The organism is Methylophilus sp., from assembly GCF_052437885.1.
Classification (GTDB): Bacteria; Pseudomonadota; Gammaproteobacteria; order Burkholderiales; family Methylophilaceae; genus Methylophilus.
The window spans coordinates 1-55745 of record NZ_JBQVPB010000006.1; the positions used below are offsets into that span (position 1 = coordinate 1).

At 50.2% G+C, this 55745-nt stretch carries 60 protein-coding genes (1 of these 60 running past the window's edge); 24 read left to right on the forward strand and 36 right to left on the reverse strand.

Annotated features, from left to right (window positions below):
* Positions 1-526 precede the first annotated feature (526 nt).
* From ACT6RZ_RS07770 to aepX, 6 genes are read right to left on the reverse strand one after another with little or no spacing between them, the layout of a single operon-like run.
* On the reverse strand, positions 527-1918 hold the full coding sequence (locus ACT6RZ_RS07770; protein ID WP_444701554.1) for a tetratricopeptide repeat protein: 1392 nt from the start codon (positions 1916-1918) through the stop codon (positions 527-529).
* Positions 1919-1927: 9 nt separating this feature from the next.
* A complete protein-coding gene (locus ACT6RZ_RS07775) occupies positions 1928-2626 on the reverse strand; it encodes a class I SAM-dependent methyltransferase (protein ID WP_444701555.1) in 699 nt (232 codons plus the stop codon).
* A complete protein-coding gene (locus ACT6RZ_RS07780; protein WP_444701556.1) occupies positions 2623-3033 on the reverse strand; it encodes an adenylyltransferase/cytidyltransferase family protein in 411 nt (136 codons plus the stop codon). Before ACT6RZ_RS07780 ends, ACT6RZ_RS07775 begins: the two co-directional genes overlap by 4 nt.
* Positions 3030-4022 (reverse strand): hypothetical protein, encoded by a 993-nt coding sequence (locus ACT6RZ_RS07785; RefSeq protein WP_444701557.1) that lies wholly within the window; start codon positions 4020-4022, stop codon positions 3030-3032. Before ACT6RZ_RS07785 ends, ACT6RZ_RS07780 begins: the two co-directional genes overlap by 4 nt.
* Entirely contained in the window at positions 4015-5178 is a 1164-nt protein-coding gene (gene aepY / locus ACT6RZ_RS07790) for a phosphonopyruvate decarboxylase (protein ID WP_444701558.1), read from the reverse strand. Before aepY ends, ACT6RZ_RS07785 begins: the two co-directional genes overlap by 8 nt.
* 15 nt (positions 5179-5193) lie before the next feature.
* The gene (aepX, locus tag ACT6RZ_RS07795; RefSeq protein ID WP_444701559.1) at positions 5194-6492 is read right to left on the reverse strand and encodes a phosphoenolpyruvate mutase; all 1299 of its coding nucleotides are present in this window, start codon (positions 6490-6492) and stop codon (positions 5194-5196) included.
* A gap of 528 nt (positions 6493-7020) precedes the next feature.
* Here aepX and ACT6RZ_RS07800 point away from each other — a divergent pair.
* The 7 genes from ACT6RZ_RS07800 to ACT6RZ_RS07830 all read left to right on the forward strand — a co-directional run bounded on the left by ACT6RZ_RS07800 (position 7021) and on the right by ACT6RZ_RS07830 (position 12229).
* The gene (locus tag ACT6RZ_RS07800; protein WP_444701560.1) at positions 7021-7818 is read left to right on the forward strand and encodes a flagellin N-terminal helical domain-containing protein; all 798 of its coding nucleotides are present in this window, start codon (positions 7021-7023) and stop codon (positions 7816-7818) included.
* A gap of 75 nt (positions 7819-7893) precedes the next feature.
* Complete coding sequence (locus ACT6RZ_RS07805; RefSeq protein ID WP_444701561.1) at positions 7894-8235, forward strand: flagellar protein FlaG; 342 nt, start codon at positions 7894-7896, stop codon at positions 8233-8235.
* A gap of 33 nt (positions 8236-8268) precedes the next feature.
* Positions 8269-9942, forward strand: coding sequence for a flagellar filament capping protein FliD (gene fliD, locus ACT6RZ_RS07810; protein ID WP_444701562.1), 1674 nt, complete (start codon positions 8269-8271; stop codon positions 9940-9942).
* A 32-nt stretch (positions 9943-9974) separates the two neighbouring features.
* On the forward strand, positions 9975-10475 hold the full coding sequence (gene fliS, locus ACT6RZ_RS07815) for a flagellar export chaperone FliS (RefSeq protein WP_444701563.1): 501 nt from the start codon (positions 9975-9977) through the stop codon (positions 10473-10475).
* Between the two features lie 4 nt (positions 10476-10479).
* Positions 10480-10812, forward strand: coding sequence for a flagellar protein FliT (locus ACT6RZ_RS07820; protein WP_442586159.1), 333 nt, complete (start codon positions 10480-10482; stop codon positions 10810-10812).
* A gap of 36 nt (positions 10813-10848) precedes the next feature.
* Positions 10849-11952: a flagellar hook-length control protein FliK gene (fliK, locus tag ACT6RZ_RS07825; protein ID WP_444701564.1), complete on the forward strand. Its 1104-nt coding sequence runs from the start codon at positions 10849-10851 to the stop codon at positions 11950-11952.
* Positions 11939-12229 carry an EscU/YscU/HrcU family type III secretion system export apparatus switch protein gene (locus ACT6RZ_RS07830; protein ID WP_444701565.1) on the forward strand — a complete coding sequence of 97 codons (291 nt, stop codon included), beginning with the start codon at positions 11939-11941 and terminating at the stop codon, positions 12227-12229. Before fliK ends, ACT6RZ_RS07830 begins: the two co-directional genes overlap by 14 nt.
* Before the next feature lie 133 nt (positions 12230-12362).
* On the opposite strand, the gene fliE is transcribed toward ACT6RZ_RS07830, so the two are convergent.
* Positions 12363-12734, reverse strand: coding sequence for a flagellar hook-basal body complex protein FliE (gene fliE, locus ACT6RZ_RS07835; protein WP_379055172.1), 372 nt, complete (start codon positions 12732-12734; stop codon positions 12363-12365).
* A 235-nt stretch (positions 12735-12969) separates the two neighbouring features.
* Here fliE and fliF point away from each other — a divergent pair, with 235 nt between their 5' ends.
* The 14 genes from fliF (at position 12970) to ACT6RZ_RS07905 (ending at position 25468) form a co-directional block, all read left to right on the forward strand.
* Positions 12970-14667 carry a flagellar basal-body MS-ring/collar protein FliF gene (fliF, locus tag ACT6RZ_RS07840; RefSeq protein ID WP_444701566.1) on the forward strand — a complete coding sequence of 566 codons (1698 nt, stop codon included), beginning with the start codon at positions 12970-12972 and terminating at the stop codon, positions 14665-14667.
* A 3-nt stretch (positions 14668-14670) separates the two neighbouring features.
* Complete coding sequence (gene fliG, locus ACT6RZ_RS07845; protein ID WP_442586163.1) at positions 14671-15669, forward strand: flagellar motor switch protein FliG; 999 nt, start codon at positions 14671-14673, stop codon at positions 15667-15669.
* A 24-nt stretch (positions 15670-15693) separates the two neighbouring features.
* Positions 15694-16362, forward strand: coding sequence for a FliH/SctL family protein (locus ACT6RZ_RS07850; RefSeq protein WP_444701567.1), 669 nt, complete (start codon positions 15694-15696; stop codon positions 16360-16362).
* Between the two features lie 54 nt (positions 16363-16416).
* Complete coding sequence (gene fliI / locus ACT6RZ_RS07855) at positions 16417-17949, forward strand: flagellar protein export ATPase FliI (RefSeq protein ID WP_444701568.1); 1533 nt, start codon at positions 16417-16419, stop codon at positions 17947-17949.
* Positions 17950-17958: 9 nt separating this feature from the next.
* Positions 17959-18405, forward strand: a complete 447-nt coding sequence (gene fliJ / locus ACT6RZ_RS07860) for a flagellar export protein FliJ (RefSeq protein WP_444701569.1) — start codon at positions 17959-17961, stop codon at positions 18403-18405.
* A 24-nt stretch (positions 18406-18429) separates the two neighbouring features.
* Positions 18430-19797: a flagellar hook-length control protein FliK gene (locus ACT6RZ_RS07865; protein ID WP_444701570.1), complete on the forward strand. Its 1368-nt coding sequence runs from the start codon at positions 18430-18432 to the stop codon at positions 19795-19797.
* A 163-nt stretch (positions 19798-19960) separates the two neighbouring features.
* Positions 19961-20527: a flagellar basal body-associated FliL family protein gene (locus ACT6RZ_RS07870; RefSeq protein WP_444701571.1), complete on the forward strand. Its 567-nt coding sequence runs from the start codon at positions 19961-19963 to the stop codon at positions 20525-20527.
* Positions 20528-20580: 53 nt separating this feature from the next.
* Positions 20581-21582, forward strand: a complete 1002-nt coding sequence (fliM, locus tag ACT6RZ_RS07875) for a flagellar motor switch protein FliM (RefSeq protein WP_444701572.1) — start codon at positions 20581-20583, stop codon at positions 21580-21582.
* Positions 21582-22070: a flagellar motor switch protein FliN gene (fliN, locus tag ACT6RZ_RS07880; RefSeq protein WP_444701573.1), complete on the forward strand. Its 489-nt coding sequence runs from the start codon at positions 21582-21584 to the stop codon at positions 22068-22070. The genes fliM and fliN overlap by 1 nt, the downstream gene beginning before the upstream one ends.
* An 11-nt stretch (positions 22071-22081) precedes the next feature.
* The gene (gene fliO / locus ACT6RZ_RS07885; protein ID WP_444701574.1) at positions 22082-22561 is read left to right on the forward strand and encodes a flagellar biosynthetic protein FliO; all 480 of its coding nucleotides are present in this window, start codon (positions 22082-22084) and stop codon (positions 22559-22561) included.
* Between the two features lie 107 nt (positions 22562-22668).
* Positions 22669-23433 (forward strand): flagellar type III secretion system pore protein FliP, encoded by a 765-nt coding sequence (gene fliP, locus ACT6RZ_RS07890; RefSeq protein ID WP_444701575.1) that lies wholly within the window; start codon positions 22669-22671, stop codon positions 23431-23433.
* Positions 23434-23478: 45 nt separating this feature from the next.
* A complete protein-coding gene (gene fliQ / locus ACT6RZ_RS07895; RefSeq protein ID WP_444701576.1) occupies positions 23479-23748 on the forward strand; it encodes a flagellar biosynthesis protein FliQ in 270 nt (89 codons plus the stop codon).
* 50 nt (positions 23749-23798) lie between these two features.
* Positions 23799-24566: a flagellar biosynthetic protein FliR gene (gene fliR, locus ACT6RZ_RS07900; protein ID WP_444701577.1), complete on the forward strand. Its 768-nt coding sequence runs from the start codon at positions 23799-23801 to the stop codon at positions 24564-24566.
* Positions 24567-24874: 308 nt separating this feature from the next.
* Complete coding sequence (locus ACT6RZ_RS07905) at positions 24875-25468, forward strand: PEP-CTERM sorting domain-containing protein (protein ID WP_444701578.1); 594 nt, start codon at positions 24875-24877, stop codon at positions 25466-25468.
* Positions 25469-25539: 71 nt separating this feature from the next.
* Here the strand turns inward: ACT6RZ_RS07905 and flgL are convergent, their stop codons facing one another.
* From flgL to flgB, 11 genes are all read right to left on the reverse strand, one after another.
* Positions 25540-26460 carry a flagellar hook-associated protein FlgL gene (flgL, locus tag ACT6RZ_RS07910; RefSeq protein ID WP_444701579.1) on the reverse strand — a complete coding sequence of 307 codons (921 nt, stop codon included), beginning with the start codon at positions 26458-26460 and terminating at the stop codon, positions 25540-25542.
* Between the two features lie 21 nt (positions 26461-26481).
* Complete coding sequence (flgK, locus tag ACT6RZ_RS07915; RefSeq protein WP_444701580.1) at positions 26482-28161, reverse strand: flagellar hook-associated protein FlgK; 1680 nt, start codon at positions 28159-28161, stop codon at positions 26482-26484.
* 311 nt (positions 28162-28472) lie between these two features.
* Positions 28473-29534, reverse strand: coding sequence for a flagellar assembly peptidoglycan hydrolase FlgJ (flgJ, locus tag ACT6RZ_RS07920; RefSeq protein WP_444701581.1), 1062 nt, complete (start codon positions 29532-29534; stop codon positions 28473-28475).
* A gap of 11 nt (positions 29535-29545) precedes the next feature.
* A complete protein-coding gene (locus ACT6RZ_RS07925; RefSeq protein WP_444701582.1) occupies positions 29546-30679 on the reverse strand; it encodes a flagellar basal body P-ring protein FlgI in 1134 nt (377 codons plus the stop codon).
* Between the two features lie 11 nt (positions 30680-30690).
* Complete coding sequence (locus ACT6RZ_RS07930) at positions 30691-31359, reverse strand: flagellar basal body L-ring protein FlgH (protein ID WP_444701583.1); 669 nt, start codon at positions 31357-31359, stop codon at positions 30691-30693.
* Between the two features lie 40 nt (positions 31360-31399).
* The gene (flgG, locus tag ACT6RZ_RS07935) at positions 31400-32182 is read right to left on the reverse strand and encodes a flagellar basal-body rod protein FlgG (protein ID WP_444701584.1); all 783 of its coding nucleotides are present in this window, start codon (positions 32180-32182) and stop codon (positions 31400-31402) included.
* A gap of 53 nt (positions 32183-32235) precedes the next feature.
* Complete coding sequence (gene flgF, locus ACT6RZ_RS07940) at positions 32236-32979, reverse strand: flagellar basal-body rod protein FlgF (protein ID WP_444701585.1); 744 nt, start codon at positions 32977-32979, stop codon at positions 32236-32238.
* A gap of 53 nt (positions 32980-33032) precedes the next feature.
* Positions 33033-34247 (reverse strand): flagellar hook protein FlgE, encoded by a 1215-nt coding sequence (gene flgE / locus ACT6RZ_RS07945; RefSeq protein ID WP_444701586.1) that lies wholly within the window; start codon positions 34245-34247, stop codon positions 33033-33035.
* Positions 34248-34301: 54 nt separating this feature from the next.
* Positions 34302-34976, reverse strand: a complete 675-nt coding sequence (locus ACT6RZ_RS07950) for a flagellar hook assembly protein FlgD (RefSeq protein ID WP_444701587.1) — start codon at positions 34974-34976, stop codon at positions 34302-34304.
* 22 nt (positions 34977-34998) lie between these two features.
* Positions 34999-35403 (reverse strand): flagellar basal body rod protein FlgC, encoded by a 405-nt coding sequence (gene flgC / locus ACT6RZ_RS07955; RefSeq protein WP_442586184.1) that lies wholly within the window; start codon positions 35401-35403, stop codon positions 34999-35001.
* 17 nt (positions 35404-35420) lie between these two features.
* Positions 35421-35858, reverse strand: a complete 438-nt coding sequence (gene flgB, locus ACT6RZ_RS07960; RefSeq protein WP_444701588.1) for a flagellar basal body rod protein FlgB — start codon at positions 35856-35858, stop codon at positions 35421-35423.
* A gap of 217 nt (positions 35859-36075) precedes the next feature.
* On the opposite strand from flgB, the gene flgA reads away from it, so the two are divergent.
* The 3 genes from flgA to ACT6RZ_RS07975 all read left to right on the forward strand — a co-directional run bounded on the left by flgA (position 36076) and on the right by ACT6RZ_RS07975 (position 37801).
* On the forward strand, positions 36076-36843 hold the full coding sequence (gene flgA, locus ACT6RZ_RS07965; protein ID WP_444701589.1) for a flagellar basal body P-ring formation chaperone FlgA: 768 nt from the start codon (positions 36076-36078) through the stop codon (positions 36841-36843).
* A 153-nt stretch (positions 36844-36996) separates the two neighbouring features.
* The gene (flgM, locus tag ACT6RZ_RS07970; protein ID WP_444701590.1) at positions 36997-37314 is read left to right on the forward strand and encodes a flagellar biosynthesis anti-sigma factor FlgM; all 318 of its coding nucleotides are present in this window, start codon (positions 36997-36999) and stop codon (positions 37312-37314) included.
* Positions 37315-37318: 4 nt separating this feature from the next.
* Positions 37319-37801, forward strand: coding sequence for a flagella synthesis protein FlgN (locus tag ACT6RZ_RS07975; RefSeq protein ID WP_444701591.1), 483 nt, complete (start codon positions 37319-37321; stop codon positions 37799-37801).
* Between the two features lie 121 nt (positions 37802-37922).
* On the opposite strand, the gene ACT6RZ_RS07980 is transcribed toward ACT6RZ_RS07975, so the two are convergent.
* The 18 genes from ACT6RZ_RS07980 to gmd all read right to left on the reverse strand — a co-directional run.
* Entirely contained in the window at positions 37923-39821 is a 1899-nt protein-coding gene (locus tag ACT6RZ_RS07980; protein ID WP_444701592.1) for an ATP-binding cassette domain-containing protein, read from the reverse strand.
* 280 nt (positions 39822-40101) lie between these two features.
* A complete protein-coding gene (locus tag ACT6RZ_RS07985) occupies positions 40102-42021 on the reverse strand; it encodes a polysaccharide biosynthesis protein (protein ID WP_444701593.1) in 1920 nt (639 codons plus the stop codon).
* A 21-nt stretch (positions 42022-42042) separates the two neighbouring features.
* Positions 42043-42615: a sugar transferase gene (locus tag ACT6RZ_RS07990; RefSeq protein WP_444701594.1), complete on the reverse strand. Its 573-nt coding sequence runs from the start codon at positions 42613-42615 to the stop codon at positions 42043-42045.
* Positions 42608-43765, reverse strand: a complete 1158-nt coding sequence (locus ACT6RZ_RS07995; RefSeq protein WP_444701595.1) for a glycosyltransferase — start codon at positions 43763-43765, stop codon at positions 42608-42610. The genes ACT6RZ_RS07990 and ACT6RZ_RS07995 overlap by 8 nt, the downstream gene beginning before the upstream one ends.
* Positions 43758-44726 (reverse strand): NAD-dependent epimerase/dehydratase family protein, encoded by a 969-nt coding sequence (locus tag ACT6RZ_RS08000; RefSeq protein ID WP_444701596.1) that lies wholly within the window; start codon positions 44724-44726, stop codon positions 43758-43760. The genes ACT6RZ_RS07995 and ACT6RZ_RS08000 overlap by 8 nt, the downstream gene beginning before the upstream one ends.
* Positions 44727-44731: 5 nt before the next feature.
* The gene (locus tag ACT6RZ_RS08005; protein WP_444701597.1) at positions 44732-45448 is read right to left on the reverse strand and encodes a glycosyltransferase; all 717 of its coding nucleotides are present in this window, start codon (positions 45446-45448) and stop codon (positions 44732-44734) included.
* 96 nt (positions 45449-45544) lie between these two features.
* Positions 45545-46450, reverse strand: coding sequence for a glycosyl transferase (locus ACT6RZ_RS08010; RefSeq protein ID WP_444701598.1), 906 nt, complete (start codon positions 46448-46450; stop codon positions 45545-45547).
* Between the two features lie 46 nt (positions 46451-46496).
* Positions 46497-47240 (reverse strand): class I SAM-dependent methyltransferase, encoded by a 744-nt coding sequence (locus ACT6RZ_RS08015; RefSeq protein WP_444701599.1) that lies wholly within the window; start codon positions 47238-47240, stop codon positions 46497-46499.
* Positions 47227-48033 (reverse strand): methyltransferase, TIGR04325 family, encoded by an 807-nt coding sequence (locus ACT6RZ_RS08020; RefSeq protein ID WP_444701600.1) that lies wholly within the window; start codon positions 48031-48033, stop codon positions 47227-47229. The genes ACT6RZ_RS08015 and ACT6RZ_RS08020 overlap by 14 nt, the downstream gene beginning before the upstream one ends.
* Positions 48030-48938, reverse strand: a complete 909-nt coding sequence (locus tag ACT6RZ_RS08025; protein WP_444701601.1) for a glycosyltransferase family 2 protein — start codon at positions 48936-48938, stop codon at positions 48030-48032. The genes ACT6RZ_RS08020 and ACT6RZ_RS08025 overlap by 4 nt, the downstream gene beginning before the upstream one ends.
* A 12-nt stretch (positions 48939-48950) precedes the next feature.
* Entirely contained in the window at positions 48951-49763 is an 813-nt protein-coding gene (locus ACT6RZ_RS08030) for an FkbM family methyltransferase (RefSeq protein ID WP_444701602.1), read from the reverse strand.
* Complete coding sequence (locus ACT6RZ_RS08035; RefSeq protein ID WP_444701603.1) at positions 49760-50623, reverse strand: alpha-1,2-fucosyltransferase; 864 nt, start codon at positions 50621-50623, stop codon at positions 49760-49762. The genes ACT6RZ_RS08030 and ACT6RZ_RS08035 overlap by 4 nt, the downstream gene beginning before the upstream one ends.
* Positions 50624-50665: 42 nt before the next feature.
* Positions 50666-51427: a DUF268 domain-containing protein gene (locus ACT6RZ_RS08040; protein WP_444701604.1), complete on the reverse strand. Its 762-nt coding sequence runs from the start codon at positions 51425-51427 to the stop codon at positions 50666-50668.
* On the reverse strand, positions 51424-52752 hold the full coding sequence (locus ACT6RZ_RS08045) for a flippase (protein ID WP_444701605.1): 1329 nt from the start codon (positions 52750-52752) through the stop codon (positions 51424-51426). The genes ACT6RZ_RS08040 and ACT6RZ_RS08045 overlap by 4 nt, the downstream gene beginning before the upstream one ends.
* Before the next feature lie 58 nt (positions 52753-52810).
* The gene (locus ACT6RZ_RS08050; RefSeq protein WP_444701606.1) at positions 52811-53896 is read right to left on the reverse strand and encodes a DegT/DnrJ/EryC1/StrS family aminotransferase; all 1086 of its coding nucleotides are present in this window, start codon (positions 53894-53896) and stop codon (positions 52811-52813) included.
* A complete protein-coding gene (locus ACT6RZ_RS08055) occupies positions 53893-54273 on the reverse strand; it encodes a sugar 3,4-ketoisomerase (protein ID WP_444701607.1) in 381 nt (126 codons plus the stop codon). Before ACT6RZ_RS08055 ends, ACT6RZ_RS08050 begins: the two co-directional genes overlap by 4 nt.
* A gap of 46 nt (positions 54274-54319) precedes the next feature.
* The gene (locus ACT6RZ_RS08060) at positions 54320-55297 is read right to left on the reverse strand and encodes a GDP-L-fucose synthase family protein (RefSeq protein WP_444701608.1); all 978 of its coding nucleotides are present in this window, start codon (positions 55295-55297) and stop codon (positions 54320-54322) included.
* A gap of 3 nt (positions 55298-55300) precedes the next feature.
* Positions 55301-55745, reverse strand: partial view of a GDP-mannose 4,6-dehydratase gene (gene gmd, locus ACT6RZ_RS08065; protein ID WP_444701609.1) — the end only. The gene runs 641 nt beyond the window's last position; the window shows 445 of its 1086 coding nt (coding positions 642-1086); its start codon lies beyond the right edge, outside the window — the gene reads right to left on this strand; its stop codon occupies positions 55301-55303.

Below are 55745 nucleotides of genomic sequence, written 5' to 3' on the forward strand. Positions count from 1 at the left end.
CAGTTAAGCTGAGACTCGCCGCATTTATTCCCGCGCAACCAGTGAAGTAAATCAAAGGAAAAACGAAACAAAACCCACCCACCCACCAACCAACCAACCCAAAGAACTGGTGGGTGGGTTGGTTTTAGTCTTGGAAGTTAAATAAGGCGCTAAGCGCCCTCAACGTAAAACCATTAAAGCAACTTTTCAACGTGGTGGTTTTAAACGGGCCCCTATCTGACGCGCCGAGTAGCGGAGTCAAAATAAGGAGGAAGGGAGCGACTGTCTGAGCTCCGCGGTGGCCTGCGTTGTATGCAGGCCGCTAGGGCGAGTTTCGCGACCGCTTATTTTGATGAGCAACGCAGGAAGAAAGCGGAAGCTAGGGTGCATTTCTTTTGGTTACATTTTCTTTGGGCAAGCAAAGAAAAGTAACTCGCCGAGGGGCGAAAAAGAACGCTGAAACAGAGCGCTTAACCATCCAAAGAAATATTTATTAGCGAATCCTGCCATCACCTGAACGGCGGCGCTATGCTAGCGCCACCAGAAACTAAAACATCGTTTCCATACACTTGCGTATATGCGGAATAGAAGCCGCCGAATTAGGCGCATGCTGACTCAGCTTCACCAGCGTCTGCAACGCTTTATCCGCCTTCTCCTGCAGGCAATACACCTCAGTCAGGTTACTCAACGGAATGGCCGGGTTCTCCTGCGCGAAATGCACCGCTTTTTCGAGCAGCATTTCAGCATCTTCAAATTGCCCCTGGCCTACCAGTAAGGTGCCCAGGTCATTGTATGGCTCCCAGCAGGTGCTGCCTTTTTTGATCAGGTCCAGCATGATCTGGGTGGATAACTTCATATCTCCTTGCGCGGCCAGTTGTTCTGCCTGCTGATAGGTGCTGCGGTCTATTTCGACCTGAGGCTTCAGGGCAGGGGTAGGCAAAGGCTGGCCTTGCAGGGCGGCCAGCAAGTTGTCGACTATCAGTCTGGCACTTTCACCCAGGTGGGCGAACTGCTGCTGTTTGTTGACGCTGATCTCTGCCTGATAGTGCTGCGGGCGTTCTAGTACATCCAGCACCGTGTCGCGCAGGCTGGCGCGTGTGGTTTTAGTGACGTAATCGTAAGGTACGCAGGCTGGTCTGGGCGGGTTGGTGTCGGGGATGACCCAGTCTATGACTGCCACGCCGGGCACATCCAGCAGCAAGGCTTCTGTCAGCACGCTGGATTCGTCTGATACCATGACATCGGCCAGGCCCAGACAATACATGATGCTGATCTCTCTATCTATCACGTAGACATTGTCGGCGCAGCCTCGGTGCAGTGCGTCCATCTCGTCTATATTATTCAGCACCCAGCGGTATTTTTCAGACCATGGCGCCTGTTTCAGCAACAGGTTGACTGGCAGGTCTTTCAGCGCCTGTACAAAGTCATCCTGCTTGCCGTGGTTCTCCCACGAAGGCGCGTAGAGGATAGAGCGCTCGTATTTGAGGCCCAGTTGTTCGCGCAGGGCCTGGGCTTGCTGCTTGAATTCATCCTGGTTGCGGTAGACCAGGTCGGCCTTGGGCCAGCCCAGGTCAAACACACCTAGTTTGGGGCGCGCCTTGGCGAACACCGCCTGGGTCTGCCAGCGATCTACCCAGTCTGCACCTGGCACTATGCCCATATCAAACGCGCTCCATGGCTCGTGATGCCAGAAGTGCGGCCAGATATCGTGGCGCTGCGCCAGGTCGTGCAGCAATATGATGGAAAAGCCGGCATTCGGCTTGCACGCGTGCTCGCAATAGACACCTACCTCGGCATATTGCCTGGAGTCGGTGCTCCACTGTATGGGGAAACCCCTGCTGGCTGCTTCATCCGCAACTGGCGCCAGGGCCTGGCGTTCGCAGTTATCGGTATAGAAGAAGGTGATGGCGGGCAGGTGGTTGAGTGCAGGTGTCGTCATGATCTGTCGTTATCCATGCAAATGTTTGGAAAAAATCACACTGAAGCGATATTCACTTTGGGTATAGTTAGGCACACAGCTTTCAAATGCCTGGTGTGGCCAGGCCGGTAACTGATTGATAAACCATTCCGGTGTGTAATAAGTGTGGTGCAAACCACGGTATTTCTCTTCGTATTCAGCCTCAGTAAGCGCTTCACGGCGAGCCAGCTCGCAAGCTTCACGAGTGGCCGCATTCGGCACATCCAGGATGGCGATACCATGGCAGGCTTTTTTCCACATGGCCTGTAATACCTGTGCAGCGGTTGCTTCATCAAAATAATGGAATACGCTGTTGGCGATGACAAAATCGTATGCTGTTTCTGTCTCTAGAGACTGCGCACCCTGCACCAGGAATTCACCATCTGGCATGGCTTTTTGCGCAGCTTCTATCAGACCTGCTGCATAATCCAGACCGCCCACTTGCAGCGCCATCTGCTCGCGTAGCGCAAACAGGAAAGCACCAGCGCCGCAGCCGACTTCAAACACCGAGTCTCCGGCTTTCAGCCCCAGTTTTTCACTGATGCGGCGGGTGTATTCCTGCCAGTCAGCCAGGTTGATCTTGCCGGCGCCGCTATCAAAGCCATCCAGCGAGATCAGGGTTTCCAGCGTGATCGCGTGTTGCGGTTGCAGGGTACGTTTTTCCCAGATTTGTTGCCATAAATTGCTCATGAGTTCGCTTCCATTTTTTGACTGACGGCCTGCAGCACGCGCGCACGTAGCTGAGTGCTGCTGATGCCTTCGGTGCGTGGCAGTATATGTAATTTGTCGGCTGGTATCGGGTTGCTGTTGTCGTTGCCGTGCACCAGCAGATCTATATTGTGTTGCTGCAAAAAGGCTACATCCAGCAACCAGGGGCTGGGCACCACTTCATCTACGTCGCGCATGGCCAGTAACACTTCGGCCCTGGCGGCGTAATCCAGCTCAGGCTCATAGCCTTTCTTGCTGCGTATCTCTTCATCGGTGGTCAGGGCAACCACGACGTGCCCCAGCTGTTTCGCCTGTTTTAACAGGCGTACATGGCCATGGTGGATCAGGGTGGCAGACATATCGACCATGATGCGTTTTTGTGCGCTCATGCCAGCACCTCCAGCATGTTCAGGATCTCGCCACGCGCGGCTGTGCCGAGGTGGGCTTCACCCAGATGGCAGACCACGCTGCCACGGCTGATGCCACGGGGCGCATACAGCACGGCCCGCGGGTCTTGTGAGCCTATGCGGGCATCTACCCAGGTACAAAGCGCAGGCTGATGGCTGTCGGGGTGGGTGGCGTAGCCTGAGAATCTTTGCAGCATGGCGGCTTTGTTGATAAACACTGCCTGGCGCAAGTCCTGGTGTCTGGGCAACACCTCATATAGCGAAGCGATCGCGTGGTAAGGGCCGGTCATGCGCCGCTCCAGATGTGTATGCAGGTTGAGGTAGAAACCGTCCACGCTGTTGGCCGGTAGCTGGTTGAATGCGATAAATGCAGCACCAGTAAGGCCGAACAGGCCTTTGCACGAGCTATAGGCGATCACGTCGGCCTGGTCATGGTCAGCCTCCAAACCTATGGAAGCGGTGGCATCAAGCAACAGTTGCGCGTCGGCACGGTTGGCCAGCGCGCGTAATTCATTCATGGGCAGTTTCAGGCCTATGCTGGTTTCGGTGTAACAAGCCACTACCCAGTCGTACTGGTCGGCGATATCGGCCAGTTCCAGCCAGTTGACCACGGTCACTGACCTGACATGGCCCAGGCGTTGTGCCGCTTCGGCAAAACTCACCAGCCGTTGTGCGTAATAGCCGCTATCGATGACCAGCACTTTGCCAAACAGGAAATTCAGGGCGGCGATCTCCAGCGCCAGGCTGGCAGAACCTTGCAGGCGTGCGATCTGGGCATGGCCGCTCATGTTTTTTAATGCATCCAGCACTGCCTGCTCCACTTGCTGGTAGTCGCTATCGCCACGGCCAAAACAAGGACGCAGGCCGAGCAGGTTTTCTTCCAGCAAGCTGGCCGGGCCAGCAGTGAATAAGGCTTTGGCGCTATTTTGCTGCGTGATATGCGCCAGTATTGTCGGCGACTGTTCAGGCATAGGCGACCTCTTCCAGAAACTGCATAAAGTCCTGTTTGTTCTGTGCCGGCGTGCGGGTAGGGCGGCCGAGATCGGCGCGCGCACCACGGCGGCACAGCACTTCGATAAAGCAGCTTTGGCCCAGGCTCAGGGCATATTGCAGGGATTCATTCAGCTGGCTGCCCGAACTGACGCGTATCACCCACTGGTAACCGGCCGCCTTGGCGATGCCGGATAGGTTCAGTTGCGCGGCAACCGTAGGCTGGCCACCCACAGAGTCATGCGCGCCGTTGTTAAACACGATATGCACCAGGTTGCGTTGTTGTGCGCTCAAGGTCAGGCTGCCCATATGCATGAGCATGGCGCCGTCACCATCCAGGCAGACCACCTGCCGGTCAGGTTGTGCCAGCGCGATACCACACGCGATCTGCGAGGCATGGCCCATGCCACCCACGGTTAAAAAGTCGCGTGCGTGACCGCTGTTTTGCGCATGGCGGAATTCAAACAGTTCACGCGAAGCCATGCCGGTGGTGGCGACTACCGCCACATCATCGGCCAGCAGGCGCACGATATTGCTCAGCATGTCTTCACGGCCAGGCAGACTGGATTCATTGTCATGGCCGGATTTGATCACTGATTTTGCTTTATACGGCGCGAAGCTTTGCTTACGCACCACCAGGGCTACCGGGCCGGAACGGCGTTTTGCCAGTGCCAGCAGTCTACGGGTCTGAGTCAGGGCGCAACTGAGGTCGGTCTGGAAGATCTCGAACGGGATGCCCATCATTTCAAGTTGCTGCAGCGTGATCTGGCCTTGCTTGACGTGTTGCGGCTCATCATGGATCTGTGTGCCATCCTGCTGCATCTCACCGCGCCAGCCTATGACCAGCAACATGGGGATACCATAGATCTGTGGGTCAGCCAGCGAAGCGATAGGGTTGACCACGTTGCCGAGGCCGGAATTCTGCATATACACCAGCGCCGGGCTGCCGGTCGCCAGGTAATGGCCCATCGCCAGGCCGGTGGCGCCACCTTCATTGGCGGCGATCACATGTTTGTGCGCGGGCAAGCGGTCAGAAAGGCAGGCACACAATTCCTTTAATAAGGAATCGGGCACGCCGGTAAAAAACTGCACACCTGCGTGTTGCAGCGCTTCCAGAAATGCACCAGCTTCGATCATCAGGCTTGCTCCTTTTTATTTAGTACCGGGGATCAGCGACAGTACATCGTTGATAGACATCAGTTCAGATTCGACTTCTGCGGTCCTGCCATTCTTGAGGATCTCAATGGCGGTGCGTTGCATGGCCGGGTAAGCCGCACGCATCATATGGTTGGCGTAAATCACCAGGTTAAAGCCACGGGCGGCCAGTTCTTCTTCGGTCACCGTGCAATAGCTGGTCGGTACGCATACCAGTGGTGTGGTCGGAAATTCGGATTTGAATATCCTGGCGAACTCGAATACTTCATCCGGCGATTTCTGGCGGCTGTGTATCATGACGCCATCTACACCTGCACCTACATAAGCCTGGGCACGGGTGACGGCATCTTCCATGCCTTTGTCCAGGATCAGGCTCTCTATTCTGGCGATCACCATAAAGTCATCGCTGACGCGGGCGGCACGGCCGGCGGCGATCTTGTCGCAGAACGGCTGTATATCATCCTGCAACTGCGCCACATCATTACCAAACAGCGAATTCTTTTTTAGACCTATCTTGTCTTCAATAATGGTGGCAGAAATACCCAGGCGCTCCATGCTGCGCACGTTGAGTTCAAAGTGCTCCAGCTTGCCGCCGGTATCTGCGTCCATGACCAATGGCTTGGTGGTGACATCAAATATGTCGTTGATATTGGATAAGCGGCTGTTGATCTCCAGCGCTTCAATATCTGGTTTGCCGCGTGCGGTGGAGTCGGTCAGCGAGCTGGACCAGAAACCGTCGAACTGGCAGTTCTTGCCATTGCGCTGGGCGATGGCATGCTCTGCGATCAGGGCAGAGATAGGGTTATGTGCTTCAATAAAGCGAGAGATCGGTTTGGCGGCCAGCAATCTTTTCAAGGTGCGGCGGCGTATATCAGGGGTAGTACCCAGCGTCTGTATCTGGCCCAGCATCTCATTGGAGGAAATACCGCGGGTATAAGGAATCTCGATCAGGTGGCCACCGTACTCAGCCAGGGCGGCACGCGCGCGCTCACGGTAAGGCAGCAAGGGGCCATCCAGCCAGTCATCACCATGCACCATGATGTCAGGTTTGTGTTTCAGCAGGTTGGGTGCGTAGTCCCATTCATCCTGCGGCACCACATTGACCACGCCGCGGATATTTTCAACGATGGATTTACGCTGATCGTATGTCAGGTAGGGCAACCGTTTGTGGTCTGCCACTGCCGCATCGGACAATAAACCTATCGTTACGTCGCCATACTTCCTTGCCTGCTCGATGATATTGATATGCCCGTGGTGCAGAATATCTACCGTCATACCTACATAAACTGATGCCATGCAACACTCCTATATATATGCCTTGTTCACACCAGCCGGAAAGGCCTGTTGAACATCTATAGGAATTATGAAATGCAGGGCAGGAAATTGATCGTGTGAAAAACGCCTTAAAGCTCCTTTAAATCCTTATCTGCCAGATGGGCAGGATCACTGGCGCATAGCCCGTGCGCTAGTTAAATAAATTAAGAGGTGATTCACGGCTAACTCCGCAAATGGATTTGTGCGGGCTGTCTTTAGAATAGGGCAGGTTGGATTCATAGTTGTGAATCCTGAGAACTGTAGAAATTTTAAAAAGGGCTAAAGAACTCCAAAGAGCCGTCGTTAACAGAAACAAGTGCTCGACCGATGTAAAGATGTAAAAAAGAAATTTTAAATGCAACATTAAAGAAATTTCGGAAGCGGTCGATAACATATTCAACAACGATGAATTAGCAAGATTTAGTAAGTAGTAAGCGAATCAGCGTTGAAGTAATAGTAATACGACGATTTGACACTTAACTGGATATACGACTCTCAAGGAGAAATAACATGGCTGCTGTAATTAACACAAACATTGCATCTTTAAACGCTCAACGTAACCTGAGCACATCACAATCAAGCATGAATCAATCGATTCAACGTTTGTCTTCAGGTCTGCGTATCAACAGCTCTAAAGATGACGCCGCTGGCTTGGCAATTGCAACACGTATGGACGCTCAAGTGCGTGGTATGGATGTTGCGATCCGTAACTCTAACGACGCGATCTCTTTCCTGCAAACTGCTGAAGGTGGTTTGGCTAAAGGTACAGATGCTCTGCAACGTATGCGTGAATTGGCTGTACAGGCAGCTAACGGTTCATACAGCTCTGGTGACCGTGCAAACCTGAACGCTGAATATTCACAACTGAAAGAAGAATTGACACGTTTGAGCACCGCCACCAAGTTTAACGGCGAAGCTGCATTAGGTAAGGGTTATCAGTTCCAGGTTGGTGCTGACGCTTCTGACACTATCAGCGTAAGCTCAGTTGCTGCTGTAAGTATGGCTGGTTCACTGTCTTCTGCTTCTGCAGCTTCTGCAGCGCTGACAGCGATTGACTCAGCACTGGATACAGTAAACACCAACCGTGCGACATTGGGTGCTTACCAGAACCGTTTTGAATCTGTGATCAGCAACTTGCAAATTTCTTCTGAAAACATGAATGCTGCCAAGTCTCGTATCATGGATGCTGACTTTGCTTCAGAAACAGCGAAGATGACACGTGCACAGATTCTGCAACAAGCAGGTACAGCAATGTTGGCTCAAGCTAACCAGCTGCCTAACCAAGTGATGACACTGTTAAGAGGTTAATTCCCTAAACCAGTCGAATCCTGATCCACAGAGAACCCTCTCTGTGGATTTAGGTTAAGCAGAAGGAGCAAAATCATGAGTCAATCTTTAGATGGAATAGGCGGGCGTCCGGTAAGCGGACTCGCTGCTGTAAACAGTCTTAAGTTGGTGAAGTATGCTGGAAATGGTGAGCAAAAAGCTGCTGATGTGTTGGACAAGGCAACTTTGACAGGCGCGGTAAACAAGTTGAACGAGTATGTGGCGCCCGCATTGCAAACCATAGAATTTTCGATTGATGATGAGTCTGATCGCATCGTGGTAAAGGTCGTGGATACTGAAACACAAAAAGTATTGCGCCAGATCCCGAATGAAGAAGTACTGGCGATCAGTAAAACCCTGGATAAATTGCGTGGTCTGGTGATCAGGCAGGCAGTCTAGGGCAACTGTTTAAACGTGTCTGGAGATTAAAAGATGGCTTCAATTACATCAACAACCGGTGCATCCGGTCTGGCAATTGACTCGATAGTCACCGGGTTGATGACGCTTGAGCAACAGCCCATCACACAGATCAAGACACAAGTCAGCTCATACAATACCAAACTCACCGCTTACGGCACGTTGAAAAGCGGTTTAAGTACTTTTCAGGCCGCGGTTGATAAACTGGCAACAGCTGCCAAATTCACCGCACAATCCGCCAAACTGACTGACAGTAGCAGCCTTGCGGCCACTGCTGACGGCACAGCGGCAAACGGCAGCTACAGCATAGCCGTCACCCAGCTGGCGACCTCACAAAAACTCGCGACCTCGGCTTATGCCAGTGCGACCGATATCATAGGCACCGGCACGCTGAACATTTCTTTTGGTACTTATACTGCCAGCCCTGCCAGCTTTACTGCCAATGCAGACAAGCAGGCGCTGAGTATCACCATAGACAGCACCAACAATACCCTGTCCGGCATACGTGATGCCATCAATGCGAAGAATGCTTCAGTCTCGGCTTCTATCGTCAATGACGGTAGCGGTAATCGCCTGGTGATCACTTCAAAAGACACCGGCGCGGTCAACAGTCTGAAAATCGATGTCACCGATACTGATGGTAATAGTAGCGATGGCACCGGTTTATCCGCACTGGCGTATGACCCTTTGAGTACTGTGGGTGCAGGCAAGAACATGACGCAGCTGGTGGGTGCACAGAATGCGCTGCTGACGGTGGATGGCCTGAGTATCAGCAAGCCTAGCAATACGCTGAATGATGTGATCCAGGGGGTGACTTTAAACCTGAAATCCATCACCAGTGTCAATGCCACCCTCGAAATCGCGACCGATACCGACACCATACAGGCGTCGGTGCAGAATTTCGTCGATGCCTATAACAAGCTGAATTCCAGCTTGCGTGACCTGACCAAGTTCGTAGAAGGTGGCTCCAGCTCTAACGGCCCCTTGCTGGGTGACTCTGCGACCCGCGACATCATGGTCAAGCTGAAATCCATGCTGGCACGTCCTTCAACCACGGCTACTACCTTCCGCACGTTGAGTGATATCGGTGTCAAGTCGGGCGAGAATGGCGTGCTGACCCTGGATAGTGCCAAATTAACCACTGCCCTGAACACCAATCTGACTGATGTGGCCAAGTTGTTCGCGCCTTCTGCGACTACTTCAGACCCGCAAGTCACTTATGTGTCCAGCTCGAACAAGACACAGACTGGTACTTACGCCATTAACGTCAGCCAGTTGGGTAGCAGTTCGCAGGATGCGGGCGGCAGCATCAACGGCGTGACGGCTTACGGTAGTGGCGCCAGCCTGATAGGCGCGGCTGATAATGCTGCCCAGGGCCTGAAAGTATCTATCAATGGCTCTGCCACGGGTAGCCGCGGCACCGTGACCTTTAACAAAGGCCTGGCCGGCGAACTCAGCAGCATGATAGGCGGCTGGCTGGAAAGCACCGGGTCTTTGACCGTTAAAACTGAAGGTATCCAGACTTCGATCAAGGCATTGAACAAGAAATCAACTGACCTGAGCGCCAAACTGCCGGCCATAGAAGCACGCTACAGGGCGCAGTATGCAAGGCTGGATGCACTGCTGACCGGCATGCAAAGTACCAGCTCTTTCCTCAGTCAACAAATTGCTGCATTGAATAAAAGCTAACAGCATCAAGAATTAAGAATCAGGAGAATTTTATGTTTGGAATGAAACAATCAGGCATTAATGCTTATGCAAATGTTGGCTTGGAAACAGGTGTGGTCGATGCCAGCCCGCTGAAGTTGACCGTGATGTTGTATGAGGGTGCGATCACCGCTTGTATCCATGCGCAGCAGGCGATAGGCCAGGGCGATATCATCAAAAAAGGTGAGTGTCTGACCAAGGCTGTTTCTATCATTGATAACGGTTTGCGCTCCAGCCTGGACAAACGTGCCGGTGGCCAGATCGCCAGCAACCTGGATGAGCTGTACCAATATATGACACGCACCCTGATGCAGGCCAGCTTGCGTCTGGATGTGAAAAAGGTAAATGAGATCCAGCAGTTATTGATGGAACTGAAAAGTGCATGGGAAGCCCTGGAGAAAACCGGCGCCAGCAGAAACGCACCGGCCAGCGCCCCGTTTAACACACTGGTGTCGCAAAAGGCGCAGTCTATTCCTGCAGTAAATACTAATCGCTTGGCTGTTGCAGGAGTATAAGATCATGTCAAAAGCACTTATTGATACCTATGAATCCTCTGCGAAAATCATGGAGCAGATGCTGATCGCTGCCCGGCAAAGTGCCTGGGAAAAAGTCACCGAACTCGAGCAGTCATATATGCTCAAGATAGAGGTGATCAAGACCCTGGAACAAAACCTGCGTCTGCAATCCGAAACATTGAGTGCAGAAGACCACACGCGCAAGCAAAAGCTGGTGCAGAAGATACTGGCCGATGACGGCGAGATCCGCAACCTGCTGTACCCGGTCATGCACCGCATCACCGATATGATCTTCGACGCGCAGTTACATGCGCGCATACCGCCGGATGCCATATAGATGATCCCTATCCCGCAGGTTCTCGCTAATCGTTTCGTGGCAAACGAAACAGAGAGCTTGCGTGCTGTCTCTTCCATCATGCCGGTCGAAGGGGCACAGTCAGAGGCGCCGTTATGGAGCCGCCTGCGTCCGGGGATACAGTTCACCGGCATGATATTGCAAAAAGAATCCAGTGCTACCGGCTCAGAGCTAGCCAACTTCAAAGTCCAGGTCCAGTTACCCAACCAGCAATCCGCCGTGGTGCAGATGCAGTTGCCGGCCCACCTTGCCCAGCAACAAGCCCTGCAGATGCAATACCTGGGCCAGGCCGCCAGCGGTAAAGACGCACAAAGCGTATACCCGCAGGTACGCTGGGGCATACAGGCGCAGACTAAAGGCGCCGAGCAGCCAGCCACCAGCCTGGTGACTGCCGGAGCGCTGACCACTTCAGACTCAGACCTGGCGGATAATTTACCGCATTTATTAGGTGCCATGGCAGGCCAGACCGCCAGCCAGGTAGACCTGAGCAACCCGGCACAACAGTTGCAGCGCTGGCTGAATTCACCCATGTTCCAGCAGCAGGCGCACGCCCTGCAGGCACAAGCCGTCGTCAGCCATAGCCCGCAAAAGCCCCAAGTGCTGGCGCAGGACTTGAAACATGCCCTGGACAGTTCCGGCCTGTTTTATGAATCCCACCTCAAGGATGCGGCGCTGGGCAGCCGGCCCTGGCACCAGCTATTGCAGGAACCGCAGAACAAACCCAATTTTATGCCACCAGAAATGGTGGCTCAGCAGTTGCAGGTGCTGGAACAGCAGCGGCTGGCCTGGCACGGTGAAGTGTGGCCCGGGCAATCCATGCACTGGGAGATCAGTGAACGTGAGTCATCTGCCCAGTCAGCAGACGATCCTGCATTGAATGCCATACAAAGTAACCTGAAACTGCAACTCCCGCAGCTGGGCGAAGTCACAGTACGTATCACCATGGTCAACGGCCGCTTCTCCATACGCGTGCAACCTGAACAAGTGGCTGCATTTAACAGCATGCAGTCCAAGCGTAGCGAGCTGGCCGTGAATCTGCAGTCTGTGGGGCTGACCCTGGAATCACTGCAGATCACCAGCGAGACGCACGAAGCGGACAGGCAACACTATGCAGCCGGATAAGCCTTTGACCCAGTCAGCCATCGCGCTGGCGTATGAAGCAGGGGACCTGGCACCACGCGTGGTGGCTAAAGGCAACGGCCTGCTGGCCGAGCGTATCATCGCTATTGCCAAAGAACACAATGTCTATGTGCATGAATCGCAGGCATTATTGGGATTGTTGATGCAGGTGGAACTGGATGCGCATATACCGCCGCAGCTCTACCAGGCGATCGCCGAGATCCTGGCCTGGTTATATCAGCTGGAGCAGGGCGTAGTGCGCGAAGCGCCTCTAGTCTAGTTTAAGGTGCGCGAAGCGCCCATGGTGTGAGAGATGGGTGAAGCGTTATGATTTGAAGTGCGAAGCACCTCTAGCGTAGAAATACTGCGGGTACTAATACCGTTGATTGTGCCGAATCGGCTGACGCAGGCTTTTACACCTGCATATTCATCATGTCCTGATAGGCGCTGACCAGTTTATTACGCACTTGTACCGTGGCCTGGAAGGCGATGTTGGCTTTCTGGCCGGAGATCATGACATCAGACAGGCTGACGTTATCGTTGCCCATGGCAAAGTCCTGGCCCAGCTTTTCTGATTGCAGTTGCATGTTGTTGACTGAATCCAGCGACGATTTAAGGGCGTCGCTAAAACTGACCTGGCTGGTCGGGCTGGCCGCGGTAGGTTTATTGACCGCGTTGAGAGCCTGGGTAGCACCACTGCCCAGGCCTTCAGGCTTTTGTGCTGCTGCACGTAATTGTGCCAGCATGGACGAAATGCGTTGTGCATCTATGCCGCCTACGCTCATGTTGGTCTCCTTTCCTTAAGTCGGGTGTATTCACCCTTTAATGACAATGGAGCCACTTTAACATTGCGATCTCTGACTCGCTCTCAAAAACAGGCGAGATTAAGCCGTCTTATTTGCCAATTTGAATTTGGCGGTCAGGCGCATAATGTGTTCCATGGGTGAATGCTGTATTTCCCGCATTCAGTTTCAAGACATACGACAGGCCGCTGTGCAGGTCGTAAACATGGAGAGTTAGATGGCTGCTGCTGATGCCGCGCTGGCGACAAATATAGAGCCTGGGACTGTTGCGCCGAATGTGTTCGGTCAACTGGGCCAGAAGTTGATGCTCGTTGCCGGGATAGCCGCTGTGGTTGCGGTCATGGTGGTGTTCTGGCTATGGAGCCAGAAACCTGACTACCGTGTGCTGTTTTCCAACTTTGCCGATAAGGATGGCGGTGCCATCGTTGCCGAGCTCGATAAACTGAATATCCCTTATAAATTCTCCGAAGGTGGCAGTGCCATCATGATCCCCGCCGACCAGGTGCATCAGGTACGTCTGAAACTGGCGGCACAAGGCTTGCCTAAGGGTGGCAATATAGGCTTTGAATTGCTGGAGAACCAGAAATTCGGCGTATCGCAATTCGTAGAGCAGGTGAATTTTCAGCGTGGCCTGGAAGGTGAACTGGAGCGCAGCATACAGTCTATCTCCGCAGTGCAGGCTGCCCGTATTCATCTGGCTATCCCCAAACCCAGCGTTTTTGTGCGCGAACAGCAATACCCGACCGCTTCTGTATTATTGAATTTGCATAATGGCCGCCGTCTGGATGGCCAGCAGGTCGCTGCCGTGGTCCACCTGGTGGCCAGCAGTGTGCCTAACCTTTCCGCAGACCATGTCACCGTGGTCGACCAGAACGGCAATCTGTTGTCTGACAATGCCAACAAGGCGAAACAGAACGGGCTGGACCCGGAGCAGATGGCTTATGTGGAAAACATGCAAAGCAGCATCGCTCGCCGCGTGGAATCTATCATCACGCCTATCGTTGGTGCCAAGAATGTACACGCTGAAGCCAGTGCCGAAATCGATTTTTCAAACACCGAGCAGGCCAACGAAAGTTACAAACCGAACAGCAAGCCTGAAGACATGGCTGTGCGTAGCGCGCAGAACCATGAGTCACAAAATAGCAGTGGTGCCAATGGTGCCGTACCTGGTGCTGTGTCTAACCAGCCACCGGGTGAAGCGACCGCACCTATCAATGCGCCAGGTGCCCAGGCTGATGGCGAGAATGCACCAGCTGCTGCTGCGCCGGCACCGCCACAAAACACACAAAAAGACACCACCACCAATTACGAGCTGGATAAGACCATCAGCTATGTACAGCAAGCCAAAGGTGGCGTGAAACGCTTGCACGTAGCTGTCGTGGTCAACCATATCCCGGTAGTCGACAGCACTGGCAAAACCACTTTCCGTGCCCTGAATGCAGCCGAAAAACAACAGGTGAGTGACCTGGCCATGCAGGCCATGGGTTTCAACCGCGAGCGTGGTGACACTATTTCTGTGGTGAATACGCCGTTTGTCAGCGAAGCGCAGGAAAAACTGGTCGAACCACCATTATGGAAAGACCCGATGGCGATCGAGTATGGCAAGGATGCCTTGCGCTTCCTGGCCGGTATCATCGTCTTGCTGATGATCTACAAAAAATTGCTCAAGCCTTTGTCGAATAAACTGACAGGTAAAGATAAAAAACAACTGGAACTGGTGGCAGGTGCGCCTGCGCTTCCGGGTGCAGAAGGTGGTAGCGAAGAAGATGCACTGGTGACGCTGAGTGGCGAATCACCGGCATTACCCGGTGCCAGTACTTTGAACCAGACTCTGGAAGCGGCAAAACAGGTGGCGAAAGATAATCCGCGCATGGTGGCTAATGTGGTTTCTAACTGGACTTCGGCGGAGAAATAGCACATGGCGACGGATGGATTAACAAAAAGCGCTATTCTGATGCTGGCACTCGGCGAGGATGAAGCTGCCGAGGTGATGAAACACCTTTCACCCAAGGAAGTACAGCGGCTGGGCATAGTCATGGCTTCCATGAAGCCTGTGCCTAAAGAAGAAGTGGAAGAAGTGCTTGAGAAATTCATGCTCGACTTTGCCGGTAGCAGCGACTTTGGCCTGGATTCAGACAGCTATATCCGCTCGGTGCTGGTGAAAGCCTTTGGCGATGACAAAGCTTCCAATCTGCTCAACCGCATCCCGCAGTCACAGGACGCAGCCGGTATCGAAAGTCTGAAATGGATGGATGCATTCAGCGTGGCTGATTTCATCAAGAACGAACATCCACAGATCATTGCCACTATCCTGTCACACCTGGAAGCGGAACAGTCTGCAGAGATCCTCGGCCATTTCACCGAACGCCTGCGCCAGGATGTGATCTTGCGTATCGCCACCCTGGATAGCGTCAAGCCTACCGCATTGCGCGAGCTCAACGAAGGCATGCTGAAAATGCTGGCCGGTAACGATAACCTTAAACGCCAGACCATAGGCGGGGTAAAAACTGCCGCCGAGATCATGAACTTCCTCAGTGGCGAGAACGAAGCCAAATTGATGGACGGCCTGAAAAGTTATGACGATGGCATGGCGCAGCAGATCATGGATCAGATGTTCGTGTTTGACAATATCATTGATATTGATGACAGGGGCATACAGGTATTGCTGCGCGAAGTGCAGTCCGATGTGCTGATCGTCGCCCTCAAAGGCACCTCTGAAGAGATGCGCGAAAAATTCTTCCGCAATATGTCTTCACGCGCCGCCGATATGATGCGCGAAGACCTGGAAAGCCGTGGCCCGGTCAAATTATCCGAAGTTGAAACGCAGCAAAAAACAATCCTGCAAACGGTTAGACGCTTGTCCGATGAAGGCCAGATCATGCTGGCTGGCAAAGGTGACAGCGAGCAGTATGTGTAAAGCATTCTTGAAGGAAACTCAAACATGGTAGCCTCTGCAACCCCCAAAGAACAATTGACCGCTTATCAACGCTGGGAAATGGCCAGTTTTGATGATGTGGCTTCCAGCGAGCGCGTCAGGCGTGATCGCGTGCAGGCAGAGGAAAATGCACGTACGGTCAGCCATATCCTCAAGCAGGTCAGGCAGGAGGCCTATGAAGCAGGTTTCAAAACCGGCTATAGCGACGGCCTGGGCAAAGCGCAGGCCGAGATAGAAGCCGAGCGTACCCAATTACTGCAATTGTCCGGCAATTTTCAGCAGGCGTTGTCCATGCAGGATGTGGCGATCGCCGAATCGGTGCTGACACTGGCGCTGGAACTGTCAAAAGCCATGCTCAAAAGCAAGCTGCAAGCCGACCCCAACAGCATATTGCCGGTGGTGCTGGATGCCATGCAATACCTGCCGCAGGTGAAACAGCCGGCGCGCGTGATCGTGCATCATGAAGATGCCAAGATCCTGCGGGCCAGCATCGCTGAACAGATGAAAGACCAGGGCTGGCAGCTGGTGGAAGATAGCCAGATCGAACGTGGCGGCTGTCTGGTAGAGACCGCCGAGAACCAGATAGATGCGACCAACGAGATGCGCTGGAAAAGGCTGGTGCAAGGCTTGTCACGCTATGATGACTGGCACAAACCTGCAGCAGGCAATGAGTGATACACGCATACTAGCCACCCCTGATGTTGTTCCGCGATGAGAGTTATATAGAACATGACGACTGCACACGATGCTGACATGCAATCCGAGATCCCCGCTGTACAGGCTGACACTGCAGAAGCCCAGCCAGCCTCGCCTGAGGCGCCGGCACTGAACGAAACCCCGCAAACCAATACCGCCAACGCCGCCCCGGATAATATCCACAGCCAGCGCTGGCAAAGCTATCTGAAAGATTGCCGCGAGATCATCAACCTGGTCGAGCCGCTGGAAGTCGCCGGACGTATCATCAAAGTCACTGGCCTGGTCATGGTCGCCACCGGCATCAAGATGCCTATAGGCGGCGCCTGTTATATCCCCTTGCAGGATGGTGGCCGCGTTGAAGCCGAAGTAGTCGGCTTTGATGGCGAAAACCTGCTGTTGATGCCGCAAACGGCAGTTGAAGGTGTGGTGCCTGGCGCCAAAGTATTTAGCATGGATGTGACCGATACGCTGCCTAAACCGCAGTTCGGCCGTCCACCCCGTCGCCGTGCGCAAGACCGCGCCCGCCACTTTCCTGTCGGTGATGGCCTGCTGGGTCGTGTCGTTGATGCCGCCGGCATCCCGCTGGATGGTCTGGGACCTATAGCCACCGATATCACCGCGCCTCTGAGTGGCCGTGTGATCAACCCGCTGATGCGGGCGCCCATCGAAGAAACCATGGATGTCGGTGTGCGCGCCATTAACGCCATGCTGACAGTCGGGCGTGGACAGCGCCTGGGCCTGTTTGCCGGTTCCGGCGTCGGTAAGAGTGTGTTGCTGGGCATGATGGCCCGCTATACCACCGCCGATGTGATCGTGGTCGGCCTGATCGGTGAGCGTGGCCGTGAAGTACAGGAGTTTATCGAACAGATATTAGGCCCTGAAGGCCTGGCCCGCTCAGTGGTGGTGGCTGCCCCGGCCGATGTGTCGGCATTGATGCGCCTGCAGGGTGCCAGTTATGCGACCACCATTGCCGAACGTTTTCGCCAGCAGGGCAAAAACGTGTTGCTGATCATGGATTCACTGACACGTTATGCCATGGCCCAGCGTGAGATCGCATTGGCCATCGGTGAGCCACCGGCCACCAAAGGCTATCCACCTTCTGTATTCGCCAAATTACCGGCGCTGGTCGAACGCACCGGCAACGGCGCACGCGGCGAAGGCTCTATCACCGCTTTCTACACCGTGCTGACCGAAGGTGACGACCAGCAGGACCCGATCGCCGATTCTGCCCGCGCCATTCTCGATGGCCACATCGTGCTCAACCGCACGCTGGCTGAGAGCGGACATTACCCGGCCATCGATATCGAACAGTCTATCAGCCGCGCCATGCACAACATCACCAGCAGCGAGCACCAGCAGCAGGCGCGCTTGCTCAAGCAGCTGTATTCGCGTTATCTGCGTAACCAGGATCTGATCGCCGTTGGCGCCTATCAGGCCGGTGCAGACCCCATGCTGGATGTGGCGATCAAAAAGCGTGACCAGATCAATGACTTTCTACAGCAGGATATACACGAGTGTGCGGATATGCAGTTCAGCCTGCAGCATCTGGCGCAAGTGGTGTCTTAAGCCGCAGCCATGTCCAGACAATCGACACAGACATTGACCCTGCTCAGCCAGCTGGCTGGCGATGAGGTGGAAGCCGCCATGCAGGCCCTGGCGCAGGCGATGAAGCAGCTGGAACAAGGCCAGCAGCAGAAATCATTGCTGGGGCAATATCAGCAGGAGTACGAGCAACAGTGGCAAAACGTGGTACAAAAAGGGCTCAAAGCAGATTTATACCGCAATTTTCAGGGCTTTTTCTCGCAATTGGAAACGGCGGTACAGAGTCAAAATGCTCAAATCGAACAATTACAGTCAGTGGTCCAGCACCGGCAACAGCTGCTGCAGGAAAAACAGCGTAAACAAAAGTCGTATGAAGTGCTGATATCGCGTGCAAACACCCTGCATGAGAAAGTCGAGCGCAAGCGTGATCAGAAAATGATGGATGAGTTTGCCAGCCGTGCCAGGCGCACGACTCTATAACCTTGCATCGTAAGGGAGAATACAATGGCATTTTTAAATTCTGCAAGCTTATTGAATCTGGGTGCGGCGGACGCAGCGAAAAAGGCATCCGGCAATACACCAGTGCAGGAGAGTCAGGCGAATCAGTCGGATGAATTTGCGCAGGCTTTACGCAAGCAGCTGCAGCAGCAGGCCAATAAGCCTGCCAGCAACCCTGCCACGCCTGCCGTTGCCAAGAACAACCCGCCGGTGAAAGAGACCATGCATGCGCAATCTGCACAAGAGTCTGCCAAACTGGCCAAAAAAGATACCCCTAAAGAACAGACTGTCGCTAAAGAGCCAGCCAAAACCGGCGCTACCAAGGCTGATGACAAAAACGCCACTAGTGACAAGGCTGTGGTGGCAAAAGACAGCGTAGACCAAGAGGCAGCCAGCACAGAGACCGTTGCCGCCCTGAACGAGCCACCGATAGATAAAAAACGCCTGACCACCGACCTGGAAGCGACCGATCCGGCTGCGGCGGGCCTGACACCCTGGATGCAGACCATGCTGGCGATGCGCCAGCCTGCAGAACAGACTGGGGTCAGAGACCAGACCGCGTTAACCAGTGTTGGGGACGAGGCGACGTTACAACCCACCGAGCTGCAACTGGATACAGCCGCTACCGCTGTAACTGTGCCGGCTGATAATAGCGCGGCCACCAGTGTGGCTGCAGAAATCAGCCCGCAAACTAAAACAGCAGGCACTGAGTTGCCTGCGGCTGACAGACCTGCACAATTCTCTGAAACCCTGGACATCGCCAAATCGGTCGCCGAGGCAGTACGCGAAACGGTGGCCGCTGATAAAGCGGTCGACAGGGCAGGTAATATCGATATGCAGTTTGAAACCGCGAACACCGTCACCCAGCCCGCGGCACAGGCTTTGCCTAACAGCCCCTGGTTAAGTGCGGCTGGCGTGGCGCAAACTTCAAATGTGCTGATGTCACAAGTGGCGACCCCGTTTGGCAACGAACGCTGGCAGACCGCCATGAACCAGCATGTGCTTAATATGGTTGGCAGTGGCGACGATGTGGCAAGCCTCACTTTGTCACCGCCCGATCTGGGGCCTATCCAGGTAGTGTTGAAAGTGGACAACCAGTCAGTGAACACCAGTTTTATCACCGATAACCCTTTGGTACGCCAGGCACTTGAAGATGGCATGCAGGATTTGCGTGACCGCATGCAGTCACAAGGCCTGGAACTGGGTAACACCTTTGTTGGCAATGGCCAGCAGGCAGAACAGCATTTTGAACAGCAATCCGCCAGAGGCAACGGCAGGGTGGCTGAGGCAGGCGCAGACACTGAATCCGCTACAGCGCCACAGACCGCAGTGAAAACCAGAGTCGCACGCGGCCTGGTCGATACTTTTGCCTGATCACTCGCATCAGACAGGCGCGCCAGTCTGAGGGCTGGCGCTGCACAAAGTCTGATTAAGCACCGATTTCTGCCTTTTATTCAGCGATCCCTCCCGCCCGGCCATGGGCATAATGTCACAAACTCTCACGCTATTTTGAAGTACACATGAAAGGTTTTGTGCAATGGCTCAAGAACCCGCTAAGGCGGAAGCTGCAGTAGCAGCCCCCAAGTCCAAAAAGAAATTAATCGTCATTCTGGCAGTGGTACTGGCATTGGCCGCTGTAGGTGGCGGTGCTGCATTCTTTTTGATGCAGAAAAAGGAAGATGCCCATCACGCCAAAGCTAAACCTGCCCACGAGGGTGAAGAAGCCGAAGCAGATGGCGGCGAGCATGAAGAAGAAGCCGAGGCTGAAGGCCATGCCGACCCTAAAACCGCGTTGACTTATGTGCCATTTGAAACATTTACCGTGAATCTGTTGCCTGACCCTGATGACAAGTTTTTGCAGCTGGACCTGACCGTAGAAGTAAAAGGTGCCGAGCTGGCCGAGAAATTCAAAACGCAGATGCCGGTATTACGTAACCGCGTACTGTTATTGCTGACCAGCAAGAAGGCCACCGATATTTCAACACCAGAAGGCAAAACGCAATTAAGCGCGGAGCTGCTGGCAGAATTGAAAAAACCGTTAACCGCCAGTGGCAAGCCACTCAAGGTGACGCAGGTATTGTTTACTTCTTTTGTGATCCAGTAAGTAAGCCATTGTTTTTAATGAGCAGTTTAAGCCCAGTTTTATAGCGAGTAACCATGTCAGCTGACAAGTTTCTATCACAGGATGAAATTGACGCGCTCCTCAAAGGTGTTGAGGGCGATGACGATAGTGACGCGTCGGATAAAGACGAGGCCAGTGTACGTAACTACAACCTGGCGACGCAGGAACGCATCGTGCGTGGCCGCATGGCGACGCTGGAGATCATCAATGAACGCTTCGCCCGTCTGTTGCGCGTTGAGTTGTTCAACTTTTTGCGCCGCACGGTTGAGGTGTCGGTAGGCCCGGTCAGGATCATCAAGTACACCGATTTTATCCGTAACCTGGTGGTGCCCACCAATTTAAACCTGATCCACATGAGTCCGTTGCGTGGTACCGGCGTCATGGTGCTGGACCCAACACTGGTGTTTCTGGTGGTCGACAATATGTTTGGTGGCGATGGCCGCTTTCATACCCGGGTAGAGGGCCGCGATTTTACCCAGACCGAGCAGCGCATCATTCAGCGTATCCTGACCCTGATGTTTGATTCTTATGCCAAAGCCTGGGCACCGGTCTACCCGGTGCAGTTTGAATACCTGCGCTCGGAAATGAATACCCAGTTCGCCAATATTGCGACGCCTAACGAAGTGGTGGTGGCGATCACTTTTAATATCGAGCTGGGGCCGAATAGCGGCGAAATGCATTTCTGCGTGCCGTATTCCATGGTCGAACCGATCAAGGATCTGCTGACTTCACCATTGCAGGGCGAAAACCTGGGTGGTGACAAGCGTTGGGTCAAAATGATGACACAACAGATACAGGCGGCAGAAGTAGAGATAGTCGCCAACCTGGCGACGCGCCGGATGACGGTGGCAGATTTACTGGAACTGAAAGCAGGCGATGTGATACCTATCAATATCAGTGACACCATTGAAGGACAGATAGACAATATCCCGGTGATGGAATGCCGTTATGGGGTATTTAACGGGCAATACGCCCTCAAGGTTGAAAAATTAATTCGCGCTGACGGTAGTCAAGAGCAATTGCAAGGAGAGTCATAATGGCTATGGATCCCGCCACTGGTAACAGTGCTGATGATGAAATGGAAGCGGCGATGGCTGCGATGGGTGTGTCTGATAGCGGTGATGTGCAAACCATCGCCGAAGATGACTGGGGTGCGGCACTGGCTGAGCAGACGCAGGCCGAGTCTTCAGCGCTGCAGGAGCAGACCAGCAAGACTGCCGTGTTTAACGAATTCAGTGCCAACAATAAACTGGAAGGCACGCAGAATGATATTGATTTCATCCTGGATATCCCGGTACAGCTGACGGTAGAGCTCGGTCGCACCAAGATCTCGATCAAGAACCTGCTGCAACTGGCACAAGGCTCGGTGGTTGAGCTGGATGGCATGGCCGGCGAACCTATGGATGTACTGGTCAATGGTTGCCTAATCGCACAGGGTGAGGTGGTGGTGGTGAATGACAAGTTTGGTATCCGCCTGACCGATATCATCACCCCGGCCGAACGTATCCGTAAACTGAACCGTTGATCTTGCAAAACATGAAGCATTACAAGTCATTAGCATACGCTGCACTCGGTTTATGGCCGGCAGCCGTTTTTTCGGCTGAAGCGGTGCAAGCAGCGACAGCAGCCCCTTCTGCCAGCGATAGCCTGGGTCGCATGGTCTTTGGCACTGTCGTCGTCTTGCTGGTGATCGCCGCCATCGCCTGGGTATTAAGGCGGGTCTTGCCAGGGCAGGGGTTGTCTCACTCAGGCGTGATCAAGCAGGTGGGCGGTGTCCAGCTCGGGCCACGCGAGCGGGTAGTCGTGCTGGAAGTAGCCGGGCGCTGGCTGGTGGTTGGCGTAGGCCAAGGGCAAATGACCGCACTTGGCGAAGTCACGCCTTTGTCCAACGAGCCGGTCGCGCAAAATCAAGCGCATGCGGCAGCCGGTTCGCCGGTCGATGCGCAGGCTTCATTTGCCGTGCGCCTGCAACAGGCCATGCAACACACGGTCAAATCCTTCAAAAACAAGCCTTGAGTCGCTTAGTTCCAGCCTTTGAAATAGCTTAGGCCGGCGTACACTGTCTGCATCTTTTGAATCATGCCAGGTAATGGCGGCATGACTTAACTCCGGGTGTGCTGATCATGCGTGTAATCTCTGTATTGAAATTCATTTTATTCCCCTTGCTGCTGGGCCTGGTCTGGCTGTGGCCGGCACATTCCTGGGCAGCAGAAGGCTTATCCATAGGTTCAGTCACGCCAGCGGCGGGCGGCGGCCAGGATTACACACTCAGCCTGCAAACCCTGATCCTGCTCACTTCGCTGACCTTTATTCCGGCCGCGATCCTGATGATGACAGGCTTCACCCGCATTGTGATCGTGCTGTCTTTACTGCGCCAGGCGCTGGGCACACAGTCTGCACCGTCTAACCAGGTGCTGATCGGGCTGGCCCTGTTCATTACTTTTTTCGTCATGGGCCCGGTGTTCGACAAGATTTATGTCGATGCCTACCAGCCCTTGTCCGAGAGCAAGATCACCATGCAGGAGGCGCTGGATAGAGGCGCTTTGCCGCTCAAAGGCTTTATGCTCAAGCAGACCCGCGAGAACGACCTGGCCATGTTTGCCAATATGGCGCATACCCAGGCCATCAACACGCCGGAAGAAGTGCCGTTGCGCATCCTGGTGCCTGCGTTCATGACCAGTGAATTGAAGACCGCTTTCCAGATCGGCTTTGCCATCTATATCCCTTTTCTGATCATAGACATGGTGGTGGCCAGTATCCTGATGGCCATGGGTATGATGATGGTTTCGCCGGCGATCGTGTCCCTGCCTTTTAAACTGATGCTGTTTGTGCTGGTAGACGGCTGGCAGCTGATCCTGGGGTCACTGGCCCAAAGTTTTGTCATGTAATGACGCGGTATAGCGCGGTCATCGATTGAGATCAAAGGAGTAACCATGAGTCCTGAACAAGTATTAACCATAGGCAGTGAAGCCATGCAGACCACACTGATGGTGGCAGCACCTATTCTCGGCACCGCGCTAGCGATAGGTCTGGTGGTCAGCATTTTCCAGGCGGCGACCCAGATCAACGAACAGACCCTGTCGTTTATTCCCAAGCTGGTGGGTGTGATGGCCATGCTATTGCTGGCTGGCCACTGGATGCTGATGACATTGGTGGATTATATGCACCATGTATTCAGCATGATCCCGCAACTGGTCAATTAAGCCTTTCATTGCTTTAAGTACCGCGTTTTTAGCCGCCCCCGAATCACATCATGCTGACCGTCCATGCTTCTGACCTGCAACAATGGATAGTGCAGCTGCTATGGCCTTTGACCCGCATCCTGGCCTGTATCGCAGTGGTGCCGCTGTTCAGCCATCCTTCTATCCCCAACCGCATGAAGCTGGGCATAGGTTTCGTGATCACGCTGGCTATCCTGCCTTCTATAAAAGTGCCGGCCATAGACGTCATGTCCTGGCAGGGCCTGATGTCATTGCTGGCACAGATGCTGATAGGCATCAGCATGGGTTTTGTCATGCGGCTGATGTTCACTGCCGTCGAGATGGCAGGTTTTATGATGGGCATGAGCATGGGGCTGGGTTTTGCCAGCTTTTATGATCCGCAATCCGAAGGGCAGACCATGGCGGTGGCGCAGTTTCTGACCATGTTGACGCTGATGGTATTCATGAGCCTGGACGGGCATCTGATAGTGGTGGCAGTGATGTTGCAGAGTTTTGAAACCATGCCCATCCTGCTTGAGCACTGGCAACTGAATAGCCAGGTGATCGCCGAACTAGGCGGGCATATCTTTTCACAAGGCCTGTTATTGTCATTGCCGGTGGTGGCCAGCTTGCTGATCACCAACATGGCACTGGGCATACTGACCAAAGCCGCGCCGCAGTTCAATATCTTTGGTATCGGTTTCCCGATCACGATCTCTGTCGGTCTGGTGATGACCTTGCTCACACTGCCGTCACTGGTCAGCCCGGTGAACCGCTGGCTGATAGATGCGCAGCAACTGATGCTGCAAGTGATACGCTGACATTGCTGCCGCCCCTGTAAAACCCACACTTTCTTACGACCACCCAAGCTATTGTTTCAGCAGGATTTTACCCGCCTGAGTGGCGTCATTGCTCAAGCTTGTGACCTGCCTGCATGGCGATGCCGCGACTAGTCAATTCGGGTACTAGCAAATAGATATAATGTATGTCAATATGCTTAATCTGCCAGGCATTAGTCCGTTTCGGCAATCGCTCAGTTTAGAATGGGGCACCTGTCAGATTCGCCAGCGATGCGTTTTCAATACCAACGCTGGTACTTCACTATGAAGCACTTTTTCGGGGAGATGTGATGAAAGTTCTTTCAAGCTTGATTTTGGCTGCCTCTATCAATGCCATTGGCATTGGTTCAGCTTCAGCAGCAGTCGTTTTTTCTGATGATTTTGAGTCTTACAGCGCAGCAATACCATCCGCCAGTAGTTTTGGTGGTTGGAATGTCACCGGTGGTACAGTGGATATCATAGGGGATACTCCTTATGATTTTTTCCCCAGCTACGGTAAATACATTGATTTAGACGGCTCTAACTCTAGTCCTGGCCTATTGTCTACCAATGCTATTTTCGCAGCGGGCACTTATGTGATCAAGTTTGATCTGGCCGGCAGTCAAAGAGGCGATTCAAATCTTGTGACCGTGAACTTTGGTGGCCAGTCATGGCAATATACCTTGGCAAGTACTGACGCGTTCCAGCAGTTTTCTCAAACCGTTTCCTTTGCATCAGCGACTAATACAGCACTCTCATTTCAAAATGGTGGTGGTGATAACATAGGTGCATTACTGGATAACGTCAGTGTTGCATTAGTACCAGAACCAAGTACTTATGGCATGATGTTTGGCGGCTTGATCATGGTTGCCGGTCTGGTAGCCAGGAAATCCAGAAACGTTTAAGTCAGGTAACAAGCAGCAAGTAAAAAAGACCCGCAAGGGTCTTTTTTATTGGGTCTAAGTGTGACTGGCTATTAAATGAAGGCGAACAGGGAGAGCTGCGAGGTCTGTACATATGACTTTTGCGCGGCTTCCAGAATGGTACTTCTCTTGGATAAGTCTGACAGTGCCTCGGTGTAATCCAGGTCTTGCAGTTTTGAGATGGAAGCGGTGTATTGCAGGTCCATGTCGCTGCCCGTCACATCCAGGGTGTCGATCTCATTCAGTTTGCTGCCCAGGTCTGCACGTACATTCAATACCTGGTCGAGCACTCCCTGGACTTTGGTGATGGTATCTGCCAGCCCGTCACTGAAAGTTTTTTGCGTGGTGGCATCGGTAATAGGTGTTTTTAACAGACCTATCATATCTTTCAAGTTGGCAAACAGGTCGTTGCCGTTGGCCTGAAATAACTCGCTACCACTGTAGGTGACAGGCATCTGGCGCTGTACATCCACTTGCAGCGCGCGTTTGGCGGTGTCGCCCTGAAAATCCATGTCACCTGTCACTGTATTCAGCACGAATGGCACTGTGTCGGTCTTGTGGCCGGAATACATATAATTGCCCTGTGCATCCTTGGTATTCGCCAGGCCGATCAGGCTATCCAGGCGGCCTTGCAGTTCACTGGCGATATTCTGGCGTTGCTCGTCGCTATAGGCGCCATTGCCGGCTGCGACTAAAGAAGCTTGCGCGTCCAGGATCACGTTGGTGATACTGGTCATATTGGTTTCGTAGGTTTCCAGTGTTGTTTTAGCCACATTGCGCGTGGCAGCATAGGTGCTATTCAGGTTCTGCGAATTGGTCAGTTCGAGAATACGCGCGGCGGCGACCGGGTCATCTGCCGGACTACGCACTTTCTTGCCCGAAGAGATCTGCTCGTTGAGTTTGCTGAGGTCGTTCTGCAGATCCATCAGGCGATTGGTGCCGGTCTGGTATATGGTATTGGTGCTGATTCTCATGATTCATTATCCTTCAGAATATTACTGGCCAAGCTGCAACAGCACATCAAACAACTGGCTGGCGATTTGCATCATTTTGCCAGCGGCCTGGTAGGCTTGCTGGTAGCGCAGCAGGTTGGCGGCTTCTTCATCAATATTGACGCCGGATTCAGACTGCATGGCGCTGGTAGCCCCTTCAAGCGCAGAAGCATCTGCCTTGCTGGTGACCATCATCTCGTTGGTTTTGGTGCCGACTGCGCTGACCATCAGGGCAAACGCCTGCGCATAGGAGCGATTGGCATTGCTGCCCAGCAAACGCACGCTGGCGGCATCCTGCAGTTTGGCCAGGCGCAAACCGTTGGTATTGTCACCGGCACCTTTAAAGGCGACCACGTTGCCATTGGCATCTACGCGTTCGGCCAGTGCCAGTTTTTCAACATCGTCAAATGCCAGTGTGATCTTGCTCGCCGCACCCTGGGTCGGGCGTATCATGTACTCGTCACCTTCAACCGGTGTCGTTGTATTGACATTGAATTCAATGCCATCGACAGTCACAGGCAAGGTCGCGCTACTGGTCACCACTTTATCGCTATTGCGGATGATATTGTACTGACCACCGGTGTATTTCAGCGTGTAGTCGCTACTGGTCAGCTGCTGCGACTGCCCAGGCACAAAAGTCGCGGTGGCCAGCTTGGATTTATCTACGTTATTGGTACTGCTGGTCGTTTGCGGTTGCGGGATGTTGAACATGGCCACCCCGGCATTGCCGTTCAGGTCGTAACCATTTTGCTGCATCTCGTTAAACTGTGTCGCCAGCGTGATCGCCAGTTGGCCGATCTGGTTCTGTACCGTATCCAGCGTCTCATTCCTGAATGCCAGGATACCGCCCAGTGCACCGCCAGCCAGGGTAGAGCTGTCTATGATCTTGGGTGTGTTTTTATCGCCATAAGCGATCTCAAGCCGGTTGGGCGAGGTATAGCTGGATTGCGCATACAGCGGATAGGTATCGTCACCGACCACCAGCGGCATGCCGTTGCCTATGAACACATCGTAGTTGCCATTGCTCTGCTTGACCACCGTTGTTTTGACCTGCTCACTGAGCTTGGTCAACAACAGGTCACGCTGGTCCATCAGATCGTTAGGCGGGTTGCCGGTGGTACTCATCGCCTTGTCTATCACCAGGTTCAGTTGCGAGATCTGGGTAGCATAGCTGTTGATGGTATTCACGCTGGCTGTGACCTGTGTATTCAGGCTTTGGCGGATATCATCGAGGCGGTTGTTGACGGCTGAAAAACGATTCAGCAGCGAGTTTGCCGATGACAGCACCGTTTGCCGCGTGGCGACATCAGTCGGGTTGGCTGCTGCCGCACTGACCGCACTGAAGAACTTGGTCATGACCGGGCTTAAACCGGCATTAGAGTCGGAAAGTAAGTTGTTGATCTCGTTGATGCTGTTGTAATAAGCGCTGCTGGCACTGCTGGTAGAGGTGGTATTCAGTACTTGTTTGGCCAGCGTGTCGTTATAGACGCGGTTGATGCCGGTAATGTCCGTGCCCTGGCCGACAAAGCCGTAACCAAAGTTCTGCGCTTGTGACGCCGCCTGCACGATCACCTGCCGCGTATAACCCGGGGTGGACGCGTTAGCGATGTTGTGCCCGGTGGTGGAGATCCCGATCTGGGCTGCGTTTAAAGCACTTTTGCCGATATTTAATATGTTGGACATACGTGAAAGCCCTCATGTGTCTAGGTCCTGCAGAACGGTCGACACGAATGTAAAGTTACAATTAGTTAGCCTAACGGCAGTTTTTTCAAATTCTTTAGGAAACAAGCAATAAATGTCTGCGCGAGCGAATTGCTGCGTTGCGCGCTACTCGTAGCCTCGCCGTATACTCATACTGTGGTTACGGCCGCTACGCTTAACATCGCTACGCGAGTTAGCCTGCACCGCAACACTTCGTTAGTTGTCTCGGCTCCTGCGTTGCGTGCGCCTTGCACTTCATCTCGCTCGATCAATTATTGCGTGTTTCCTTTATACTAACTTTGCAGATTCTTGATCACCTGGGTCAGTTTTTTGCCGTATTGCGGGTCAGTGGCGTAGCCTGCACGTTGCAGCGCATGGGCATAGGCACTGGCATCGTGGGTATTGTTCATGGCTTGTTCATAGCGCGGATTCTGCGAGATCAGTTTGGCATAATCTTTAAAGGCTTCGCTGTAACTGTCATAGGCACGGAATTTCTCCACCCTGGTTTCCTTAACGCCATTGACGTACTCAGTGGTGACACTATTGGCGACCTTGCCTTTCCAGCTGGCATCGGCCTTGATACCAAACAGGTTGTGGCTATTGGCACCGTTGCTGGTCTTGATCTCGTGTTTACCCCAGCCGCTTTCGAGTGCTGCCTGGCCTACCATGAATTTAGCCGGGATGCCGGAACCACTGCTGGCAGCCTGCGCATGCGGCAACATACGTTGTATGAATTGCTGGGTCTTGTTGGCGACTTCACGCATGGCGTTGACCAATGGTGCTTGTGGCACCACCAGGTTCTGCACGTTTTGCTGTGCGTCTTCTATCAATGGAGGCAATTCCTGTATGCCACGCGCCCAGGCGGTGTCGTCATCTGTTTTGCCGGTGTCTGCTGTAGTGGCGTCCCATTGCTGGTAGGCTTCGCGTATCTTCTGTGCGGCCTGTATCAAGACGGCTTTGCCTGAAGAAGGGTTGCTCGAAGACAGGCCATTCACCAGGTTGTTTTTAGTTTCATGCAATTGGGTCTTGGTCTTGTCAGCCTCTTCAGCCGGTTTGGGGCTGAACTTGCTCAATTGCCTGACCAGTACTTCGGTCAGGCCCATGCCTTTCTGGCTGAGTTGTGTAGTCAGCTGCTGGTCCAGCATGCCCATGAACATCTTGCTTTGTTCGTTATCGGTGATGCCATCCTGCGGCACGGTGTCACGCATGCTTTTCAGCATCATGTTCATCAGCACGCCTTCAAACTGGCGCGCGACGGCACGTATGGCTTCAGGAGAATCGCTCTTGGCGTTCTTGAGGCCGTTTAGCGCGCTGCCATCAATGGCCAGGCTGTTGGGATCGACACGTGGTTGCATGGCGATCTCGTTTAGATGACCTCTAGCTCGGCGTTGAGTGCACCCGCGGCTTTCATCGCCTGCAGAATGGCCAGCAAGTCTTGTGGCGTGGTACCTATCGAGTTCAACGCTTTGACAACATCTGCCAGGTTGGCACCATTGTTCAACTTGAGTACTTTGCCAGGTTCCTTGTTGATATTGATCTCGGAAATGGCTGTCGATACTGTCTGGCCATTCGAGAATGGGCCAGGCTGGCTGATCACTGGTGAGGTATTGACTACCACAGACAGGTTGCCATGTGAAACTGCGCAGCTATCCAGCGTCACCGCCTTGTTCATCACCACCGAACCAGTACGTGCATTCATGATGATCTTGGCAGGTGTTGCTGCCAGGGCCACGTTGATGGTTTCCAGGTTGGCCAGAAATGAGACGCGGCTCATGGTTTCCGGTGGGCGCACCTGGATCACGCGGCCGCTTTCAGCCTGTGCAGTCATGGGACCGAATTTCTTGTTGATGGCTTCCACTACATTATTGGCAGTGGAAAAGTCACTTTCTTTCAATTCGAGTTTTACCAGGTCCTGGTTGAGCAGGGTGTTAGGCAGGGCACGTTCAACGGTCGCACCATCTGAAATACGGCCCACGCTCAGGTGATTGATCTGTGCCGAGCTGCCATTGGCTGCAGCACCCACGCCACCAACCACCAGGTTGCCCTGGCCCATGGCATAAATCTGTCCGTCTGCACCTTTCAGTGGTGTCATCAGCAAGGTACCACCACGCAGGCTCTTGGCGTTACCCATGGACGAAACCGTCACATCCAGGGTCTGGCCTGGCTGGGCGAAAGCGGGCAGGGAACTGGTCACCATCACGGCAGCCACGTTTTTCAATTGCAGGTTGGTACCAGGCGGCAAGGTGATGCCCATCTGGTTCATCATGCTGATGATACTTTGCACGGTAAATGGTGTTTGTGTGGTCATGTCGCCAGTGCCATCGAGGCCGACGACCAGACCATAACCGATCAGCTGGTTGGCGCGTACGCCCTGGATATTGCTGATGTCCTTGATACGTTCTGCGTGTGCCAGAGGCGCGGCCAATACCAGGCTGGTTGCCAGCAGCAGGCTGAGCAAGCGGTTGGCAGTACGGGTGAATGTGTTAAACAGGCTTGGCATGTTCAACTCTCCTATAACGGGATCATGCTAAGAAAAAAGCGGGCGAAGATAGAGAAGGCCTCGGCAGCATCCATTTTGCTGGCGGATCTATACTCGACACGCGTATCTGCCACTTTGGTAGAAAGTACTTCGTTGCCGAGGGTGATGGTGTCAGGGTTGACCACGCCGGAGAACCTGACATACTCGGTGGCTTTATCAAAGCCGATCTGTTTTTCGCCACTGATGACCAGGTAACCGTTAGGTAAGACGTCGACCACGGTCGCGGTGACAGAACCACTGAAGTTATTGCTGGCATCGGCACTGGCTTTGTCTTTGAACGACAGGCCGGAGGTGGCATTAAAGGCGGATTTAGGTACGTTATGACCAAACAGGCCGGTGATGGAAGCGCCGACTGAACCATCCTTGCTCTGGCCGTTGTCAGAAGCCTTGTTGGCGGTGGTGTTTTCGGTGATGCGTACGGTCAGGATATCGCCGACATAACGTGGTCTGCGGTCTTCAAACAAGGGGCGATAACCAGCGGTATTGAAAATGGCGCCTTCGGTGCGTGCGTCAGGACGTGCCAGCGTGGTGCGTGGTGTTTCCGGTTTTTGCACTATGGTAGAAGGCGTGACTGCACACCCGCCCAGCAACTGGGTGAGTGCCAGAACAAACAATACGCTGATAATCGATCTATGTATCATGGTGCCCATCTTCAAAAGAATAATAGCCTGCAAGCAAAGATTACATCTGTGACAGTTTTTGCAGCATCTGGTCAGAGGTTGTAATGGCCTTGCTGTTGATCTCGTAGGCACGCTGGGTCTGGATCATGCTCACCAGTTCTTCGACAACATTCACGTTGGATGTTTCCAGGTAGTTCTGTTGCAACAAGCCTGCGCCGTTAGAGCCAGGGGTGTTGGTGTTAGGGTTGCCCGAAGCGGTGGTCTCTACATACAGGTTCTCACCTTTGGATTGCAAGCCGGTCGGGTTGATAAAAGTCGCCAGCTGTATCTGGCCTATCTGTGTCGATGCCGTTGAATCGGCAGTGGTGATAGACACCACGCCATCACGGCCTATAGACAGTGTTTGCGCGTTGGCAGGGATAGTGATGGACGGTTGCACCGGGAAGCCGCTGGAAGTCACCAGCTGGCCCTGGCTATCCATCTGGAAAGAGCCATCGCGCGTATAGGCAGTGCTGCCATCCGGCATCAAAATCTGGAAGAAGCCATTGCCCTGGATCGCCACGTCTTTGCTGTTATCAGTCTGTTGCAGGTTACCCTGGGTGAAGATACGCTCTGTCGCCACCGGCTTGACGCCTGTACCCAGTTGCAGGCCGCTGGGTAACTGGGTCTGCTGTGAGGACTGCGAACCCGGCTGGCGGATGTTCTGATAGAGCAGGTCTTCAAATACAGCGCGTGATTTCTTGAAGCCACTGGTGCTGACGTTGGCCAGGTTATGTGAGATCACGTCCATTTGCGTTTGTTGCGCATCCAGACCGGTTTTTGAAATCCATAATGAACGTATCATTGTTTGCTCCTTGAGGGGTCACCCTTTTTCATACCTAAATAGTAATACAGGCATTAGCCATTCAAACTGAAGAGTTGATCGGCTTTTCCGGCGTTGTTTTGCGCGTTTTCAAGCATCTTCATTTGCATTTCAAAACCGCGTGCCAGGCTGATCATATTGACCATGGTTTCCACTACGTTGACATTGCTGCTTTCCAGTGCGCCACCGGCAACCGTGACATTGGCGTCAGCCGGTGCTGCCTGACCAGTGTTGGTCACGAAAACGCCATCATCGGCGCGTTTCAGCGTGTTTGGCGGCGGGTTGGTCAGCTTGATCCTGGCGATAATGGTGCTTGGGCTAGGCGTGGTTAAATTGCTGACGGTTGAAATAGTGCCGTCTTTGCCTATGGCAATGGCTGAATCCGGCGGAATACTGATCGGGCCGCCATCACCCATCACATTGAGGCCGGTAGAAGTCTGCAGCTGGCCGTTCTCATTGATCTTCAACGCACCGTTGCGGGTATAGCCTTCGGAACCATCGGCACGCTGAACCGCGATCCAGCCTTCGCCAGTGATGGCAACGTCAAGTTCGCGGCCGGTCTGCTGGATAGCACCGGATTTGTAGTCGGTGCCTACCGTGGCATCAACGACAAAAGCGCGTGTAGGCAGGCCGTCGCCGAGTACCGGCACCGCCCTGAAACTGTCTACCTGTGCCTTAAAGCCGGTGGTGGTCGCGTTTGCCAGGTTGTGGGCAGTCGTGGCCTGTTGTTCCAGAATATGTTTGGCCCCTGTCATTGCAGTGTAAATCAGGCGATCCATACCAGCTCCTCAGTCATTCAATATTAAGATTCAGGGTTAAGTCAGTGCATTACTTATCTAAGGTTGACCAAGGTCTGTAATACCTGATCCTGGGTCTTGATGGTTTGCGCGTTGGCCTGGTAAATACGTTGAGCGGTGATCATGTTCACCAGCTCGCCAGTCAGGTCTACGTTAGAGTCTTCCAGAGCAGACGATTGCAACACGCCCATGGTGCTAGTGCCAGGGGCGCCTATCAACTCGGCGCCAGATTCGTTAGTCGCTTGCCATTGGTTACCACCCAGGGATTTCAATCCATTGGGGTTGGCAAAGTTGGCCAGCACCACACGACCCAGTTGCTTGGTCTCATTGTTGGTATAACGGCCGAGAATGACGCCGTCATCGCCCACGCTAAAGCTGGCGATACGGCCGGAAGTGTAGCCATCCTGACTTTGCTTGTTAACGCTGAAAGTCGCACCGTATTGCGAGCTGTCGGAATAATCCATAGCTACAGTGACCGGGCCGGAGCCTGTGGTTGGCGTGAAAGTGATATTGCCAACAGTGGAGGTCGCAGTGTCATATACACCGGTGCCGGAGAAGTTCATGACCGGAACAGGGGTAGGGGTGATGTTGGTGCCATCAGCCGTGGTGTATAAACGCCAGCTATTTGATGCAGTTTTCACGAAATAGCTTTGGATGTTGTGCGCATTGCCCAGGTCATCATAGACTTTAATGGCTGTCGCATTGGTATAGCTTTGCGGATCTTGCGGATCAAAAGGACGCACGGTTTGATCGATGGCAGGGCTTTCGGAGTTCAGGTTGAATTGGCCGGTGATCTCGGTGGTGGTCACTGGTTTCAGGTCGCTGGTATCGATCTGCAGTTCGACCGGGGATGAACCGTTCATACTGCCCGCAGGGTTACCCATCAGGCGGTTGCCATCACTGGTCTGGATAAAACCGTTTTTATCCAACTGGAACTGGCCGTTACGGGTATAAGACACCGCACCGTTGTTGCTTAAACGGAAGAAACCGCCGCCGTTGATGGCGATATCCAGGGTGTTATTGGTCGCAGTGATGTTGCCTTGCGTAAATTGCTGCGCCACATTGGCCAGCTTGGTACCGATACCGATCTGTGCTGCACCGCTGCCGATCAGCGAAGCGGCGAACATATCTGAAAACTCGGCGCGTGACTGTTTAAAACCGACGGTGTTAGCGTTGGATACGTTGTTACCTATGACTTCCAGCTGTTTGGAAGCTGCGTTCAAACCACTTAGACCTTGTTGAAAACTCATGATGTGATCTCCTGGAGAAAGACTGAATTCTGCAAATAAAAATTAAAATATCGATTAGAAGATTTCGACGACGTCAGATACCGCGACTGCCGAGTTGTTACTCAGATTCAGTTTGATGCCGCTAGCGCTGTTAGACACACTTTGTACCTGCGCCAGGCTGAGTGCGGTGGCGGTGGTAGCAGCGTCGCCGATCTTGGCGGTGATCTCATAGGTGTAGTCGCCACTTGGGGCAACAGTGCCATCGGTGGCCTTGCCATCCCAGCTCAGCGCGTTCACGCCTACATCCTGTTTGCCGAAGCTCAGGGTACGCACCACTTGGCCTGCGCCATCTTTAATATTCACTGATACCGTATCTGCCCCGTTAGGCACATTCACACCAAAGTAGCCGCCTTTGTCGCTATGGCTCAGGCTATTGCCTGAAACCAGTACGCTGTGGCCTATCATGCTGGTCGCCTGATAAGACTGGCCGAGTTGCACACTGCTGATCAGGCTGCTCATGGTGTCATTCAGTTTGTTGATGCCGGTCACCGTGTTCAGTTGCGCCATCTGGCTGGTCACCTGCGCGTTATCCATAGGGTTGAGCGGGTCCTGGTTCTTCATCTGCGTCACCAGCAGTGTCATAAAGCGGTCCTGTGCTTCATCGACAGTGCTACCCTTGCTGCTGCTTTTCTTGTTGACCGCATCGAGAATGTCCTGCGATACCTGGTTGTTTGTGTTGACGGTTGTCATGTTAAGAAATCCTTATATAAGGTTATTGACCGATATTGAGTGTTTTGAGCAGCATGGACTTGGCAGCATTCATGGTTTCCACGTTGTTCTGGTAGGCACGGGATGCTGAGATCATATTCACCATTTCTTCGGTGACATTCACGTTAGGCATGGTGAGGTAACCATCACTGTTAGCCATCGGGTTTTTTGGGTCGTAGACCATCTTGCCGGGCTTGGTGTCTTCGATCACACGGTCTACCTGTACCGTACTGGTGTTGCTGGCTGCGTCCTGCACCGCTTTAAACACCACTTGTTTGGCCTGGTAAGGCTTGCCGTCCGAGCTGACCACGCTATCGGCGTTGGCCAGGTTACTGGCGACGGTGTTGAGGCGCAGCGACTGCGCACTCATGGCGGAGCCGGAAATCTTGAATACATTGAATAAAGACATATGCTTGCTCCTTTAACTTACTGGCCGGTGATCGCCGACAGCATCTTTTTGATCTGGCCAGACATCATGGTCAGGCTGGCTTCATAACGGATGCCGTTGTCTACATAGGCATTACGTTCTACGTCCATATCTACCGTGTTGCCATCTACCGAGCCCTGCAGCACCGAGCGGAACAGCACGTCGCTGGAAGCCAGGTTGCCATTGCCACCAGCCGCACCCATATGGCCACTACTGGTTTGTTGTAACAGGCCGGCCGGCTGCTGCTGCTGCGCAGGCTTGCCGCCTGTGCTCTGCTGCAATGCCGCCTGCATGGTCGATTTAAAGTCTATGTCGCGTGCCTTGTATTGCGGGGTATCGGCGTTGGCGATATTTGAGGCAAGCAGTTCCTGACGCTGATTGCGCACGCGCAGGGCCGTCTGGTGAAAACTCAGCGCAGCATCCAGTTTGTTGATCATCGTCTTTTCCTTTCCCGGGTGTTCCCGAAAAAACTCTTAAAGTTTTGCCATCTGCCGTCGTTAACCCTGATAAGCGGGCCTGCTTTCACGCACACATGACTTTTACCAGCTGTGCTTAGTGTACGCGGCGAAGGCAATAATGATTCTTGAATCAAGAGGGGGAAATAGCCTCTATTTCATGAATGACTTACGCCGGTGATGGGTAGAATGTGTCTCCATGAAACCTCGTCTGCCTATCATTTTTGCTGCAGTGATCCCTGGCCTGATCTGGCTGTTTGCCAGTCATGTGCAGGCTGGTGAGCGCCTGCCTAACAATGCAGTTGCGACTAACCAGCGCGTGGTGGCCCAGTCCGCCAGCGATATGCAGTCGCGTGTATACCAGACGGTGATGCAGTATGTGCAAGGCCAGACCCAGGGTTATCCGGGTAAAGTGAATATTGAGATCCAGCCGCTGGATAACCGTATCCGCATTGCGGAATGTGACCTGATGGAAGCGTTCACCGTACAGGGTGCACGCCTGTGGGGCAAAACCCATATCGGTGTGCGCTGTCTGCAATCAACCGGCAAGCCATGGACTTTATATGTACAGGCCGACGTGCAGGTATGGGGCGAATTCGCCGTGACCGGCTTGCCAGTCAGCCAGGGTTCACCGTTGCAGGCTTCAGATATCGTCATGCAGACCGGCGACCTGAGCAAATTGCCGGCAGGTGTCATCACTGACCTGTCTATGCTGGAAGGCAAGAAAGCTTCATTGAATATGCCATTGGGCACTGTATTGAGACCAGAGCTGCTGAAAGCGATGCCGGTGATCATGCAGGGGCAGATGGTGCAGTTAAACAGCCGTGGTGATGGATTTGTCATCTCGGCAGATGGCACCGCCATGCAAACAGCGAATGTCGGCCAGGTGGTGGATGTGAAAGTCAGCAGTGGCCAGGTGATCAAAGGTGTGGCGCAGGCTTCTGGAAAAGTCGATGTGCGTTTTTAGATCGTTTCAAAGCCAAAAAATGCTTATTGATCATAAACTTGAGATAAAAAGTTTATTAAGCACTAAAGTTCGCTTAAACTATGTCGTTAGTACTGTTAACAATTGAGGGTTTAGAGACCCTTACATCCAGACAAACAGAGACAGAGGTTCGGCATGAATATTTCAGACTCCATCAAGAAACTTGGTACCGTTGATAAACCGGTACTGGATAAGAGCAGCAACAGCAAAAGCAGTGAAAAAACGGCTGGCGCATCGGGCAACGCATCGTCAGATAATGTGACTTTGTCAGCGGCTTCGGTACAGTTGCAGTCACTGGAAGCCGGTCTGGCTAACGGTGAAGTCTTTGACACCAATAAGGTGGAAGAGATCAAAGCGGCGATCGCACGTGGTGATTTTTCTGTAGACACTGCCAAAGTGGCGGATGGTTTGCTGCAAACCGTAAAAGATCTGATACAACCTAATAAAGGATGACCTTATGAGTAATGCAAATCGCACTTCAGTTCCGGCCATTAGTTTTGAAGCCGATGCCACGCTGGTGGCCGAGTTGATTCAGGATTTGCATCACGAGCAAACGGCATTGGTCTCTGCTGACCTGGATACCATAGAACAGATGGTAGACAAGCGGGTAGAGCTGTTACAAGCCCTGGGCGAAGCCGCTAATGTGCGCTATGCCGCGCTGGCAGCTGCAGGCTTCGAGGCGAATGAAAATGGCATGTCCAAATGGCTGGAGCTGCGTTCCAGCCCGCTGATGGATGATGCCTGGGTCAAATTCCAGAAGCAATTGGCACAAGCCAAAGAGCTTAACCGCCTGAACGGCGTACTGATCAACAAGCATTTTCAGCGCAACCAGGAAAAACTGGATGTATTGCAGGGTAATACCAGCAATAGCACACAAATGTATGGCAAAAATGGCCAGTCACGCGGTGGCAATAGCTCACGCGCCAGCTTCTCTGTATAAGCCCTTCTGCACAGCGATTGCGTATTGAATAAAAAAGCCGAATCCATCTGATTCGGCTTTTTTAATGCGGGTTGCTGGTGCTCAATAAGCGGGGCCACGAGTAACCCCGATTCTTTGCGGCTTACTGCTGCTTTTCGAGTGTTTCCCAGCGTTCCAGTTTCTGCAAGATCAGCGTTTCAATTTCGCTGAGTCTGTCCTGCAAGGTTTTTGCCTGGGCTGGCGCCGATTTATAAATATCGCCTTGCGCAAATTGCGTCTGTATCGCCGCTTGTTCTTGCTCCAGCAGTTCTATCTCTGCCGGCAATGTCTCCAGTTCACGCTGCTCCTTATAACTCAGCGTTTTTCGGCTGGTGGTCGCAGCTGGCTGAGATGCTGGCGCGGCAGCTGCTTTGGGCGCGGGTGTGGCTTTGCTGCTTCTATCCTGGCTGAATCTTAACCAGTCATCATAGCCACCACCGAATTCGGTTAATTTGCCTTGCCCTTCGAAAGCGATCACTTGGGTGACGGTGTTTTCTAAGAAGGCGCGGTCATGACTGACCAAGAACAGGGTGCCTGTGTAATCCTGTAGCAGGTTTTCCAGTAGTTCCAGCGTATCAATATCCAGGTCATTGGTAGGCTCGTCGAGTACCAGCACGTTGGCCGGGCGCGCAAACAGGCGCGCCAGCAGTAAACGGTTGCGTTCGCCGCCGGAGAGTGATTTGACCGGTGAGCGTGAGCGCTGTGGCGGAAACAGGAAGTCTTCCAGATAGCTGATCACATGTTTGCGCTCATTGCCGATCTCGACAAAGTCTGAACCCGGGCTGATGGTGTCGGCCAGCGTAGCTTCTTCATCCAGCTGTTCGCGCATCTGGTCAAAGTAAGCGACATTAACTTTTGTGCCACGCTGGATATCACCGCTGTCTGCTTCAATATCGCCTAATATAAGTTTCAGCAAGGTGGATTTGCCTATGCCGTTGGGGCCGAGCAAGCCTATCTTGTCACCGCGCAAGATACGGGTGCTAAAGCCTTTGATCAAGGTCTTGTCGCCATATGATTTATAGACTTTATCCAGCTCTGCCACCAGCTTGCCACTACGCTCGCCGGCATCCAGGTTGAGTTTGACATCGCCCTGACGCTCGCGCCTGGCGGCACGGTCCAGGCGTAGCGCTTCCAGTCTACGCACGCGGCCCTCGTTGCGGGTACGGCGTGCCTTGATGCCCTGGCGTATCCAGACTTCTTCTTGAGCCAGGAATTTGTCGAATTTGGCAGCATGGGTCTCTTCGACGGCCAGCAGCTCTTCTTTTTTGATCTGATATTGAGAAAAATTGCCTACAAAGTCGGTCAGATTGCCACGGTCCAGTTCGGTGATGCGGGTGGCCAGTTTGTCCAGGAAACGGCGGTCATGGGTAATAAACAACACGCTGCCATTAAACCCCAGTAACAGGTCTTCCAGCCATTCGATGGCTTCCAGGTCCAGGTGGTTGGTCGGCTCATCGAGTAATAATACTTCCGGCTCAGCAACCAGCGCACGCCCCAGCGCTACGCGCTTGCGCCAGCCACCGGAGAGGGTGGAGACCAATACATCTGCCTCCAGCTTCAGGCGGCTGAGTACGGTTTCCACGCGTGATTGCGCTACCCATCCATTTTGCGCATCCATTTCATGCTGTAGTGCCTGCATCTTCTCCATCAATGCTTCGATATTCGCATCCGGCATGCCCATGTCATGGGTGACCTGGTGATAGTCTATGATGGTTTGCTGCAGGCTGCCCAGGCCTTCTGCCACCGCTTCAAACACCGTGTGCGTATCATCCAGTTCAGGTTCTTGTGGCACATAGACCACGCGCACGCTAGGTGCACGCCAGACGGTACCCTCATCGAGTTTGATGGTGCCGGCGATGGCTTTCAGCAAGCTGGATTTACCTGCGCCATTGCGTCCGATCAAGCCTACCCGTTCGCCCGGATCCAGCTGAAATGAAGCCTGGGCAAGCAAGGCATGATGACCGAATGCTAGGCTAGCATTGTCAAGCGTAATATGAGGCATAAAGGCTGTTGGTGTGGTGGTGGTTGGTCGGGGGCTACATTGTAAACGACATCAAACCATAGACTACGTTTAATGCGTAAATAAAAGAATATGGCAGGGCTGATGGATAGCCAGTGATGCTTGCTAGTGATAGGCGGCGAAACAGCGTAAGGCGTGGCTAAATGCTTTCAGCTGGCATGCCGTGAGATCTGTGCGCTTGCAAGCAATTAAACGTTGACCTGCCCTGATTAGCATGTAGGTACCAAGGCCGGGCCAGGCTGCTTCAGGCAATTAAAATGAATCAGTGTATCTGCTGCGAAGGCGAGGGCAGGCTGTCCAGCGACAAGGTATCGCCACGCAGCGAAATGCTAGGGGCCGGGCGGCTATCAGGCTGGTATTCTTCAACCCAGCGCTGCAAATCCTGCTTGAGCTGTGCTTCAGCCAGGTGCGGGCTATTGGTCAACCATTCCATCACGTTGGCTAACCAGGTACTGTCAGCGCTGCGGGCCTGCGCGATACGCAGCTTTTCGTGGCTGGTCGGCAGTGTATTCTCATCGTCGGCCAGCAGTTCTTCATAAAGTTTTTCGCCGGGACGCAGGCCGGTGAACTCTATCCTGACGTCCTGTTCCTGCAAACCAGATAACTTGATCATGTCGCGGGCCAGGTCTATGATCTTGACCGGCGTGCCCATATCCAGCACGAATACTTCGCCACCATTGCCCATAGTCGCGGCTTGCAATACCAACTGTGCCGCCTCGGGGATAGACATGAAATAACGTGTGATCTCAGGGTGAGTGATGGTGATAGGCCCACCGTGCGCGATTTGCTCGCGGAATTTGGGGATGACGCTGCCGCTACTGCCCAGCACATTGCCAAAACGCACCGTAATAAAGCGGGTAACGGATTTTTCTCTATGCTGTAATCCCTGGCAAATCAGCTCGGCCAGGCGTTTGCTGGCACCCATGACATTAGTCGGGTTGACGGCTTTGTCGGTAGAGACCAGCACAAAGGTAGGTACCCGCGCTGCCTGACAGGCCGCAGCGATCTGGTAAGTGCCGTAGGCGTTATTCTGTAATGCTTCTACCACATTGAAATGTTCCATCATGGGCACATGCTTATAGGCCCCGGCATGCAGCACCACATCCGGCTGATGGTTCTGCAAAATGCGCTGGATACGCACACGGTTTTTAACATCCCCAACCACGTATACCAGCTCGGTGTCTGTACACAGCTGGCTGAATTCCTGTTGCAGCGTATACAGCGAGTACTCGGAAATATCCAGGCAGACCAGCTGTGAGGGATGAAAGCTTAAGATCTGGCGACACAGCTCCGAGCCTATGGAACCGGCAGCGCCGGATACCAGCACCACTTTGTTCGCCAGCATGCTGCTCAGGCCATGCGTATCCAGCTGCACCACATCGCGACCCAGCAGGTCTTCGACATCGATCTTGCGTATCTGCGACAAACTGACGCGGCCGCTGATCAGGTCTGACATGGCCGGCAAGGTCAAGACTTCCATGCCCTCGACCTGGCGCGCCGCTTCTACGGCCAGCCGGCGTTTCTCATGGCGGCTGCCCGGCATCGCGATCATGCAATGCAGGGAAGCATGTTTAGCTGCGATCTGCGGGATATCCTGCAAGCCGCCTTCGACCTTGGTATGCATGATCTCACGCCCCACCAGCTTGCCATTAGGGTCTATCATCGCCACCACGCGCCATTCCGGGCTCTTGCTCAACTCCTTGATCAGATTAAGCGAACTGTCTTCCACCCCGATCACAATCACAGGCTTACCTTGCGTGGCAACAGTGTTAAATAAACGTCTTTCTTTCCACGAGCGATAAAGAAAACGACTGCCACCCATCATGATCACCAGCAACATCGGGTGTATAAACAGCACTGACCTTGGAATAATGACAGCAGGATGCGCAATCAAAGCAAAACTGGCAGTGAGCAGGGCACCAAAAGCGATTGCACGTACGATACGCTTCAAATCTGGCAGGCTGGCAAAGCGCCACAGACCACGGTAGAGGCCGAATGTATTAAAACAAATGCTATAAAAAATAAGAACAGCAGCCAGGCTCTCTAAAGCGTAACCTTTAAACTCACCGGGTACCTCAAAATTAAAGCGAAATAAAAATGCTATCCACCATGCAAACGTCAGTGCCAACGCATCATGCAGATAGGCGAGCCCAGATAAAAAACGAACAGGAAGTTTTAGCATTTAAACGTTTGTTAAGAGCGATTAATGAGTGATGTTATCACGTCTTAATACTTTGACTATCGTCATTATTATGATTTTTAAATCCAGCCACCGTGATTGATGCTCGAGATAATAAGTGTCTAACTCGACCTTGCTAGGAATAGGGATCTCGTCACGACCATTGATTTGCGCCCAACCAGTAATGCCCGGTTTTAATACATGCACGCCTTTTTCGGTGCGCAAATTAATCAGATCATCCTGATTAAACAAGGCAGGGCGTGGCCCCACAATCGACATGTCACCTTTCAGCACACTCCATAACTGCGGCAGTTCATCCAGGCTGGTCCTGCGTATAAAGCTTCCGACTGGCGTCAAAAATCCATCAGGGTTAGCCTGCTGATTCATCAAGTGCGTGGCGATTTGTGGGGTGCCTATACGCATGGAGCGAAATTTTGGCATGCTGAATAATTGATTGTTTTTGCCCACGCGTTGACTCCAATATAGCGCAGGGCCTTTGGATGTAAGCTTGACGAGGATTGCTGTTAAACCAATGAGCGGAACCAATGTCACGCACGCAAATAAAGCAAAAATAATGTCAAAAATACGTTTAGTCATGATGAAAGATTACATTTTTATAAAAATCAAACCACGCCTGTGTAATGAGCCTGCTATCAAAATCACGTGTTGCGCGCTGATAAGCGTTTTCAGCTAAGGTTTTTCTTAATGCTGGGTCATAGACCATTTTCGCGAGTTGGTTTTGGATTTCGACTAAATTACCCAATTCATGAAGTAAACCTGTGACATTTTCGACGACTGCATCCGTGACCCCGTAAATACGGGAAGCGACCGCTGGAGCACCACTGGCTGCTGCCTCAATAATAACGCTGCCAAATCCCTCTCTATAACTTGGTAAACAAAGCACATCGCACGCGGCCATAAAATCCTGCGGTTGATTTGTATAATCAATAAATTGAATGGTTGCACTATTGAAATTGCTTAAGCCCGTGATAATTGTTTTGATGTTTGCTTCATCTGGGCCAACAAATAAGAGCGAGCATTCGCTGAACTTTGCATTTAAAAAGACTTTGGCTAAATCTATCACCCCTTTGTCCGGGGTTAATCTCCCTAAAAACAAAAGCAAAGTTTGGTCATTAGCGATATCTAATTTGTTTCTTATTTCTGATCTTTTTGCCGTATCAGGTTTAAATCTTTCAAGATCAACACCACTGATTGATCCCTTACCAAATACATATGCTTTACGTTGATTTAATACTCGCTCTTGCACCAAAAATGCCAATTGGGATGGGCTATCTACGATTGCATGTGTGCTAAGTGCGCCTATCAGCCAGTCAAAGCCCTTCAGGAGGCTACGCTTTGCACCAGTTTTATTAGCCCATACCTGGCCAGTAAATGTATGTATTCTTGAGGGGGTTCCCACGATCGTACCCGCTAGCATGCCAAGTAGTCCGGCTTTGGGTGTCACTGTGTGTACTGCATCAAACTTTTTGCTTAGGAAAAGTTTGATTAGTTTAAAGAGGCACTTAAAGTCTGCTATCAAAGAGATATCGCGTGCAAAAGGAATATTAATTAAAGTAGCCTCAACGCCTAAGTCGGATAAAAAAAGATTGTTGCTTGTATTTGTTAACACCGTAAGCTGGTAAGTCACTGACAGTGCTTTTAAGTGGTTCACCAAAAAAGCTTTAACGGCAATTTCAGCCGTCAGAATGAAGCAAATATGTTGTTTCGTGTGCGTATGCTCAGACATCAAAAGTATCGCTGATATATTGTTTTAATTGTGTTGGTGCAGAGTTTGACGGAGCCCAGTTTAAAACATTGACTAGTTTTGCATTGCGATAGTGGGTTTGCCTCATCATCACATCAATTTGTGTGTTGGTGATGGGGAGTTTGATAAAGATTCCGCATAAGCGCACAAGCTGCCGCAATATGAATTCATTTACCACCCAACTGGGTTTTCTGATACGCAATGCTGATGCAAGAGCATCTACCATGTCACTGAATTTACAATCGTTTGAGACAATAAATGTTTGGTTATACGCTTGGGGTTGGTTCGCTGATAACATCATAGCCTCAACAACGTCATCTACATGCACAAAGTTTGCTTCAGCATTTTTATTTCCAACGTAGAAAAAAAGCTTGCTCTTAATCAATTTCGCAATACGCTTTATGGCAGTGCTTCGCATGCCAACACCAAATACATTTGTCGGTCTGATAATCGTATATTTGAACCAATCATGGTTTTTAGCAAAGTCGATGATCAGGTTATCGGCTTCTGTTTTCGTACACTCATACTCACCATAGGGATTGTCTGGCGTAAGTTCATCAACAAAGCGTGCAATTGAAGAATGTGTGCTGGGTTGACCGTAAGCACCACAACTACTTAACTGTATCCAGTGAAAAATTTCTTTGTTGGTCGTGTGCGCCAATGCAACCGCGTTTAATAGATTAATGGTGCCGAGCACATGTGTGCTATGCATGAGTGATTCATTTTGAAGTTCGCCAGCACAATGATAAAGCGTTTTTGAGAAGGAAAGCAGTGGTATGAGTTGATCAATAGGCGAGTTTAAATCAGCTACAATTGCTTTTGCATTAGCAGGCGGGGTACTAACCGTTCTTGTCAGGTACGATACCTGATTTCCCAGCTTAAGGTGCTGGTTCATTAGTTTCTTGCCAATAAAGCCGGATGCGCCAGTCACGCTAATAATCATAGCTATTATTTCTGTGCTTTGAACGCAGAATAAATTAACCTGAGTACAAATATTGCTACTTGAATTGGGGCAGAGTATCCATTTGCAATCATCACTCTCATGACCTCAGATGCAGATCCTACATAATCTACCGCAGAAACTCCATTTGTTCCAAATCTACCTACCGGCGAGTCACAGAATTTAATATTTTCATTATTCGTCACCAATTTCATCGTGAAGTCGTAGTCCGCGGCAATGGGATATTTTTTAGTGTAATAGCCATATTTCTCATGGAGACTCTTCTTAAAGAGTGTGGCTATTGAGTGACCACATATCTTTGCTCTGGCGCCAGCTAGGAAACTGGGCAGGGATGAGCGCTTATACACTTTATTGCCAATTAAAATCGGGCATGTAATCACGGTACTCAGGCCATCTATTGCTTTCGAGAATGTTTCAATGGCTGTTGGCTCGAATAGGTCATCGGAGCCTATTACAACGTAATACTCGCCTTTTGATAACTTGATAGCTCTGTTTAGTCCATCATATATTCCAAAGTCAGCTTGCGAACTGATTGTGATGTTTAGTTCTTCTACATTGTTTTGAATCTCTAATGTGTTATCAGTAGACCCACCATCAGCAATCACCCATTCAAAATTGTTGTTTGTTTGAGCTTGTAAGCTTGTGATTAAAAATGGAAGATTTTTACCTGCATTATAGGTCGCAGTGATAACGCTGATTTGCATAAGTTATGTAGATATTGTCTTTGTTTATATAAAAATATTAGCAAGTCTCATACGCATGAGTTCAAGGCCGTTTGAATAGCTAATGCTGGATATGAATTACGCGACTCTGTACTCATTCGCTACACCTAGTAAAGCATTTTTGTAAGATTTTAATCTTGCTCGCCAAGATTTATCCTGTATTGCCCAGCCTTGATTAAACTCAGGGTAAACTTTTCTGATGACCTCATACGCTTCTAATAACGCTTTAGAATAAGGTTGATATAGGTATTGGCGGGCCTCAGTACTTAGCTTGTATCCCGATATATAGTTGTGAACCCCGTCTTGATAATATTTATAACCATGATAGTGATAAAAAACTAAAGGGTCCTGATCTATAAATATCCTGTCGTCATGTTTACTTAGTTTATATTGTTGAACGTTCCAAGGCGCTACTCCACCTCCCAGCTGCGTCAATACATGCACCCCTTCAAATCGCTCTGGCCAATCATCCAAGTATTTTTGATCACCAAACTTTCCATCTTCATACCGTGCATAACACCATTCCAAACACCTGTCTTGCCACCATTGAAGAGCATTTAGGCCGTTCTGATCGGCATTGAATGTCATAAACTGCACACAGTAAATGCCTGATGTTTTTGAGTAATCATATATCGGAGTATAACGATGCTCTGTAATTAATACTGACCCATTTGCTTGCTCAAGCTCATCCAATAAAATCGAGGGCTTATCGTAGAAAGATAAGTCTGCGTCTATGTATGTCAGTTGTTTGAGTTGATAGCGATCAAGAAAATAACGGATAACGTGTGGTGTACACGTCCAGCAATATTCTGCCCTTGAACGGTCACTTTTTACAGCTAGCAATGCTTTCGTCTCAAAATCGGCAAGACGAGTTGCAACCACGTTATTTAACTTGAGCGCATTAAGAATGTTATAAGCCAAGTCATCAAAACAAACAACATACAGTGTAAATGTCTCGCCAGATGCTACTAATGAGTCATACATAACCAATGCGCGTGGCAAATAGTTAGAGTCGAATAATGTGCAGAAATTATGCATTGGTAAGTGCTGATTTTTTAGCTAAAAGGATATTATCCAAATATAAATCAGGATTGTTGGGTGTAATGAGCCCTATGAGCTCTCCGATAATATTAAAGGGGGCCATTAGTAATATGGTCAACACCAAATTTAACCATTTATTTTTAGTACAGGTGACTTTGAAAATGTAGGCGTTTATTAATTGAAAGATTACGCGAATGTCACTTATTGATTTGCGTTGTTCAATTATTTCAAAGCCATGTTTTTCCAGTAAGGCTTTCAGCCCAAATGATGAGTATCTTGCAAAGTCATAAGGTTGCTCGTGTTCGTCCCATACAAATGGCACTGTCATGAGTATTTTTCCTTCTGGCTTTAATATTCTGTATGACTCATTTAGAAAGTCTTTCGGATTAAATACGTGCTCAAAAACTTGGTTTGCAACAATAGAGTCAAATTTACTATCCTCAAAAGGAAACACCTTCCCATCATAAAAATAATCGGCATGTTTGCTTTTTCGACTCTCAGGCGTGTCAATCTCTAGTCCCCAGTAAGTAGTCGATGCGAATAACTTCTGATAAGGCTTAGTGCCGCAACCTACATCAAGAGTCAGCCCCGTAATATTGTTGGCAATCTCAGAGATATGCGATGCCAAGCCTTTACGGGCAAAGTAGAATGGGTTTAAAAATAAACCTAATATCCCGGGAAAGAAAGATACTGCTGCATAGTATTCCCGAAGTTTCTTCTTAATTTCTTTCAAACAAAAATCCTTTAAATTCTCCAATACCAACATCATCATCACAACCGAAACTGCAAACAGTTTGATATCCCAAGTCACGCATTAAATGTTCAAATCGGATTGAGGAAAAAAACCATGCGGGGTAACTGGCTGAATAGATGGGGGCTGGTACAGATTGTACAGTGATGCGGTCTTTTTTTGCATTGATGAACGGGGTTCTGTCTATTAAGATATATTTGAAGCCCATCTCTGAAGTTTTTTTGAGTAATGCGAACGGATTTTCAATGTACTGTAAAACGCTAGATAGTACGAGCACTGTGCCACTATCGGCATTATTAAAAGCCTCTTCCAAGGTGTATTGGAATTTCAAGCTGTGATCTTCAAATTGCTTCTTACCAGTCTCAACAAAATGTGGTTGTTCGACAACAGTCCAACTTAGCGTGTTGATATATGACAGCAGGCGTTTGTGTTGAAAATAAAGGCTACCTAAAGACCCACCAAAATCAATGACGCTCAACTGATTTCCACACTTATTGGCAATCATCAGTAAACAAGAAAGAAGTGGCCAACGGTAAGCTTCCTCATAGAAGCAGACTGAGTCACGTTCATAAACTGCTACACCCGAGGTGACCATTTGGGCAGACTCTTGTACTTTTTGTAGAATAAGCGTTGTGTCGTATCCACTAGAATGGTTCTCTGCCTCTTTCCATGAAGAATAGTCACCAGAAAACTTGATTCGATTATTACGAATTGAATTGAAAGCTTTTCTCACAACTGGCGGGCATAAGAGCTTTAATATCTCTCTTGGAGTCACGACTTTATCTTTCTTTTCAATAAGGTGAATAATTTTATGAATATATTTGCTGTCAGCTTTTGACTTCTGAAATACGACTCTATTAACTCTAATACGAATTCATCTTCTTTTACTGCTGTGGGAAGGCTTCTTATTTCAGTATTAGATAATGTGGTGGAAAATATATTTGTGCTCGCACAGTGAGTGCCTGAGCCGTCATTTCCAATATTTTCTACCAATGATTTTCCAGGGTAAAGCGTGTATTGGCTATTTAGAAATGTTGACGCATGCCAGCGAATAGCCCAGGAATTATTTAACCCTTTGATTTGACCTTTGAGCATAGTAGAAAATGCATACGCCCCATTCAGATCGAAGCGTTTGATCAGGCCTTGTGAGGTTAGACTCGCCAGTAGTTTTTTACCGTCTGGCTCAAACACTTTCCATCTATCAGACCATGTTGCCCATCCCCAACAGTCAGCACCGCGTAAAAAGAAAGTCTCGGGTAAGCCTTCAATAGGGTAGACGTAACCATGAATGCTGGCTACTTTCTTATTTGACTCATAAAATGAAAGTGCGCCGTTCATATATTTGATAAAAAGAGGGCTTGTTACCAAGTCATCTTCCATTACGATTACACGACCATGCTTATTCACAATTGAGGTGACGCCATCAATAATAGAGTTTGCTAATCCGAGATTTACTGGCCTCTCTATGACGGTAACAGATTTAAAACCGTCAACTTTATAGACATACTCTCGTACAGTATGCACGGCTTCATTTTCAGATGCCGCCTTAGGCGCATCTGAAAAAATGAATAAATCACTTTCAGAAGCTAAATCATTACTTCTGAGGGCTTCAATTGTCTTAGTTGTATGCTGAATTCGATTGTAAACAAACAAAACGATAGGGGAGTATTTGTTTTTCATTATTGTGACGGCTTAGTTATTGTTGTTTTTCTTTAACCGGGCAACTATGTTTTGATACGCAAATATCTCACAAGATACAGGGTTGTAATTATCTATATGGACAAGCCCATTTGGCAGCATTCTATAAAAATCATAATTAGGCAAAAAATCCCAGAAGTCTTTAAAGAACACGCGGCTGGCAACGTTCATTTCATTGAATTCAAAGTGGATTAAATCAACTTTTCCAACTTTAAGAAGGCGTTCACAACCTTTTAAAACCTCTAATTCGTGACCTTCTGTGTCAATTTTTAGTAAGTCAATCTTATCAATACCAGCCTGATGGCAGAAGTCATCCAGTGTAATGACGTCAATGTTATATTCAGTTGACTTTGCTTTATGAATTTCCTCGATAACAGCCTTGTAAAGGGATGCATGTGAAGAGCCATCCTCATTAGCGTAATCGTAGAGCTTTAAGGAGCCAGCTAATGCACCAACTGCTACATTGTTCGTTTGAATATTGAGAGAGCCTGTGTTCTCTTTTAACCTTTGAAAAGTCACTGGATGTGGTTCAAAAGCGTAAATTCTGGCTTTTAAGTTGTAACTGCGCAAGATTTTCGAGTAGTTTCCAACATTTGCCCCGACATCAAAAATAATACAGTCGTCGACTTTTGATAGGTACTCTTTAATAAAATGATCTTCCCCACTTATTTTGTCAGACTCAAAGTTTAAAATGCCCATCCCTCGCAAGCTCAGGGTATAAATAAGCTTATTGAATTTAAAGAAGAATTTGTTGGAGAATAACAGTCTATAGATGTAAAGCACTGTTTTTAAAATGTTATTTTTCATTCGTTAACCTCAACAATTTCAGCAAAACTAGGTGTAGTCCCTTTATGGTATTCAGCCTGACTTTTCCAACCTAACCAATACTTTGGTGCAAAAACGTGCTTTCTATTTTTCATCATATAAGCGGCCCACCAGCAAAAAGAGCTATTCGACATCACACCGTATTCACATAAAGTAATGATGGCGTAATCTACAAACATAGAGTTATTGGATACTACTTTATTAGGCATGTCTTGAAAGGCATTATTAACATATTGAGCATCATCGGTTAAGAAAACAAAAAAAGGATCGCTAATGGTTTCTTCATAATGACGAATGGCATTTTGATAGTATGACAGCGGCAAGTCGACCCCAGGCTTACCTAGTACTTCAAAGGTCATGTAATCGGTTCTGCGAATATGAAGAAAAACTTTTGTGTGTTTTTCTGGGATGGCAGCCAGGAACTGCTCTGCTTTATCTAAAAAGGTTTTTTTGATTGTTAACCGATTGGCCTCGACATCGCTAAAAAAGGTTTCCGATTGCGCAAAACATGGATAGACATATACGACAGGAAATAAACCTGTTGTTTTGGTAAATGTGGTATCCGGAACAGTAAAGCCATGTTCATTGTATGTATTTACTTTAAAACTGGAGATGAGTCTTAAGCTTGCCAGCCCATGCATGATTGGTAGAAGAAATTTTCTTAATGCATATCTCAGATATTTGTTTCTAATATTGATGACATTCGAAACTGAATCAAATAAAGCTGAAATATCTTCAAAGTTATAAGAAATCACAGTATGTGACGGATGGCACATGGAGCGTATAAAAACATATTGAAAAAGCTGGTTGCCCAAACGGCCATCACCGAAAAAAAAAATCATTTTGAATCCATCTTTAATTTAATGATATCAAGCTGCCCCTGACTACTTGGGGAGCTTTCTCAACATGAATAATCCAGTGCCAAACCCGCGGTTCTTATCGTATGTTTCGATGAGCTCATAACCATATTGATATCTTTCCTCTAGCAGTTCGAAACCATCAAAGAGGCTTAAAATATAATCTCTCGTGAATGCTCTGTGAGCATTGAAGTAAACGGTATTGACCACATCTACAGGTACACTGAATAGAATAATACCGTTGGGTTTCATCACTCTTTTAAGCTCTGACACAGCTTTCTCACTACCAAAGGCATCTATCGGGTCACCATATCGTCCCAAGCCAATATGTTCTACCACACAGAGGCTGGACATTGTCTCAATTGAGTCGTCATTGAAAGGTAACTCTAGAATAGATCCCTTAATGAACTTCAGATTGGGAAGCTCTAATGGTAATGGGCGTATATCTATCATCGTAATCGGCGTAAATTGCGACAAAATACCTATCGTTTTGGCAGAGCTGCCAATGTCGTGATGATTATTCGGTTTTAGCTCAAATATTTTGCGTGCTGCCCAAGTGTCTTGAAAAAAGTAGACTGGTTCAAGTGGCGTGAAAGATGTTTTATCGTTTATGCATGGCGCAAGCTTGAACTCGGCGAAGTTTTCATTAGGTATTTTTTTTAATCGGCAAAGGTGGCTTGCATACCAAAAGATATTTTTAAAATGTGAGAATTTAAAATCGGACGTGAATAAAAAAAACAGAGCATAAGCATTCCGAATGATTTTGTTGCGTTTTAAAGTTTTTATCATTGTTTATTCCGTGAAAAGTCTATTAACAACAAACTTCTAATCATCACCTTAAAATTGCTTCTAGTTTTACTGTAATAAACATCTATTAAGAAGGTAGTGACCAGAAATGATACAAGTGATGCCCAAATCGCACCGATAGAATGAAAACTTGGTATCCAGTAGTAGTTAAGTATGACATTCACTATGGTGCCTATGGTCATGGTCACTAACGAATAGGACATTAGATTTTCGGTCATTAAGTAGGCCCCTCTGACAACACCAAAGTTAGTAAAAAATAATCTCATCACCATGATTGATAATAGTGCACCGGCTGGTGCATAAGCGTCTTTGTACATGAAGGTGATGATTTGATTGCCAAAAATACTTATTGGAATGGCGATGATTAGAAATAAAAACATCATCAATCGATACAAGTTATACATTCTGCTTTCGTATAATGTGGCGGAAATTCGCTTTGCATTCACAATTGCAGGAAACAGTGATGTTGTTAATATCACAGGAATAAAACTAAATACCTCTACTAAACGTAGTGCAGAGCTGTAATAGCCTAGTTCTGTATTCCCTAGCAGATCTTTAATCATTAATTGATCTACACGCGCCTGGATCATTAGCACGAAACCACTAAGAATCAAAGGCCAGCTATCTTTCAATAGCGACTTTGCAATACTCCAGTTAAAACTACGGTAGAAGTTTCCAATTTTTTGATATCGGTAAGCATAGTAAAGTGTAACGGCAAGCGTTACCTGGTCAATCAGACTAACAACTACGAACCAAAAAAGATCAGCCCCTATTAGGACAAAGTAAATTTTTAGCAAGGATGAAATGAAAAGCTGTGTGACTTTACACAGTGAAACAAATTTAGACATGACTTTGGATTGAAAGTAAAAATCAATCACTTCGAATGACTGAAAAATCATGCCACTGGCAATGATCAGAATGTATAGATTCGTTGTATTGTTATCGTTAGTAAGCCAAGTAGCGAAAGCGATAAAAAAAAGAGTGCTAAGGGCCCCGGATATTTTCAACCAAAATGCCGTTCCTAAGTACGCATCTCTTCTATCAGGCTCGTTAACTAAATTTCGAACGACTATACTATCCAGACCTAATTTTGCAACGCTGCTAAAAACGGCAACAAATGCGAGCACATAATTGAATATGCCAAATTGCTCGGGCCCAAGAAAGCGCGCAACCCAAATGCCAACAAACAGGCCGGAAATTAAACGTAAAATTTGCTCGCTCAGCATCCATGAAATATTTGATAAATATTTGTGTATGCCTGGATTGTTCTTCAGGAAGTGGAGTAGCCGTTTTTTATCCGCGGTCAAATCAAGTTCTTCGGAAGGTTATAGTTATTTTGGGGATATTATTAAGTAAGTATCAAGTCTATTTAAACTGCTGAATAATGTCAGCAACTAGCTCAATATCTTTGACAGTATGCCCAGCTGAGATCGGAAGGCTTAATTCAGTTGCATGTAGTTTGTCGGCAATTGGATATTCCCCATGCAAGATCCCTTGCATGGCCTCTTGTTTATGCGGTGGAATAGGGTAGTGAATTTCTGTCTTAACACCTTGTTCAAGCAACCAGGACTTTAATCTATCTCTTTCTTCAACACGCACGCCAAAAATATGAAACACATCATATTCGTCTTCTTTTTGACGAGGCAGGGATAAGCAATCTGGTAGGTTCTTAAAATAAACTTCCGCCAAACTGCGTTTGTGTTCAGTCATGGCATCAAGCTGTTTCAGTTTTACTCTCAGAAGCGCGGCCTGTATTTCATCCAGTCTGGAATTTAGGCCGATATATTTATTGACGTATTTTTGCTTTGATCCGTAATTACGAAGGTGGCGAAGGTGGTCAGCGATTTCGTCGTTATCTGTGACCACTGCGCCTCCATCTCCAATCGCGCCAAGGTTTTTGGTAGGGTAGAAGCTGAAGCAGCCAGCATCGCCAAATGTGCCTGTCATGCGGTTGGCGAGTTTGGCACCATGTGACTGGGCACAGTCTTCTATGAGTTTCAAGTCGTATTCATTAGCAATAGCGCATATTTCATCCATGCGGCAGGCTTTACCAAACAAATGCGTAACGCAAATAGCACGTGTAGCTGTCGTCAACGCTGATTTAATTCTCAGCGGATCGATATTAAAGGTCTCTGGATCAGGTTCTACTAAAACAGGCTTATATCCTGCACGGATAATGGCCAGGATCGTGGCGATATAAGTGTTTGAAGCAACCAATATTTCACTATTTTTGGGAAGCATCAATGCTTCTAACGATAAGATTAATGCGTCCAAACCATTGGCCACACCAATGCAGTGGCGAGAGCCCACCCACATTGCAAACTCTTTTTCAAACTCGGTTACCTCGTGACCTAAAACATACCAGCCTGAACGGATGACATTAGTGGCGGCGGCTTCCAACTCATGCATGAATTGCTGATTGGAATTGGCAAGGCTTTCGTATTCAATCATTTGTTTGAGAGCTCGTAAGGCGTATCAATATATTCGCTTCTGTCATAACTATGAGAGGCCATGACAAACAATACGCTACCCTCTCCAAATGTCATTGTGTGCCAATCTTTTGGTTCAACCAGCAGGCATTGTGCAGGTGTGTTGAGAGTAATGGTTTCTTCTGAAATGCCATCATTCATGTAAATTGCAATGCTGCCGTGCAATGCAATGAGCGCCTGCCTGGTGCTGGTATGTCTATGGCCGCCTCGTGTTTGGCCATCAGCTCCATAAATCCAATAAGTGCGGACAACTGGAAATGGCAGGGACTTTTCTAAGACGGTAAGTGAACCACGCGCATCTGAGAAAGTAGGTAAATTAAATAATGTGAAATGTGACATATCGTAATCCTGTAACTGAGCTTTTCGAACAGTCAATATCAAGTCATTATATGTGGTTTAAAAAATCCTGATAGGCAGTTTCTAACCCGGCTTCAATCGCTACCTTTGGCTGCCAGCCAGCTTGATGCAGGATACTAGAGTCCATCAGTTTGCGAGGGGTGCCGTCTGGCTTGGATGTATCAAATTGAATATTACCTTGATAGCCAATTACTTTCTGGACAGTTTCAGCAAGCGTTTTGATTGTTATGTCACTCCCATATCCAACATTCACTAGTGGTGGCTCGAACTTCCCTGAAACTGACTCATCACTTCCAAGTAGTTTTTGGAATCGGCTGTTGTCCAATTGCATTAAAAATACACATGCATCTGCCATATCTTGGTTATACAAGAATTCGCGTTTTGGTGTGCCTGTGCCCCAAACAGTGACTTCTGGCAGGTTGCTTGCTTTGGCTTCATGAAATTTCCTGATCAGTGCAGGAATAACATGGCTGTTTTCAGGGTGGTAATTATCACCTGGGCCATACAGATTGGTGGGCATCGCGGCTAAATACTGGGTGCCATATTGCCGGTTATAGCTCCAGCACATTTCTATTCCAGCAATTTTTGCCAGCGCATAGGGCCTGTTTGTAGGTTCAAGGGCCCCAGTTAGCAGGTGCTCTTCCTTCATCGGCTGAGGTGCAAATTTAGGGTATATGCAGCTGGAGCCCAAAAATAGCAGCCGTTTAACACCATTAATATAAGACTGATGAATCACATTTGTCTGAATGGACAAATTTTCATATATAAATTCGGCAGGGTAAGTGTTGTTAGCATGAATACCACCCACTTTGGCGGCAGCCAGAAATACATATTCAGGTTTTTCTGAAGCAAAAAAATCACCGACGGCTGATTGCGAGGTCAAATCCAATTCGGCATGAGTTCTGGTCAGCAGATTTGTATAGCCTTGCGCTAGCAAAGCTTTCACAATGGCAGACCCAACCAGGCCCCTATGACCCGCCACATAGATTTTTGCGTTCTTATCCATGGCTTACTCGTGATAGTCCATGGCGTGATAACCATGCTGTTTGATCAATTCGTCGCGCTTGGCAGATTTATAATCTTCGCGCACCATTTCAGATACCAACTCTTCAAAGCTGGTTTTAGGCACCCAGCCCAGTTTTTCTTTCGCTTTTGTCGGGTCGCCCAGCAAGGTGTCGACCTCAGTAGGGCGGAAGTAGCGTGGGTCAACTTGTACGATACATTTATCGTTCCAGTAGCCTTGTTCTTCGACCCCATTGCCACGCCAGGTGACGGTGATATCTAACTCCTTGGCGGCGGCATTCACAAAGTCACGTACGCTGTACTGTTTGCCGGTGGCGATCACAAAGTCTTCTGCCTGTTCTTGCTGCAACATCAGCCATTGCATTTCTACATAATCTTTGGCATGCCCCCAGTCGCGTAACGAGTCCAGATTGCCGAGATACAAGCACTCT

What these genes read in the sequence shown, in the direction of transcription:
- ACT6RZ_RS07770 (WP_444701554.1), bottom strand. Translation starts at nt 1,918, where the DNA reads ATGACGACACCTGCACTCAACCACCTGCCCGCCATCACCTTCTTCTAT.
- ACT6RZ_RS07775 (WP_444701555.1), bottom strand. Translation starts at nt 2,626, where the DNA reads ATGAGCAATTTATGGCAACAAATCTGGGAAAAACGTACCCTGCAACCG.
- ACT6RZ_RS07780 (WP_444701556.1), bottom strand. Translation starts at nt 3,033, where the DNA reads ATGAGCGCACAAAAACGCATCATGGTCGATATGTCTGCCACCCTGATC.
- ACT6RZ_RS07785 (WP_444701557.1), bottom strand. Translation starts at nt 4,022, where the DNA reads ATGCCTGAACAGTCGCCGACAATACTGGCGCATATCACGCAGCAAAAT.
- aepY (WP_444701558.1), bottom strand. Translation starts at nt 5,178, where the DNA reads ATGATCGAAGCTGGTGCATTTCTGGAAGCGCTGCAACACGCAGGTGTG.
- aepX (WP_444701559.1), bottom strand. Translation starts at nt 6,492, where the DNA reads ATGGCATCAGTTTATGTAGGTATGACGGTAGATATTCTGCACCACGGG.
- ACT6RZ_RS07800 (WP_444701560.1), top strand. Translation starts at nt 7,021, where the DNA reads ATGGCTGCTGTAATTAACACAAACATTGCATCTTTAAACGCTCAACGT.
- ACT6RZ_RS07805 (WP_444701561.1), top strand. Translation starts at nt 7,894, where the DNA reads ATGAGTCAATCTTTAGATGGAATAGGCGGGCGTCCGGTAAGCGGACTC.
- fliD (WP_444701562.1), top strand. Translation starts at nt 8,269, where the DNA reads ATGGCTTCAATTACATCAACAACCGGTGCATCCGGTCTGGCAATTGAC.
- fliS (WP_444701563.1), top strand. Translation starts at nt 9,975, where the DNA reads ATGTTTGGAATGAAACAATCAGGCATTAATGCTTATGCAAATGTTGGC.
- ACT6RZ_RS07820 (WP_442586159.1), top strand. Translation starts at nt 10,480, where the DNA reads ATGTCAAAAGCACTTATTGATACCTATGAATCCTCTGCGAAAATCATG.
- ACT6RZ_RS07830 (WP_444701565.1), top strand. Translation starts at nt 11,939, where the DNA reads ATGCAGCCGGATAAGCCTTTGACCCAGTCAGCCATCGCGCTGGCGTAT.
- fliE (WP_379055172.1), bottom strand. Translation starts at nt 12,734, where the DNA reads ATGAGCGTAGGCGGCATAGATGCACAACGCATTTCGTCCATGCTGGCA.
- fliF (WP_444701566.1), top strand. Translation starts at nt 12,970, where the DNA reads ATGGCTGCTGCTGATGCCGCGCTGGCGACAAATATAGAGCCTGGGACT.
- fliG (WP_442586163.1), top strand. Translation starts at nt 14,671, where the DNA reads ATGGCGACGGATGGATTAACAAAAAGCGCTATTCTGATGCTGGCACTC.
- ACT6RZ_RS07850 (WP_444701567.1), top strand. Translation starts at nt 15,694, where the DNA reads ATGGTAGCCTCTGCAACCCCCAAAGAACAATTGACCGCTTATCAACGC.
- fliI (WP_444701568.1), top strand. Translation starts at nt 16,417, where the DNA reads ATGACGACTGCACACGATGCTGACATGCAATCCGAGATCCCCGCTGTA.
- fliJ (WP_444701569.1), top strand. Translation starts at nt 17,959, where the DNA reads ATGTCCAGACAATCGACACAGACATTGACCCTGCTCAGCCAGCTGGCT.
- ACT6RZ_RS07865 (WP_444701570.1), top strand. Translation starts at nt 18,430, where the DNA reads ATGGCATTTTTAAATTCTGCAAGCTTATTGAATCTGGGTGCGGCGGAC.
- ACT6RZ_RS07870 (WP_444701571.1), top strand. Translation starts at nt 19,961, where the DNA reads ATGGCTCAAGAACCCGCTAAGGCGGAAGCTGCAGTAGCAGCCCCCAAG.
- fliM (WP_444701572.1), top strand. Translation starts at nt 20,581, where the DNA reads ATGTCAGCTGACAAGTTTCTATCACAGGATGAAATTGACGCGCTCCTC.
- fliN (WP_444701573.1), top strand. Translation starts at nt 21,582, where the DNA reads ATGGCTATGGATCCCGCCACTGGTAACAGTGCTGATGATGAAATGGAA.
- fliO (WP_444701574.1), top strand. Translation starts at nt 22,082, where the DNA reads ATGAAGCATTACAAGTCATTAGCATACGCTGCACTCGGTTTATGGCCG.
- fliP (WP_444701575.1), top strand. Translation starts at nt 22,669, where the DNA reads ATGCGTGTAATCTCTGTATTGAAATTCATTTTATTCCCCTTGCTGCTG.
- fliQ (WP_444701576.1), top strand. Translation starts at nt 23,479, where the DNA reads ATGAGTCCTGAACAAGTATTAACCATAGGCAGTGAAGCCATGCAGACC.
- fliR (WP_444701577.1), top strand. Translation starts at nt 23,799, where the DNA reads ATGCTGACCGTCCATGCTTCTGACCTGCAACAATGGATAGTGCAGCTG.
- ACT6RZ_RS07905 (WP_444701578.1), top strand. Translation starts at nt 24,875, where the DNA reads ATGAAAGTTCTTTCAAGCTTGATTTTGGCTGCCTCTATCAATGCCATT.
- flgL (WP_444701579.1), bottom strand. Translation starts at nt 26,460, where the DNA reads ATGAGAATCAGCACCAATACCATATACCAGACCGGCACCAATCGCCTG.
- flgK (WP_444701580.1), bottom strand. Translation starts at nt 28,161, where the DNA reads ATGTCCAACATATTAAATATCGGCAAAAGTGCTTTAAACGCAGCCCAG.
- flgJ (WP_444701581.1), bottom strand. Translation starts at nt 29,534, where the DNA reads ATGCAACCACGTGTCGATCCCAACAGCCTGGCCATTGATGGCAGCGCG.
- ACT6RZ_RS07925 (WP_444701582.1), bottom strand. Translation starts at nt 30,679, where the DNA reads ATGCCAAGCCTGTTTAACACATTCACCCGTACTGCCAACCGCTTGCTC.
- ACT6RZ_RS07930 (WP_444701583.1), bottom strand. Translation starts at nt 31,359, where the DNA reads ATGATACATAGATCGATTATCAGCGTATTGTTTGTTCTGGCACTCACC.
- flgG (WP_444701584.1), bottom strand. Translation starts at nt 32,182, where the DNA reads ATGATACGTTCATTATGGATTTCAAAAACCGGTCTGGATGCGCAACAA.
- flgF (WP_444701585.1), bottom strand. Translation starts at nt 32,979, where the DNA reads ATGGATCGCCTGATTTACACTGCAATGACAGGGGCCAAACATATTCTG.
- flgE (WP_444701586.1), bottom strand. Translation starts at nt 34,247, where the DNA reads ATGAGTTTTCAACAAGGTCTAAGTGGTTTGAACGCAGCTTCCAAACAG.
- ACT6RZ_RS07950 (WP_444701587.1), bottom strand. Translation starts at nt 34,976, where the DNA reads ATGACAACCGTCAACACAAACAACCAGGTATCGCAGGACATTCTCGAT.
- flgC (WP_442586184.1), bottom strand. Translation starts at nt 35,403, where the DNA reads ATGTCTTTATTCAATGTATTCAAGATTTCCGGCTCCGCCATGAGTGCG.
- flgB (WP_444701588.1), bottom strand. Translation starts at nt 35,858, where the DNA reads ATGATCAACAAACTGGATGCTGCGCTGAGTTTTCACCAGACGGCCCTG.
- flgA (WP_444701589.1), top strand. Translation starts at nt 36,076, where the DNA reads ATGAAACCTCGTCTGCCTATCATTTTTGCTGCAGTGATCCCTGGCCTG.
- flgM (WP_444701590.1), top strand. Translation starts at nt 36,997, where the DNA reads ATGAATATTTCAGACTCCATCAAGAAACTTGGTACCGTTGATAAACCG.
- ACT6RZ_RS07975 (WP_444701591.1), top strand. Translation starts at nt 37,319, where the DNA reads ATGAGTAATGCAAATCGCACTTCAGTTCCGGCCATTAGTTTTGAAGCC.
- ACT6RZ_RS07980 (WP_444701592.1), bottom strand. Translation starts at nt 39,821, where the DNA reads ATGCCTCATATTACGCTTGACAATGCTAGCCTAGCATTCGGTCATCAT.
- ACT6RZ_RS07985 (WP_444701593.1), bottom strand. Translation starts at nt 42,021, where the DNA reads ATGCTAAAACTTCCTGTTCGTTTTTTATCTGGGCTCGCCTATCTGCAT.
- ACT6RZ_RS07990 (WP_444701594.1), bottom strand. Translation starts at nt 42,615, where the DNA reads ATGACTAAACGTATTTTTGACATTATTTTTGCTTTATTTGCGTGCGTG.
- ACT6RZ_RS07995 (WP_444701595.1), bottom strand. Translation starts at nt 43,765, where the DNA reads ATGTCTGAGCATACGCACACGAAACAACATATTTGCTTCATTCTGACG.
- ACT6RZ_RS08000 (WP_444701596.1), bottom strand. Translation starts at nt 44,726, where the DNA reads ATGATTATTAGCGTGACTGGCGCATCCGGCTTTATTGGCAAGAAACTA.
- ACT6RZ_RS08005 (WP_444701597.1), bottom strand. Translation starts at nt 45,448, where the DNA reads ATGCAAATCAGCGTTATCACTGCGACCTATAATGCAGGTAAAAATCTT.
- ACT6RZ_RS08010 (WP_444701598.1), bottom strand. Translation starts at nt 46,450, where the DNA reads ATGTATGACTCATTAGTAGCATCTGGCGAGACATTTACACTGTATGTT.
- ACT6RZ_RS08025 (WP_444701601.1), bottom strand. Translation starts at nt 48,938, where the DNA reads ATGAAAAACAAATACTCCCCTATCGTTTTGTTTGTTTACAATCGAATT.
- ACT6RZ_RS08030 (WP_444701602.1), bottom strand. Translation starts at nt 49,763, where the DNA reads ATGAAAAATAACATTTTAAAAACAGTGCTTTACATCTATAGACTGTTA.
- ACT6RZ_RS08035 (WP_444701603.1), bottom strand. Translation starts at nt 50,623, where the DNA reads ATGATTTTTTTTTTCGGTGATGGCCGTTTGGGCAACCAGCTTTTTCAA.
- ACT6RZ_RS08040 (WP_444701604.1), bottom strand. Translation starts at nt 51,427, where the DNA reads ATGATAAAAACTTTAAAACGCAACAAAATCATTCGGAATGCTTATGCT.
- ACT6RZ_RS08050 (WP_444701606.1), bottom strand. Translation starts at nt 53,896, where the DNA reads ATGATTGAATACGAAAGCCTTGCCAATTCCAATCAGCAATTCATGCAT.
- ACT6RZ_RS08055 (WP_444701607.1), bottom strand. Translation starts at nt 54,273, where the DNA reads ATGTCACATTTCACATTATTTAATTTACCTACTTTCTCAGATGCGCGT.
- ACT6RZ_RS08060 (WP_444701608.1), bottom strand. Translation starts at nt 55,297, where the DNA reads ATGGATAAGAACGCAAAAATCTATGTGGCGGGTCATAGGGGCCTGGTT.